General features: G+C 60.4%; 52 protein-coding genes and 3 pseudogenes (1 of these 55 running past the window's edge). 27 read left to right on the top strand and 28 right to left on the bottom strand.

Annotation, left to right across the window (positions count from 1 at the left end):
• From AC1D3C_RS02890 to AC1D3C_RS02870, 5 genes are all read right to left on the bottom strand, one after another.
• A protein-coding gene (locus tag AC1D3C_RS02890) for an RbsD/FucU family protein (protein ID WP_247033879.1) crosses the window boundary here: on the bottom strand, positions 1-426 show its 5' portion. Its footprint begins 30 nt before the window's first position; only the first 426 of its 456 coding nucleotides appear in the window; it begins with the start codon at positions 424-426; the stop codon falls past the left edge of the window.
• A gap of 20 nt (positions 427-446) precedes the next feature.
• Positions 447-1,370 carry a carbohydrate ABC transporter permease gene (locus AC1D3C_RS02885; RefSeq protein ID WP_477481802.1) on the bottom strand — a complete coding sequence of 308 codons (924 nt, stop codon included), beginning with the start codon at positions 1,368-1,370 and terminating at the stop codon, positions 447-449.
• 10 nt (positions 1,371-1,380) lie between these two features.
• Entirely contained in the window at positions 1,381-2,490 is a 1,110-nt protein-coding gene (locus AC1D3C_RS02880; protein ID WP_477481801.1) for a carbohydrate ABC transporter permease, read from the bottom strand.
• 110 nt (positions 2,491-2,600) lie between these two features.
• Positions 2,601-4,262: an ABC transporter substrate-binding protein gene (locus AC1D3C_RS02875; RefSeq protein WP_477481800.1), complete on the bottom strand. Its 1,662-nt coding sequence runs from the start codon at positions 4,260-4,262 to the stop codon at positions 2,601-2,603.
• Positions 4,263-4,338: 76 nt separating this feature from the next.
• The gene (locus tag AC1D3C_RS02870) at positions 4,339-5,400 is read right to left on the bottom strand and encodes an ABC transporter ATP-binding protein (protein ID WP_477481799.1); all 1,062 of its coding nucleotides are present in this window, start codon (positions 5,398-5,400) and stop codon (positions 4,339-4,341) included.
• Positions 5,401-5,764: 364 nt separating this feature from the next.
• On the opposite strand from AC1D3C_RS02870, the gene AC1D3C_RS02865 reads away from it, so the two are divergent.
• From AC1D3C_RS02865 to AC1D3C_RS02855, 3 genes are all read left to right on the top strand, one after another.
• Entirely contained in the window at positions 5,765-6,205 is a 441-nt protein-coding gene (locus AC1D3C_RS02865) for an RbsD/FucU family protein (RefSeq protein WP_477481798.1), read from the top strand.
• A gap of 85 nt (positions 6,206-6,290) precedes the next feature.
• Positions 6,291-6,557, top strand: a complete 267-nt coding sequence (locus AC1D3C_RS02860) for a type II toxin-antitoxin system Phd/YefM family antitoxin (protein ID WP_040124185.1) — start codon at positions 6,291-6,293, stop codon at positions 6,555-6,557.
• Positions 6,554-6,976, top strand: coding sequence for a PIN domain-containing protein (locus tag AC1D3C_RS02855; RefSeq protein WP_477481797.1), 423 nt, complete (start codon positions 6,554-6,556; stop codon positions 6,974-6,976). The genes AC1D3C_RS02860 and AC1D3C_RS02855 overlap by 4 nt, the downstream gene beginning before the upstream one ends.
• A 223-nt stretch (positions 6,977-7,199) precedes the next feature.
• Here the strand turns inward: AC1D3C_RS02855 and AC1D3C_RS02850 are convergent, their stop codons facing one another.
• Both AC1D3C_RS02850 and AC1D3C_RS02845 read right to left on the bottom strand, forming a co-directional pair.
• Entirely contained in the window at positions 7,200-7,922 is a 723-nt protein-coding gene (locus AC1D3C_RS02850) for a ribonuclease activity regulator RraA (protein WP_477481796.1), read from the bottom strand.
• Positions 7,923-7,994: 72 nt separating this feature from the next.
• Entirely contained in the window at positions 7,995-9,005 is a 1,011-nt protein-coding gene (locus AC1D3C_RS02845) for an IclR family transcriptional regulator (protein WP_477481795.1), read from the bottom strand.
• Here AC1D3C_RS02845 and AC1D3C_RS02840 point away from each other — a divergent pair.
• From AC1D3C_RS02840 to adh, 7 genes are all read left to right on the top strand, one after another.
• Positions 8,992-10,512 (top strand): ABC transporter substrate-binding protein, encoded by a 1,521-nt coding sequence (locus AC1D3C_RS02840; RefSeq protein WP_477481794.1) that lies wholly within the window; start codon positions 8,992-8,994, stop codon positions 10,510-10,512. The genes AC1D3C_RS02845 and AC1D3C_RS02840 overlap by 14 nt on opposite strands.
• 41 nt (positions 10,513-10,553) lie before the next feature.
• Complete coding sequence (locus AC1D3C_RS02835; protein WP_041364102.1) at positions 10,554-11,474, top strand: ABC transporter permease; 921 nt, start codon at positions 10,554-10,556, stop codon at positions 11,472-11,474.
• The gene (locus AC1D3C_RS02830) at positions 11,471-12,388 is read left to right on the top strand and encodes an ABC transporter permease (RefSeq protein WP_105428065.1); all 918 of its coding nucleotides are present in this window, start codon (positions 11,471-11,473) and stop codon (positions 12,386-12,388) included. Before AC1D3C_RS02835 ends, AC1D3C_RS02830 begins: the two co-directional genes overlap by 4 nt.
• The gene (locus AC1D3C_RS02825; protein WP_477481793.1) at positions 12,388-13,359 is read left to right on the top strand and encodes an ABC transporter ATP-binding protein; all 972 of its coding nucleotides are present in this window, start codon (positions 12,388-12,390) and stop codon (positions 13,357-13,359) included. Before AC1D3C_RS02830 ends, AC1D3C_RS02825 begins: the two co-directional genes overlap by 1 nt.
• Positions 13,356-14,354, top strand: a complete 999-nt coding sequence (locus AC1D3C_RS02820; RefSeq protein WP_477481792.1) for an ABC transporter ATP-binding protein — start codon at positions 13,356-13,358, stop codon at positions 14,352-14,354. The genes AC1D3C_RS02825 and AC1D3C_RS02820 overlap by 4 nt, the downstream gene beginning before the upstream one ends.
• A 349-nt stretch (positions 14,355-14,703) precedes the next feature.
• Complete coding sequence (locus tag AC1D3C_RS02815) at positions 14,704-15,561, top strand: helix-turn-helix domain-containing protein (RefSeq protein WP_477481791.1); 858 nt, start codon at positions 14,704-14,706, stop codon at positions 15,559-15,561.
• Between the two features lie 138 nt (positions 15,562-15,699).
• Positions 15,700-17,211 (top strand): aldehyde dehydrogenase, encoded by a 1,512-nt coding sequence (gene adh, locus AC1D3C_RS02810; protein WP_477481995.1) that lies wholly within the window; start codon positions 15,700-15,702, stop codon positions 17,209-17,211.
• A gap of 49 nt (positions 17,212-17,260) precedes the next feature.
• Here adh and AC1D3C_RS02805 read toward each other — a convergent pair whose 3' ends face one another.
• Positions 17,261-17,551, bottom strand: a complete 291-nt coding sequence (locus AC1D3C_RS02805; protein ID WP_477482010.1) for a hypothetical protein — start codon at positions 17,549-17,551, stop codon at positions 17,261-17,263.
• A 182-nt stretch (positions 17,552-17,733) separates the two neighbouring features.
• Between AC1D3C_RS02805 and AC1D3C_RS02800 the strand changes: the two genes are divergently transcribed.
• The 6 genes from AC1D3C_RS02800 (at position 17,734) to AC1D3C_RS02775 (ending at position 24,981) form a co-directional block, all read left to right on the top strand.
• Positions 17,734-18,753, top strand: a complete 1,020-nt coding sequence (locus tag AC1D3C_RS02800; protein ID WP_080719319.1) for a LacI family DNA-binding transcriptional regulator — start codon at positions 17,734-17,736, stop codon at positions 18,751-18,753.
• Positions 18,754-18,795: 42 nt separating this feature from the next.
• Positions 18,796-20,034, top strand: a complete 1,239-nt coding sequence (locus AC1D3C_RS02795; RefSeq protein WP_477481790.1) for an ABC transporter substrate-binding protein — start codon at positions 18,796-18,798, stop codon at positions 20,032-20,034.
• A 78-nt stretch (positions 20,035-20,112) separates the two neighbouring features.
• Positions 20,113-21,030, top strand: coding sequence for a carbohydrate ABC transporter permease (locus AC1D3C_RS02790; protein ID WP_477481789.1), 918 nt, complete (start codon positions 20,113-20,115; stop codon positions 21,028-21,030).
• A complete protein-coding gene (locus AC1D3C_RS02785; RefSeq protein WP_477481788.1) occupies positions 21,027-21,905 on the top strand; it encodes a carbohydrate ABC transporter permease in 879 nt (292 codons plus the stop codon). The genes AC1D3C_RS02790 and AC1D3C_RS02785 overlap by 4 nt, the downstream gene beginning before the upstream one ends.
• 21 nt (positions 21,906-21,926) lie before the next feature.
• A complete protein-coding gene (locus AC1D3C_RS02780; RefSeq protein WP_477481787.1) occupies positions 21,927-23,855 on the top strand; it encodes a glycoside hydrolase family 127 protein in 1,929 nt (642 codons plus the stop codon).
• Positions 23,848-24,981: an ABC transporter ATP-binding protein gene (locus AC1D3C_RS02775; protein ID WP_477481786.1), complete on the top strand. Its 1,134-nt coding sequence runs from the start codon at positions 23,848-23,850 to the stop codon at positions 24,979-24,981. The genes AC1D3C_RS02780 and AC1D3C_RS02775 overlap by 8 nt, the downstream gene beginning before the upstream one ends.
• A gap of 336 nt (positions 24,982-25,317) precedes the next feature.
• Here the strand turns inward: AC1D3C_RS02775 and AC1D3C_RS02770 are convergent, their stop codons facing one another.
• Positions 25,318-26,034 (bottom strand): FadR/GntR family transcriptional regulator, encoded by a 717-nt coding sequence (locus AC1D3C_RS02770; RefSeq protein ID WP_040124163.1) that lies wholly within the window; start codon positions 26,032-26,034, stop codon positions 25,318-25,320.
• 622 nt (positions 26,035-26,656) lie between these two features.
• Here AC1D3C_RS02770 and AC1D3C_RS02765 point away from each other — a divergent pair.
• The 6 genes from AC1D3C_RS02765 (at position 26,657) to AC1D3C_RS02740 (ending at position 32,971) form a co-directional block, all read left to right on the top strand.
• Positions 26,657-28,240: an ABC transporter substrate-binding protein gene (locus tag AC1D3C_RS02765; protein ID WP_477481994.1), complete on the top strand. Its 1,584-nt coding sequence runs from the start codon at positions 26,657-26,659 to the stop codon at positions 28,238-28,240.
• 7 nt (positions 28,241-28,247) lie between these two features.
• Positions 28,248-29,360: an ABC transporter permease gene (locus AC1D3C_RS02760; protein ID WP_477481785.1), complete on the top strand. Its 1,113-nt coding sequence runs from the start codon at positions 28,248-28,250 to the stop codon at positions 29,358-29,360.
• Positions 29,361-29,365: 5 nt separating this feature from the next.
• Positions 29,366-30,298, top strand: a complete 933-nt coding sequence (locus AC1D3C_RS02755) for an ABC transporter permease (protein ID WP_477481784.1) — start codon at positions 29,366-29,368, stop codon at positions 30,296-30,298.
• Positions 30,295-31,152, top strand: a complete 858-nt coding sequence (locus AC1D3C_RS02750; protein ID WP_477481783.1) for an ABC transporter ATP-binding protein — start codon at positions 30,295-30,297, stop codon at positions 31,150-31,152. The genes AC1D3C_RS02755 and AC1D3C_RS02750 overlap by 4 nt, the downstream gene beginning before the upstream one ends.
• A complete protein-coding gene (locus tag AC1D3C_RS02745; protein WP_477481782.1) occupies positions 31,149-31,925 on the top strand; it encodes an ABC transporter ATP-binding protein in 777 nt (258 codons plus the stop codon). Before AC1D3C_RS02750 ends, AC1D3C_RS02745 begins: the two co-directional genes overlap by 4 nt.
• Before the next feature lie 86 nt (positions 31,926-32,011).
• On the top strand, positions 32,012-32,971 hold the full coding sequence (locus AC1D3C_RS02740) for a dihydrodipicolinate synthase family protein (protein ID WP_477481781.1): 960 nt from the start codon (positions 32,012-32,014) through the stop codon (positions 32,969-32,971).
• Positions 32,972-33,082: 111 nt separating this feature from the next.
• On the opposite strand, the gene AC1D3C_RS02735 is transcribed toward AC1D3C_RS02740, so the two are convergent.
• From AC1D3C_RS02735 to AC1D3C_RS02705, 7 genes are read right to left on the bottom strand one after another with little or no spacing between them, the layout of a single operon-like run.
• Entirely contained in the window at positions 33,083-34,888 is a 1,806-nt protein-coding gene (locus tag AC1D3C_RS02735) for an ABC transporter ATP-binding protein (protein WP_477481780.1), read from the bottom strand.
• A gap of 3 nt (positions 34,889-34,891) precedes the next feature.
• The gene (locus tag AC1D3C_RS02730; protein ID WP_477481779.1) at positions 34,892-35,830 is read right to left on the bottom strand and encodes an ABC transporter permease; all 939 of its coding nucleotides are present in this window, start codon (positions 35,828-35,830) and stop codon (positions 34,892-34,894) included.
• Complete coding sequence (locus AC1D3C_RS02725) at positions 35,830-36,804, bottom strand: ABC transporter permease (RefSeq protein WP_477481778.1); 975 nt, start codon at positions 36,802-36,804, stop codon at positions 35,830-35,832. Before AC1D3C_RS02725 ends, AC1D3C_RS02730 begins: the two co-directional genes overlap by 1 nt.
• A gap of 5 nt (positions 36,805-36,809) precedes the next feature.
• Positions 36,810-37,784, bottom strand: coding sequence for a nucleoside hydrolase (locus AC1D3C_RS02720; protein ID WP_477481777.1), 975 nt, complete (start codon positions 37,782-37,784; stop codon positions 36,810-36,812).
• Positions 37,781-38,740, bottom strand: a complete 960-nt coding sequence (locus AC1D3C_RS02715; RefSeq protein WP_477481776.1) for a nucleoside hydrolase — start codon at positions 38,738-38,740, stop codon at positions 37,781-37,783. Before AC1D3C_RS02715 ends, AC1D3C_RS02720 begins: the two co-directional genes overlap by 4 nt.
• Before the next feature lie 39 nt (positions 38,741-38,779).
• Positions 38,780-39,661, bottom strand: a complete 882-nt coding sequence (locus AC1D3C_RS02710; RefSeq protein ID WP_477481775.1) for a dihydrodipicolinate synthase family protein — start codon at positions 39,659-39,661, stop codon at positions 38,780-38,782.
• Positions 39,662-39,682: 21 nt separating this feature from the next.
• Complete coding sequence (locus AC1D3C_RS02705) at positions 39,683-41,233, bottom strand: ABC transporter substrate-binding protein (RefSeq protein ID WP_477481774.1); 1,551 nt, start codon at positions 41,231-41,233, stop codon at positions 39,683-39,685.
• 135 nt (positions 41,234-41,368) lie between these two features.
• Here AC1D3C_RS02705 and AC1D3C_RS02700 point away from each other — a divergent pair, with 135 nt between their 5' ends.
• The gene (locus AC1D3C_RS02700; protein ID WP_477481773.1) at positions 41,369-42,265 is read left to right on the top strand and encodes a LysR family transcriptional regulator; all 897 of its coding nucleotides are present in this window, start codon (positions 41,369-41,371) and stop codon (positions 42,263-42,265) included.
• Positions 42,266-42,391: 126 nt separating this feature from the next.
• Here the strand turns inward: AC1D3C_RS02700 and AC1D3C_RS02695 are convergent, their stop codons facing one another.
• Positions 42,392-43,486 carry a nucleotidyltransferase family protein gene (locus AC1D3C_RS02695; protein ID WP_477481993.1) on the bottom strand — a complete coding sequence of 365 codons (1,095 nt, stop codon included), beginning with the start codon at positions 43,484-43,486 and terminating at the stop codon, positions 42,392-42,394.
• A 60-nt stretch (positions 43,487-43,546) separates the two neighbouring features.
• Positions 43,547-43,669: pseudogene (locus AC1D3C_RS02690) on the bottom strand (IS5/IS1182 family transposase); the annotation flags it as partial.
• A 392-nt stretch (positions 43,670-44,061) separates the two neighbouring features.
• On the opposite strand from AC1D3C_RS02690, the gene AC1D3C_RS02685 reads away from it, so the two are divergent.
• The 3 genes from AC1D3C_RS02685 to AC1D3C_RS02675 all read left to right on the top strand — a co-directional run bounded on the left by AC1D3C_RS02685 (position 44,062) and on the right by AC1D3C_RS02675 (position 47,012).
• Complete coding sequence (locus AC1D3C_RS02685; protein ID WP_477481992.1) at positions 44,062-44,898, top strand: alpha/beta fold hydrolase; 837 nt, start codon at positions 44,062-44,064, stop codon at positions 44,896-44,898.
• Between the two features lie 344 nt (positions 44,899-45,242).
• Positions 45,243-46,178 (top strand): AraC family transcriptional regulator, encoded by a 936-nt coding sequence (locus AC1D3C_RS02680; protein WP_477481772.1) that lies wholly within the window; start codon positions 45,243-45,245, stop codon positions 46,176-46,178.
• Between the two features lie 585 nt (positions 46,179-46,763).
• Positions 46,764-47,012, top strand: coding sequence for a hypothetical protein (locus tag AC1D3C_RS02675; protein WP_477481771.1), 249 nt, complete (start codon positions 46,764-46,766; stop codon positions 47,010-47,012).
• Positions 47,013-47,066: 54 nt separating this feature from the next.
• On the opposite strand, the gene AC1D3C_RS02670 is transcribed toward AC1D3C_RS02675, so the two are convergent.
• Positions 47,067-47,816 (bottom strand): SDR family NAD(P)-dependent oxidoreductase, encoded by a 750-nt coding sequence (locus AC1D3C_RS02670; RefSeq protein ID WP_477481770.1) that lies wholly within the window; start codon positions 47,814-47,816, stop codon positions 47,067-47,069.
• 97 nt (positions 47,817-47,913) lie between these two features.
• Here AC1D3C_RS02670 and AC1D3C_RS02665 point away from each other — a divergent pair, with 97 nt between their 5' ends.
• On the top strand, positions 47,914-48,819 hold the full coding sequence (locus tag AC1D3C_RS02665; protein ID WP_477481769.1) for a LysR family transcriptional regulator: 906 nt from the start codon (positions 47,914-47,916) through the stop codon (positions 48,817-48,819).
• Positions 48,820-48,913: 94 nt separating this feature from the next.
• Here the strand turns inward: AC1D3C_RS02665 and AC1D3C_RS02660 are convergent, their stop codons facing one another.
• The 9 genes and pseudogenes from AC1D3C_RS02660 to AC1D3C_RS02620 form a co-directional block, all read right to left on the bottom strand.
• Positions 48,914-49,561 (bottom strand): HD domain-containing protein, encoded by a 648-nt coding sequence (locus tag AC1D3C_RS02660; RefSeq protein ID WP_477481768.1) that lies wholly within the window; start codon positions 49,559-49,561, stop codon positions 48,914-48,916.
• A gap of 135 nt (positions 49,562-49,696) precedes the next feature.
• A complete protein-coding gene (locus AC1D3C_RS02655; protein ID WP_477481767.1) occupies positions 49,697-50,665 on the bottom strand; it encodes an MBL fold metallo-hydrolase in 969 nt (322 codons plus the stop codon).
• Positions 50,666-51,010: 345 nt separating this feature from the next.
• Entirely contained in the window at positions 51,011-51,376 is a 366-nt protein-coding gene (locus AC1D3C_RS02650) for a response regulator transcription factor (protein ID WP_040124136.1), read from the bottom strand.
• 57 nt (positions 51,377-51,433) lie between these two features.
• Positions 51,434-53,152: pseudogene (locus AC1D3C_RS02645) on the bottom strand (PAS domain-containing protein); the annotation flags it as partial.
• Positions 53,153-53,491: 339 nt separating this feature from the next.
• Positions 53,492-54,055: pseudogene (locus tag AC1D3C_RS02640) on the bottom strand (PAS domain-containing protein); the annotation flags it as partial.
• Between the two features lie 275 nt (positions 54,056-54,330).
• The gene (locus AC1D3C_RS02635; protein ID WP_247033839.1) at positions 54,331-55,821 is read right to left on the bottom strand and encodes a mechanosensitive ion channel family protein; all 1,491 of its coding nucleotides are present in this window, start codon (positions 55,819-55,821) and stop codon (positions 54,331-54,333) included.
• A gap of 24 nt (positions 55,822-55,845) precedes the next feature.
• Positions 55,846-56,277 (bottom strand): CBS domain-containing protein, encoded by a 432-nt coding sequence (locus tag AC1D3C_RS02630; RefSeq protein WP_247136560.1) that lies wholly within the window; start codon positions 56,275-56,277, stop codon positions 55,846-55,848.
• 135 nt (positions 56,278-56,412) lie between these two features.
• Positions 56,413-56,826, bottom strand: coding sequence for a cupin domain-containing protein (locus tag AC1D3C_RS02625; RefSeq protein ID WP_040124131.1), 414 nt, complete (start codon positions 56,824-56,826; stop codon positions 56,413-56,415).
• Between the two features lie 74 nt (positions 56,827-56,900).
• Positions 56,901-57,659, bottom strand: a complete 759-nt coding sequence (locus AC1D3C_RS02620) for an SDR family oxidoreductase (RefSeq protein WP_477481766.1) — start codon at positions 57,657-57,659, stop codon at positions 56,901-56,903.
• Positions 57,660-57,671: the final 12 nt, after the last annotated feature.

Genomic DNA, 57,671 nt, shown 5'->3' with positions numbered 1-57,671 from the left:
GGTGAACAGGAAGCAGCCATAGAAGCGCGTTTCGCCGGTCGAGATCACGCAATAGGCCTTCTTGGCCAGATCGTAGAAAGCGAAGCGCTCGATACCGTACATGGGCGAAGGCCTGCCTTCCGCCCGGTCGATCTCCGCCTGCACCTCGCCTTGCACGGTCGGAATTTCGCCCGGCGCGCCCATGACTTCCATGCGACCGGCAGAATTCTGGAGCGGCGTGTCGAGCGGCAGCACCGAGAGAATGGCACGGATCGCGTCACGAGCCGAGAGATTGGCAATGCTGAGCGGCCGGCCGACGACCGTCTGTCGGGCGACGCTGTCGCTCGGGAAGTTGGTGTCGGAGACGACCAGCGTGTCGCCATGCCCCATGGAGCGAAGCGCGTGCAGCACGTCGGCGTTCAGCGCCGGATGAATATTCTTGAGCAAAATGTCCTCCTCAATACGATTTATTTGACGGCGCCCGCCGTCAGCCCCTTGACGATATAGCGCTCCAGAAAGATTCCGACGAGGACCAGCGGCATGATCGCGGCCGTGGCGATGGCGGCCATCGACCACCAGTTGATCCCCTGCGACCCCGTCTGGCTGGCCACCATCACCGGCAGTGTCTTGGCATTCGAACTCGTCAGCAGCGCAGCAAAGAAATATTCGTTCCAGCACAGAATGACCGAAAGGATGAAAGCTGCCACCATGCCGGGCAGCGCGATCGGCAGAACGATCCGCAGATAAGCGCCCCAGATCGAGCAGCCATCCACCAATGCCGCCTGTTCCAGCTCAACCGGAATCGTGTCGAACTGGTCGCGCATGATCCAGATCACGATTGGCAGTACCATGAGCGTATAGACGAGGATCAGACCGATCAGTGTATCGAGCAGCAGCAGGTTTTTGTAGAGAACCAGGAACGGCATGGCGAGCACGACCGGCGGCAGGATCAACTGCGACAGGAAGAAGAAGGAAATGTCCTTGTTCGCCATCCAAAGGAACTTGTAGGTGAACCGGCTGAGCCCGTAGGCCGCCAGCGACCCAATGAGCACCGCCAGGAACGAGGCCCCGGCGGACGCCACGATGCTGTTGAAAAACCGGCGGAGGAACTCATCCCGCACGGTTGATGGCGCAAGGATCGTATCCGGCGAGAGGCCGAGCGAACGCCAGCCTCTCCAATCCGGCGTGAAGTCCACGAACGGTATCAGGTGCCCCTGCGTGACGTTGACCGCTGTCTTGAACGACGTCGTGATCGTCCAGTAGATCGGAAAGAGCGAGACGAAGGCCCAGAAGACCAAAGCTGCATAGATCAGCAGGCTGGTGGTCAGGAATTGCGGGCGCCGCGACCAAAGACTTCCCGGCTTATCGGATGTTTCAGCGGTGATCGCCATGGGCTTCGCCTCAATTTTCACGTTGCATCCATCGGCTCGCCCCTTTGAGGATGAGCGCGACGAAGATGATGATGATGACGAGATAGAATTCCGCAAGCATGGTCCCGTAGCCGACATTGGAACGGTCACGATATTCCCGGAAGATGAAGCTCGACACGGTATCCGTCGCCCCGCCCGGTCCGCCGGCGGTGACGTTGATGACGATATCGGCGAGCTTCAGCTGAAAGATAATGCGCAGGATGATCGCTGTCATACTGACCGGAAGCATCAGCGGAAAGGTAATCTCCTTGAAACTCTGCCAGCCGGACGCACCGTCGACTTTTGCCGCCTCCTTGATTTCGGAAGGAAGTGCCTGAAGGCCGGCAAGCAGCAGGATCATCATGAACGGAATCGATACCCAGGCGTCCATCGCCATGATCGCGGTGCGTGCAAGCCAGGGCGTCGAGAAAAAGGCCGGGTTGTCCCAGCCGAGATGGCGCGCAAGCGTCGCGGCCGGACCGAACCGGTACTCCATCAGCGACTTGCCGATCATCCAGCTGACCGCCACCGGGCTCAGCATCAGCGGCAGGAGAAAGGCGACACGGAAGAATTTTCGGGCCTTGATCTCGGTGTTGAGCAAGAGCGCCAGCCCGAAGGCGATGGCATATTGAACGAGTACGGAGAGAACGTAGTAGACCATGTTCAGGAGCGCGTTCCAGAAATACGCGTCCGCAAATAGCGCCCGTAGATTGTCCAACCCGTTGAAGCGTCGGCCGGCCGCCGCGCTCAGATTCCAATCCGTGAAGGCGATATAAAGCCCGAAGACGGTCGGGAAAACCACCATGGCGACGGTGAAGAGGATGGCTGGAAGGACGAAAACGGCGCGCTGGCCTGCCTCTCCGCGGATCATCACCTGGCTCGCACACAAGGCCACCGCCCAGAAGATATAGGCAAACAGCAGCGATCGCCAGCTGACAAGCCCGAGCGCCGTAACCCCGCCCGCCTCGAGGATCTGAAGAACGAGGACGGCGAATAACAAGATGCTCGCGGCAACGATCAAAAACCGGCCGCGCCGGGCGGCGGTGAGCTGGACCGTCGTCCGCTCCACGGGGCTGATGGCTGGCGTAACCGTATGCGACATAGGCAAGACCCTTGGGGCAGAAGGCGAGCTGAAGCGGGCAGAGGCTCAGGCGCCACGACTCTGCGCCGCCTGAGATCATTGAGGAGACAGCCGAAACTGCCCCGCGGGTGTCAGGCCCCGAGCGAGGCCTTGTAGAGCGCGAGCTGCTTGTCGCGGCCAAGCTGATCAGTGATCTTTTCCCATGCCGCAGCAATCGCATCGGCACCGGCCTGAGCGGTCGCCCGTCCGGCGAATACTTTGGCCAGTTCGTCTTCCGCGACGCTGTAATACTGGAAGATGCCCGGAATGCGCGGCTCGATTGCAGCGTTCGGGTGGTTGTAGGAATTCGACTGCGAAGCGAGATAGCCTGAGATGAACGCCTCGTCGTAACCGGCCGACACCCATTCCTTGATGTTGAACTGGCTTTTACGATAGCACTGGAAGCCGGATGGATAGGCGGCCGTCCAGAGCGCCAGGTCCTTGCCGCCAAGATGGGCGGCCGCACTCCATGCCGCCCTCTTCTTTTTCTCGTCTCTATCGACCCGAGCCATCACATAGACGCCCCATCCGAGATAGGCCATGTTCGGCGCATGGTTCGGTCCGCTTGCGAGCTTTTCCCATTTGCCGGTCTTGGTGTTGTAGACATCATCCGATCCCGGAAGAATATCGAAGCCGATGGTCTCCCCGACGACGGAGCTGTCGCTGGTGCGCGCGCTTGCGCCCACATCCCCCCACCAGGAGACCATGGAACCGGTGCCGGCCAGAAATTGCTGGAAGGCTGTCGTGCCCGGGTCGGCATTGAGCTGGTCGCCCGCTTCCGATGGTAGGGCGTCGATGATGTCCTGGATCGCGCGGACCCATGCCGGGTTGTTGATCCGCGGCTTCATCGTATCGGTGTCGAATAGCCAGGCCTTGTCATTGGGATGCTTGGCATAGGCGGTGGCGCGGCTGCCGAGGAAGTAGAAGCCGAAACCGCCCCAAGCCTTGGGCGCGTCGAGATAGCCGACCGATTCCATGCCGCCGACGGTCTTGCCCTTGAGGAACTTGGTGACCTCCTGAACCTTCTGCCAGGTCTTTGGAACTCCCCACTCACCCTGGTGGCCTTCGTCCTTCCAGGCTTTCGCGAGGCCGGCATCGGTGAAGTAGTCGGTGCGGTAGTTGAAGTTGTGGCAATCGCCATCGACCGAGACGCGGTAGGTCTTGCCGTCCCAGGTGCCGACCGGCGCCTTGAGGTAGTCGACATAGTCGTCCATGTCGATCTGGGCCTTGACCCAGTCCGGCATCTCCGACGCCAGCCCCTTGCCGCAGACATCGCCCTCGAACGGCGCGCCCATTTCGAGCAGGTCGAAATCGACCGTACCCGTGGCGATCGCCTGCTGCAGGCGTGGACTGTAGTCGGCTTGCGCGAGGTCGATCCACGTGATCCTGGCGCCGGTATAGTCTTCCCAAGGCTTGAGGAAGCCCCGGAACAAGACGTTATGCAGGTTCTGGTTGTTCAGCCCCATGAAAGACAGCTGGACGCCAGCGAACTCGCCCTGTTTCACGCTCTTCTTCGTCGCTTCCAGGCACATCCCACCGACCTTCTGCCAATCGGCGTCGGTTGGAGACCCTTTGCCGACGCCCGGCACCTGCAGGATCTGGCTACGCAGCGACGCATCCTGCGCAAAGGCCGTTCCAGGCAAACCGAGCATGCCGCTCGTTGCAGCCACTGCACCGAGGCTTGCACTCGTCTTCAGAATGGCGCGCCGGCTGAGGCCGATCGCCATCATTCTCTCGAAATCACTGACTTTCATGTGGGTCTCCTCCCTTTGATAGAACGCCACCGTTCGTGGCTGCCGGCGCCCCCTCCTCGAAGCGCCGGCCAAACTCTCAGTCGAGCCTTAGTCCGCTCTCGGCATCGAACAGATGGACGAGGGTCGCGTTCGGCGTCATCGCGATCACGTGGTCCGAGGGTTCCTCGATGCGGTCGCGAAAAACACCGATGATCTTCTGCTGCCCGAGCTTTGCAAAGACCTGCGTTTCCGATCCGGTCGATTCCACGACCGTCACGTGGGCGCTGACCGCGCCGCCGAGCGTGAAATGCTCCGGCCGGATGCCGTAAAAAGCCGGCCGCCCGTCCGAGCCCGCAGGTGCGCGGTCGAGCGGCAGTCGAATGCCCTCATCGGCCTCGAAGAACGGCTCCGCGGCGGCGCGGATATGCCCCTTGATCAGGTTCATCGACGGGGAGCCGATGAAACCGGCAACGAAGGTGTTTGCCGGCGTATCGTAGAGCGTCCGCGGCGAACCGATCTGCTCGACGCGCCCGTCGCGCAGCACCACGATCCGGTCGGCCATGGTCATGGCCTCCACCTGATCGTGCGTCACATAGATCATGGTCGTCGCCAGCCGCCGCTGCAGTTCCTTGATCTCGGCGCGCATCTGTACGCGCAGCTTGGCGTCGAGGTTGGAGAGCGGCTCATCGAACAGGAACACCTTGGGATCGCGCACGATCGCCCTTCCCATCGCCACACGCTGGCGCTGGCCCCCGGAAAGCTGGCGAGGATAACGCGCAAGATACGGCATTAGGTCGAGTATCTCGGCAGCCTTGCGCACGCGCTCGTCAATATCCGCCCTGGTCTCGCCGCGCATCTTCAGGGCGAAACCCATGTTCTCGGCCACCGTTTTATGCGGATAGAGCGCATAGCTCTGAAATACCATGGCGATATCGCGGTCCTTCGGCGGCAGGTCGTTGACCACCTTGCCGTCGATGCGAATGTCTCCGAAAGTTATCGGCTCGAGACCGGCGACCATGCGCAGCAGTGTCGATTTTCCGCAACCGGACGGCCCCACCAGGACGACGAATTCGCCGTCGGGAATTTCGACGGAAACCCCATGGATCACCGTCAGGCTTCCATAGGCCTTTCCGACATTGACGATATTCATCGATGCCAAAAGCTGTCCTCCTCCTGCGGCGGCGCGCACTCCTCGCGCCGCTTGATCGATCTTCCTGGAGGGCGGCGACAGGTAAAGCCGTCAGCTAGACCTGTCGCCATCCGGCTTATCCTGGGAAGACCTCATCCGCCCCGTAGACTTCACATAGAGGCAAAATATTGTAAAGTCTCTCGGTCGAGATTTCTTTGGTGTCTGCCAGCGCATTGTCTCAGGGACCCAGTCGAGCCTTAAAAAGCCCTAATTCGCCTTTGTTTCGAGGGATTGCGGAGAAAAAAATTAACAGAGGACAGCGTCGTAATCACGAACATTACAGACTTGCTTTAACTGGTAAAGAATTAGCCTCATCCAAAGGGAGAATAACGAGGTGCTGAGGGGAATCGATCCGGTGTTAAATGCTGAACTGATGCATGCTTTGATGCTGATGGGGCACGGCGACCAACTGGTCTTGTGCGACATCAACCATCCCGCACAGACAATCGCCCGACATACAACCTACAGCCGTCTCATCGACGTTTCCGGCTGCGGCCTCGAGCGTCTTGCGGAAGCTGTTCTGAAACTCTTTCCTCTTGATACCTTCGTCGACGCACCGGTGAAACGGATGCAAGTTGTCGGTGACGTCGCTGGTCAGGCGCCAATCTTCGCGACAATACAGAAGGTCATAGATCAAGCTGAAGGACGACCCGTCCAAATGGAGGCATTGGAGCGTTTCACATTTCATGAAGAAGCAAAAAAATCGTTTGCGATCGTAAGAACCTCCGATCCAGGCCCCTATGGATGCTTCATTTTCAGCAAAGGCGTTATCTAGTTTTCAGCGAACGAATTGGGCGAGGCTTGCGCTCAAGCCCATCGTCTCATATAGTCATGATGGTCATTATAGTCAGGAGCGAGCAATGCGGCCATCAGCACACGATGATAGGATCTGGACGGTCGCCGGCGCCAAAGCAAAACTCTCCGAGGTCATCGAGCGAGCACAATCAGCGCCCCAGACAATCACGCGGAACGGAAAACCAAGCGTGGTTGTCGTTTCGGCGGAAGAATGGCAGCGGAAAATAGCACGCAAAGGATCACTTGCAGAATTCCTCATGGACTCGCCGCTCCGCGGTGCCGGCTTGGATCTGGATCGTGAACGCGATGAGCCACGTGACCTGCCGCTGTGAGACTGCTCATCGACACCAACGTTCTGTCTGAAGTAACAAAGCCCCGTCCCGACGCACGCGTTTTAGAGTGGCTTGGCGGACTCGACGAAGACCGCGCCTATATCAGCATCATATCAATCGCAGAAATCCGCCGAGGCGTCGCTTTGATGGACAGCGGGCGAAAACGCGACACTCTGGCGGAATGGCTTTCGCATGACCTGCCGCAGCGTTTCGAGGGGCGGGTGATTCCGGTGGAAGAGCCTGTCGCCCTATCATGGGGCGATCTCATGGCATTTGCCAAGCAGAGTGGCCGCGGACTGGCTTCAATGGACGGATTAATCGCCGCCACCGCGATAGCACACCATCTCACCCTCGCGACGCGCAACACCAAAGATTTTGAAGGTTTCGGTATTGATATGATCAATCCATGGAACGGCTAGGAAGGCCACGTCGGCGCAAAACGGGCTCCTGATCGGCGAACTGTTATCAGTGCCCGCAGCCCCCGCGTCAATCTCGCTCGAGGCTTGACGGCTTACACCGCAAGCTGACGGGACTCTGGCTCATGACGGCGAGATGGCCGCAAAATCTTTCAGCTGCAGTTAACCTGACATCAGCGCTCGGCAAGTTACCGGACTGAACCAACCGGACTGGCAATTGTAGGCGTCAAACGGCGTCAACGCGAGCCCTACGCCAAACCTCGAACCGGTCGAGGGTTTCCCTGTTCGGTGGATATACGCCAAGTGTCGATTTGCCAGACTCGATCTCCAGCTTCAGGAACTCCTCCTGCTCCTCCATTGCAACGGCTTCGTCAGCGATCTCGTTCACATATTCCCGAGGGATGACGATGACAGCCTCGGTGTCGCCGAAGATGATATCGTCGGGATAAACCGCAACACCGCCGCAGGCGATCGGCTGGTTCATATCGGAAGCGTGGTGGGCAACCAGATTGGCCGGAGCCGCAGGGCCCATGCAATAGGTCGGGAGCCCGAGCTGGCCGATATCGGCCGTATCGCGAACGCCGCCATCCAGCACAAGGCCAGCGCATCCGCGGTAGACAAGGCGCCGAGCCAGCATCGCGCCAATCCCGGCAATCTCCGCCAGCTCGCGGCAATCGAACACGAGAACGTGCCCCTCGGGCATCGTGTCGATCGCCTTGCGCTGCTGATTGGACGGATCGGAACTGTAGGTCGAGCCGTCGATGTCTTCCCGGGCGGGAATGTAGCGAACGGTGACCGCCGGGCCGATCATCGGCTTGTCGGCGGCGGCCAGCGGTCGCACGCCGCGAACCGCGGTGTTCCTGAGCCCACGTTTCAGCAGCAAGCTACTCAGGGTCGCCGAATTTGTCCGCAAAAGCTTTGCGTAAACCAATGGGTCCAAAGCCGTCATGATAACCTCCGTTTGCCCGGCTGCGAGGTCTAGCATAACGACACGATAGTTCAATAAAGAATTTTTAGTCTCTTATTTGGACATTGGATGAATGCCGTTGATAGCCATCATCACCATGGCAGCGGCGTCGAGGACCTCGCGCTTGATTGATCGAGCGCGCTCCGGCGTCGCCTCGCCGATGAACGGCACGCTGACGGTGGCGACCAGGCGACTTGCAGAATCGAATATGGGAGCGGCGAAAGCTCGCAGACCGAGATTGGATTCCTGATTGTCTTCCGCACTTCCGCTGCGGCGAATTTCAGCGAGCGCTTCCTTCAACGTCTCAGGATCGGTGATCGTATACGGCGTCCGGGCCTCCAGCCCGCCGGCGCAGTAGACCTCGATCTCGTTGTAGTCGGAATAGGCCAGAGCAAGCTTGCCGGCCGCACCGACATGCTTGCGCGAACGGCCGCCGACCTTGATGAACAGGGCGTAGTCGCCAGGGCTGGAAGCCGCAAATATCGTCATCATTTCATTAGCTTCGGGTGCCGCCAGCCTGAAGGATTCGTAGATTCTGTCAGCCGCGGCTGCCAGGATCGGCCTCGCCGCCTCGATCAGCGTCACCCTATCCGCACCGGGCGAAATACGCCGCGCAAGCTGCACGAATTTCGGCCCCAGCTCGTAGGAAGCCCCGCCATTCACCCGAGCCACAAGCCCATGTGCGGTCAGCGAATTGAGGATGCGATACACGGTCGAACGAGGCACTCCGAGCTGATCGACCAATGCGCCGAGCGAAATACCGGTCCTCGCATCGGCGACCGCCTCCAGTAGATGCGCCGTCTTTTCCACCACCGGAGACCCATGCTTTGGTTCAATCATGAACTTCAAATTCCATATGCGGATTACTTGCCTTGACTTCTTGAGATCGAACGAGCATGTTGGCGTCGCAAGTGTCATATTTGACACTACGTACTTGCAGGAGGAAGTAAAGTCATTTGAGCGCGGCTGTCCCCCGCGGACCCGGATGACTTTGAGGAAGAGATCACCGAAGCGCCGTATGCGGTTCGATTGGATTTGGAGGAGGGCTCTCATGAAGAAGATCACGGCTATCCATGCGTTGAGCGTGGGGCTTGCAATGTCGTTGGCGGCAAGCGCCGCAATTCCCGCTCGCGCGGCCCCGGACAAGCTGACGGTCGTGGTGACGGATGAGCCGAAATCGCTCGACCCCTGCGACACGGACCTCTCGGGCAATTCACGCATTCTGCACAACAACATCACCGAGGCGCTCGTCAATCTCAGCCCCAAGGATGGTTCTGTCGTCCCGAGCCTCGCCACCAGCTGGCGGCAGGTCGATAGCCTGACCTGGGAGTTCAAGCTGCGCCAAGGCGTGACCTTCCATGACGGCAAGGCGTTCGATGCCAATGCGGTCATCGCGGCTCTGAAGCGGGCCCAGGATCCGGCGCTCGCCTGCGAAGTGGGACAAGCCACGCTCAAGGGCATCAAACTCAATGCAGAAGCCGTGAACCCGACGACCCTCCTCGTAAAGACGGACGTTGTCGAGCCAATCCTCCCGAACAAACTGTCCGCCCTGGACATCGGTTCGCCGGCAACCCCAAGCGACACCAAGACGCGCAACCCAGCTGGAACCGGACCTTACAAGCTGGTCGCGTGGACGCCCGGCCAGTCGGTCGGTCTCGTGGCCTATGAAGGCTATTGGGGCGACAAGCCTGCAATTCCCAAAGCGACGATCATCTGGCGCTCCGAGTCCGCAGTGCGGGCGGCGATGGTCGACACCGGCGAAGCGCAGATCGCCTATGAAATCGCACCCCAGGACGGCACCACCGGACAGGATCATGCTTTCCCAAACGCCGAAACCTCGCTGTTGAGGATCGATGCGCAGATTGCACCCCTCAACGACAAGCGCGTTCGCGAAGCACTCAACCTTGCGATCGACAGGGATGGCCTCATCGGAACGATCTTCCACAAGGACGCTCAAAAGGCGATGCAGGTCGTGCCACCGTCGGTCTTCGGCTTCAATCCTGACATTCCCGTTTGGAACTACGATCCGGAAAAGGCGAAGTCCCTGCTTGCGGCCGCCAAGGCGGATGGTGTGCCGGTCGAAAAGGAGATCGTCATCTACGGCCGCATCGGCATCTATCCGAACTCGTCCGAAAGCCTGGAGGCTATTCAGGCCATGTTGGCGGATGCCGGTTTCAATGCTCGGCTTGAAATGCTCGAGACAAGCCCGTGGCTGAAGCGGCTGCTGAAGCCGTGGAACAAGGATCGTCCGGCCTCGATCCTGCAGACGCAGATCGACAATGCCGAGGGCGATGCCGTGTTCACGCTGCCGAACCGCTTTACCACGGATGGCAACCAGTCGACCATCATGGACGCCGGTCTCGACAAGCTGATCGCCGATGCCTCGAAGGCGACCGGTGACGAGCGCAAGAAGCTGTTCCAGCAAGCCTTCAAGTACATCGCCGTCGATACGGTCAACATCGCCCCGCTCTTTCACATGGTCACGATCGCCCGTGTCGCCAAGAACGTGAACTATACGCCTGATGTGCAGGCCGGCAACGAGATCAAGCTGAAGTCGATCAGCTACCGTTGATCTGCCCGGCCGACGGCTTGTATGTCGCTTGAGGAGAGCGGATGTCCTTCACCTATTTCCTGAAACGTGCGGCCTTCGCGGCGCTCGCGCTTGCGGCGCTGATGACATCCGCCTTCTTCCTCGTGCGGTTGACGGGCGATCCCGTCAATCTCTACCTGCCGGTCGACGCTTCGGATGCGGCGCGCGAAGCCATGCGCATCCGCCTTGGGCTCGATCGCTCGCTCCTGGCCCAGTTCTTTGATTGGGCTTGGGATATTCTCAGCCTCGATTTCGGAATGTCTCTCTGGCACAATCGCCCGGCCATGGACGTGGTGCTGGAGGCGCTGCCGAACACGCTGGCACTTGGCGCCATCGCCTTGGCTCTGGCCTTCACCGCCGCGATCGTCATGGGATCCATTGCTGCCGTGAATGCCGGTGGCTGGATCGACCGGGGCGTCAATGTCCTGTCGCAGGCAGCCGCAAGCGTGCCGGATTTCTGGCTCGGCCTGATGGGCGTGCTTCTTTTTGCCGTTACCTTCCGCATTCTGCCGACGTCAGGCTTCGGCGGCCCGATTTACTGGGTGCTGCCCGTCGCCTGCCTGTTTGCCCGACCATTCGGAACGCTGGTGCAAATCGTCCGCGGCTCGATGATTGAAGCGCTGAATGCGACATTCGTCCGCACGGCGCGGGCCAAGGGTGCGCGTGACGGACGGGTCACCTTCGTGCACGCGCTCCGCAATGCTCTCCTGCCCGCGGTCACGGTGACCGGCGACCTTGCCGCCCAGTTCGCCGGCGGTGGCGGCGTCGTCGAGGTGGTCTTCGGGTTTCCCGGCATCGGCAAACTCCTGATCGACGGCATTCTGAAACGCGACTTCGCGATCGTCCAGGCATCGATCTTTGCCGTCGCGGTCGTGATCTTCGTCATCAATATCCTGGTCGACATGCTTTATGCCTCGATCGATCCGCGCGTGAGGGTCGAATGACAGACACGTCTGCCGAATTCCTCCCGGCCCGCGAGCGCCGCAGCCGCCGCATCCTCTGGCTCCTGCGTGCGCTCGCGGGTGACCCGATGGCGGTCGCCGCGGCAATCTGGCTGCTGATCGTCGTGCTCGCCATCTTCACCGATTCCCTGTCGCTCCTCGGCGACAATCGCATTTCGCTGAAGGCGCGCAACCTGCCGCCGTTCGACTTCGGCCAGTCCTGGACCTTGTGGCTGGGTGCCGACGCACTCGGACGGCCGCTCCTCGTCCGCCTCATCCAGGCGGCTTCGACGACGATCGGCATCGCCGTGGTGACCGTGCTGACAAGCCTGATCGGCGGAACGCTGCTGGGCGTGATCGCCGGGTATTTCGGCGGCATCGTTGGAAACGTCATCATGAGGATCTGCGATATCATTCTCGGTTTCCCGACCCTGCTGGTGGCACTCTTCGGCCTCTATCTGTTCGGTCCGAGCGTCAGCAATCTGGTGATCGTGCTCGCCGTCACCCGCATGCCGGCCTATATCCGCGTCGCGAGAGCCGAAACGCTGGAGGTCCGCGAACGACTTTTCGTCGATGCGGCGCGCGTCTTCGGTGGCGGACCGACCTGGATCCTGCGCACCCATATCCTCCCCAGCGTCGCACCCACCATGCTGACGCTCGCCTCGGTCAATCTCGCCATGGTCATGTTGTTCGAATCCGGCCTGAGCTATCTCGGCCTCGGCATCCAGCCGCCTTCGGTGAGCTGGGGCCTGATGGTCGCCCAGGGCCAGGGCTATCTGTCGTCCGCCTGGTGGCTCGGCTTTTTCCCCGGCCTCGCCGTCATGCTCACCACCATGTCCTTCAACCTTCTCGCCAACTGGTTCCGGATCGTCAACGATCCGTCGCAGCACTGGCGTCTTGTGAGCCGGAGGCGCTGATGGCCCTTCTCGAAGTCGAGGACCTGCAAGTCAGTTTTGATACGGCGTCCGGCCGCATATTAGCACTCAATGGCGTCTCCTTCTCGCTGGAACGCGGTGAAGTCCTGGCCCTTCTTGGCGAAAGCGGCTCCGGCAAGTCCGTGACGGCATCTGCCATCATGGACCTCGTTCCCAATCCTCCGGGCGCGATCGACCGGGGGTCGATCCGCTTCGACGGGGCGGAACTGTTGAAGCTTTCGCGCAACGAGCGGCGAGATCTCTGCGGCAACCGGATCGCCCTCATCTTTCAGGATGCGCTTGCGGCACTCAATCCCGTCTATCCCGTCGGCTGGCAGATCGCGGAGATGTACCGCATCCACGGCCGCCACCCCGAGGGCGGCGTCGACAAAGCCGTGATCGACCTTCTGACGGCAATCGGCATTCCCGATCCGGAGCGTCGGGCGAGGCAATATCCGCACGAATTTTCCGGCGGCATGCGCCAGCGCATCATGATCGCCATGGCCGTGGCACTCGAACCGGATATCATCATCGCCGACGAGCCAACGACGGCGCTCGACGTCACGATCCAGGCGCAGGTGGTTGATCTTTTGGCCACGATCCGCAAACGCAGCGATGCCGGAATGATCTTCATCACCCACGATCTGGGTGTGGTGGCCGAACTCGCGGACCGCGTGGCCGTCATGTATGCCGGCCGGATCGTCGAGACCGCAAATGTCTTCGAACTTTTCGAGGATGCGCGACATCCCTATAGCGTCGGCCTGCTCGCCTCGCAGCCGCGCGTGGATACCGATGAGGACGAACTGGTGCCGATCCCCGGCTCGGCGCCCAATCCCGTCGCCCTTCCTTCAGGCTGCGCGTTCAGGACGCGCTGTCCGCGTGCCGAAGGGCTCTGCGCCGAGGTCGTCCCTCCCCTTGAAACCGTGGGGCCGGGCCGCCAGGCCGCCTGCCATTTCCCGGTATTGACAGCATGAACCAGCCCCTCCTCAAAGTCGAAAACCTTTCCCGGCACTTCGGCAGCGGCGCGACGCCCGTGCGCGCAGTCGATGACGTCAGCTTCGAGATCGCCCGCGGAGAGACGCTCGGCCTTGTCGGCGAAAGCGGTTGCGGCAAGACTTCCCTGGTCAGGACACTCCTGAAGCTTGGACCAGCGACCAGCGGCAGCGCCGTTCTCGATGGCGTGGAAATCACCAAAGCGAGCGGAAGGGAGCTGCATGAATTGCGCCGCAAGATGCAGGTCGTCTTCCAGGACCCATACCAGTCACTTAATCCGCGCATGCGGGTCGACCGGCTGATCTCCGAACCGTGGGCGTTGCATCCGGGCGCCATGCCAAAGGCTCGCTGGCGGGAGGAGACGGTCAAGCTGCTTGAATCCGTGGGGCTGCGTGCGGAACATGCGGACCGCTATCCTTCGGAATTTTCAGGCGGCCAGCGGCAGCGGCTTGGAATCGCACGCGCCCTGACACTCAACCCGACGCTCCTCGTCTGCGACGAACCCGTCTCGGCCCTCGACGTCTCGGTTCAGGCACAGGTCGTCAATCTGCTCGCCAGGCTGAGGCGCGAGCGCAATCTAGCGATGCTTTTCGTCGCGCACGACCTTGCCGTCGTGCGGCACGTCGCGGACCGTGTGATGGTCATGTATCTCGGCAAGATCATTGAGACCGGGCCAAAGCAATCGATCTTCGGCGCGCCGGCACATCCCTATACGCAGGCGCTGATGTCGGCCGTTCCGACGCCGGACCCAAGACTTCGTGGTCATCGCAAGCGCATCGTGCTGCAAGGTGATCTTCCAAGCCCTGCCAATCCCCCGAGCGGGTGCCGATTTCGGACGCGTTGCTGGAAGGCCACTTCGATCTGCGCGGAACAGGAGCCCGGGCTGACGGCAAGGACGGCTGCCCCGGGATTGCTGACCGCCTGCCACCATGCAGAGGCCGCCTCGAATGCCATGCCGGCGTCTTCGAGGGGATAGGTTCCGGTGCGCTGCGGCTTCAGGTCGACGCTTTTCCTTCCAATCAGGTCGCCCGCCAGGCCGAATTCATCGTGGAAGCTGATGCTCACGCCTGGCCGCCTAACCAGCCATCCCAGCGGTGCACACTCGCGCTCTCGAGCCCGGACCGTCCAGGCTAGGTTACCCGTTTAACCTGAGACAGGGCTGCCGGCGGGATTCATATTGCCGCAGCCCAACGAGGTGGTAAGCTTATCGCCAGGGAGGACGTATCATCCGCGGCGAAACCGATCACGTGAACAGGGTTGCAAAGGTTATCGCGTCCGCATCGGACGCGGCGCGGAGTCCGCTTGCTGCTTCCTGGCGACGATCAATGGAACATCACCGGCTGGATCCGGCGGCCCGCCGACCGAACGATCGGGTCGAGGAGGCGGAACTCGACCACCGACGAGCTTGCCTGGATCGCTTCATGAGGGTTGCAACAGCAAGGCTTGACCATCTCTTTGGCCTGGTGGGTGCATCAGGGTGCGGTGTTCTTCTGACCGATTGCGATGGTGTGATCCTGGATCAGCGCTGCAAGGATTCCGATCTGACAGCCTTCCGGGAATGGGGCCTATGGCCCGGCGCGGACTGGAGCGAGGCCAGCGAAGGCACCAACGGAATAGGCACCTGCCTGACCGAGAAAAGAAGCGTCACTATCCACCGCGACGAACACTTCTTCGCCCGCAATACTGGGATGAGTTGCATGGATGCTCCGGTCTTCGGTGCCGATGGCGGCATCATCGCCGCGCTCGATGTGTCATCTGCCCGGGTCGACCAGACGGAAGGATTCAATCGGCTCATTTCGGCGATGGTGGCGCAGACCGCGCGGTCCATCGAGGCCGATTACTTCCGCGCTACATTTCCAAATTCTCGCATCGTGGTGGCACATACGGACGACAGCGAGATGTCGGTGCTTTTGGCTGTGGATGCCGACGATCTTGTCGTCGGGGCAACACGGGGCGCACGTCGGGTATTCAGATTGGAGCCCACGGGTTTGCTTAAACCCCGCCCTGCGTCGGACCTCTTCGGCGAGGGAGAGGAGTGCTTGGGGTTTGACGCCGCGGAACGAGCCGCCGTGATGCGTGCCCTTGCTCGTGCCGAGGGCAACGTGTCGGAGGCCGCTCGGCGATTGGGGATCGGTCGAGCAACCCTTTACCGGCGCATGAGACGGCTGCATATCGGCGAATAGCGCGCCCACCTGTCTCAGATTTGGGACGTTTTGGACCCCTGACCCTCTCCCCCAGGCTGACCAGCCGACCTTTCTGGCGCATCTAGATGTGATCGGGTGGAGGATCCGATCACACGGAGGAGTATTTCCATGAACATCATGACCAAGCCGGCGAGCATCTATGTCTCGCCCTTCAAGGACCGCTATGACAATTTCATCGGCGGCAAGTTCGTTCCCCCAGTCCACGGCCGATATTTCGACAACATCACCCCGATCACTGGCGCAAAGGTCTGCGAAGTTGCTCGATCGGACGGGGCCGACGTTGAGCTGGCGCTGGATGCGGCCCACGATGCCAAGGAGGCCTGGGGCCGGACCTCAGCAGGCGAACGCGCCAACATCCTCTTGAAGATCGCCGACCGGTTGGAAGACAATCTCCAGCTTCTGGCGCAGGCTGAGACGTGGGACAACGGCAAGCCGATCCGCGAAACCACCGCGGCAGATATCCCGCTTTCAGTCGACCACTTCCGCTATTTCGCTTCTGTGTTGCGTGCCCAGGAAGGCACCATGTCCGAAATCGACGCCGACACGGTCGCCTATCACTATCACGAGCCGCTGGGCGTCGTCGGGCAGATCATCCCGTGGAACTTTTCAATCCTGATGGCCGCCTGGAAGCTGGCCCCCGCACTTGCCGCCGGCAACTGCATTGTACTGAAGCCTGCCGAACAGACACCAGCGGCCATCATGGTGCTGATGGAACTGATCGCCGACCTCCTGCCGGACGGCGTCCTGAACATCGTCAACGGGATGGGACCCGAGGTGGGAGGCCCACTGGCCAGATCCCCCCGCATTGCAAAGATCGCCTTCACCGGCTCCACCGAGACCGGGCGCATCATCATGCAGGCGGCAACCGAAAACCTGATCCCGGTAACCCTGGAATTGGGCGGCAAGTCCCCGAACATCTTCTTCTCCGATGTGATGGCAGAGGATGACGCGTTCCTTGACAAGGCCGTCGAAGGGTTCGTCCTATTTGCCTTCAACCAGGGCGAGGTCTGCACTTGCCCCAGTCGTGCGCTTATCCAGGAAGACATCTACGAGGCGTTCATCGCACGCTGCATCGAGCGGGTGCGCGCGATCAAACAGGGTGACCCTCGCGACATGCAGACGATGGTGGGAGCACAGGCGAGCCAGGAACAGCAGAACAAGATCCTGTCCTATCTGACGATCGGGGTGGAAGAAGGGGCAGAGGTACTGATCGGAGGGGATGCCGCGCGCCTTGATGGGGACCTTTCCAGCGGCTTTTACGTTCAACCAACGATCCTGAAGGGCCACAACAAGATGCGGGTCTTCCAGGAAGAGATCTTCGGCCCAGTGGTTTCTGTCACGACGTTCAAGAATGAGGCGGAGGCGCTGCAAATCGCTAATGACACCATATACGGCCTTGGGGCCGGCGTGTGGAGCCGCGACGCCAACCGCTGCTACCGCTTCGGTCGCTCAATCCAGGCCGGCCGCGTCTGGATCAACAATTATCACGCTTACCCGGCCCACGCCGCGTTCGGTGGATACAAGCAGTCGGGCTTTGGGCGCGAGACGCACAAGATGATGCTCGACCACTATCAGCAGACCAAGAACATGCTGGTCAGCTACAACCCAAACAAACTTGGGTTCTTCTGAGCCGAGGATTGCCAAGGGGTGGGTCTTTACGAGCCCACCCCTGACGTTTTCATCCGCTCTTTTCGCCCATGTGCCGAGCTAGCTGGATGCGGTATGCCATGCTCAGCCAATTTGCGATCAACGAGTGGGCCATAGACGTGCTGGAGGTAATCCATACCGCCTCCATCGGCACCGGCTCGGCCAACGTTGCCATCCGCCGCCCCGGCCGGCAGGTCTGGCCGACGTCATCGATCGCAAAGACGATGGCCAACTCAGCCTGGGTCGCCCCGGTTGCTATCACCTCGGTCACGAGTGTCCGGTCGACTGGGTCGAGTACGGCGACGACGTCTTCCGAAGTCATTGTGATGATCTCTCCTTTCCATGCTTTCGCCCATTTATGTGGGGCGAGAAGGCAAAATTCCATTTTTGCCTGAGGGATTCGCGGAATCTTGAAAACCTCAGCCCATTGAATTGAGAAAACCTTTTCTCACTTGACAATTTCCTTGGTAAAAGGTTTTCTCACCACAACAGGAGGACAAGAGGCTGGATACGGGGAGGAATAAGAAACGCATTACGATTCATGACGTTGCAGCAGCGGCGGCCGTCAGCATTTCGACTGCATCGAAAGCTCTGAACAACACCGGCCGCATGGGAGACGAGACACGCGAACGGGTCAAACGGGTGGCCACCGATATCGGTTTTCGTCCGAACGCCCTTGCGCGCGGCCTGCTCAGCAAGCGCAGCTTCACGATCGGGCTTCTCACCAACGACACCTACGGCCGATTCACCTTGCCGGTAATGGCTGGCGTATCGGAGGCACTGGTCGATCACGGCGTTTCGGTTTTCCTCTGCGCCATCGAAGACGACCCGGCGCTTGGGCAGATTCATGTCGAAGCAATGCTCGACAAGCAGGTGGACGGCATCATCGCCACCGGCAAGCGGATGGACAGGAGTTTGCCGGTCGATCTCTCGAACCTGTCGGTTCCGGTCGTCTATGCCTTCACCGAAGGGACGCCGAACAGCGTCATCTTCCGGTCGGACGATGCATATGGCGCAACCCTTGCGGTCGAGTGGCTGCAGTCGATCGGGCGGCGCCGGATCGTCCATGTCACCGGCCCGAAGGACTTTTTCTCGGTGCGCGAACGCGCCGATGCCTACAGCATCGCAGCGGGCGAATGCCAACAGGTTCTTTATGGCGTCTGGTCGGAAAGCTGGGGCCATGAGGCGGTCGGCCTGCTCTGGGAGCGCGCCGGCGACAAGCCGGATGCCTTGTTCTGCGGCAACGACCAGATCGCCCGCGGCACGGTGGATGCCCTGCGCGAACGCGGCATCAAGGTGCCGGAAGATGTTTCGGTGATCGGCTTCGACAATTGGGAGATTGTTGCGGCCCAGACCCGGCCACCGCTGACGACGGTGGACATGGAACTGAAGGAACTGGGGCGGCAGGCGGGATTGACCGTCCTGGCGCTCGCCGAAGGACGGTCCGTCGAGCCGGGCGTGCGGAAACTGCCATGCCGGCTGGTCGTCCGGCAATCGTGCGGGGGTGAAACCCCAAGGGAATGAACAAAGCGCCAGGGAGAATGGCGTCAAATTGGGAGGAGTATCATGATTAAGCGCTTATTGGCTGCGACCAGCGTCGTAACCCTATGCCTGGTAGCCAGCGCATCGGCGGCCGAAAAGGTCGAAATGTGGGTTCGCACCGGTGTCGGCGATGCCTTCAAGAAAACCGTAGAAGCCTATAATTCTAGCCACGAGAGCCAGGTCGCGATGACCGAGGTGCCGTTCTCGGAACTGGTACAGAAATATGCGACGGCGATTGCAGGCGGACAGGCGCCTGACGCGCTGTCGATGGACCTGATCTACAATCCCGCCTTTGCGGCGGCAGGCCAGCTCGAAGACCTGACGGACTGGGCGAAGTCCCTGCCCTATTTCAACTCGCTGTCGCCGTCCCATGTCAAGCTCGGCAGCTATCATGGTCGCATCTACGGGCTGCCATTGTCGGTCGAGACCTCGGTCTTCGCCTGGAACAAGGACCTCTACAAGAAGGCCGGTCTCAACCCGGAAAAGGCGCCGGCAAGCTGGGACGAAATCACCGCCAATGCCGAAAAAATCCGCGCCTTGGGTGACGATACCTATGGCTTCTACTTTTCCGGCGGCGGTTGCGGCGGCTGCATGATCTTCACCTTCACCCCGCTTGTCTGGGGCTCATCGGCCGACATCCTGTCAGCCGATGGCAAGGCGGCGACCCTCGATACGCCGCAAATGCGCCAGGCCATCAATATCTACCGCAACATGGTCAAGAAGGATCTCGTGCCGGCGGGCGCTGCCAGCGACAATGGGGTGAACTTCCTCTCGTTCACCAACGGCAAGATCGGCCAGCAGAGCCTTGGTGCCTTTGCCATCGGCTCGCTGGTGACCGAGCATCCGGATATCAATTTCGGCGTAACGCTGATCCCCGGCGCGACAGGCGGTACGTCGTCCTTTGCCGGCGGTGACAATTTTGTCGTCACCAAGGGGACGCCGAAGATCGCCGCCGTCAAGAAATTTCTCGAATACATCTATTCCGAGGACGGCCAGAAGATCATGGCCAAATACGGAAGCCTGCCGACACGGGGGGATATTGCCGAAAAGGTCCTGCAAGGTCTCGATCCACGCCTGCAGGTTGGCATAGACGCGATCGCGGTCGCAAAGACCCCTTACACGCTGCAATTCAACGACCTGATCAACAGCGCGAACGGCCCCTGGGCGAGCTTCACCAACGCCGCCATTTTCGGTGATGACGTCGATGGCGCCTTTGCCAATGCGCAAAGCGAAATGCAGTCGATCATCGACAGCGGCCAGTAACCTCCCAAAGGCTGCTGCGACCGGAAGGCGAAAACCCACCTTCCGGTCACCTTTCCACCGTCTCTGCGGAGCATCTGGATGACTGTTTCCGGCTCAAAGACCCTATTGCCCAGACGCCGGCGCGCCCGCAGAACCGGCTTGCGCGGTCTGGTCTACATCGCGCCGGCGATGGCACTCGTCATCACCTTCTTCATCATCCCGGTGATCTTCACCGGCTGGATGAGCCTGCACAACTGGCCGCTGATGGGTGGCACGCGCTGGATCGGGTTCAGGAACTACGTCCGCATGTTCCACGACGCCCGCTTCATGTCTGCGCTGCAGTTCACCGCCTACTATACCGTCATCGTCACCATCGCGATCTTCGCCGTCGCCTTTCCGCTGGCGATCTTCGTCGAGAAGCAGCGGCGCTTCGTCAGCGCCTACCGCACCATCATCTTCCTGCCGGTTGTCGTTGGTCTTGCCACGGCTTCGCTGCTCTGGGTGTGGCTTGCCAATGTCGACAGCGGCTTCATCGGTCCGGCGCTGAAAGCACTCGGATGGGTGGACAAGAGCCCGAACCTGCTCGCCACCTTCGACAGCGCCTTCCTCACTATTATCGTCATGGTCGTCTGGAAGATCGCCGGCTTTACAATGATCATTCTGCTCACGGGTCTTCAGGCCATTCCAGCCGAACTGACGGAGGCGGCCCGGATCGATGGCGCAAGCCGCTGGCAGCGTTTCCGGCACCTGACGCTGCCCTTGATGCGCAAAACCATCGCCCTGGCGCTGATCATCTCCGTGACCGGCTCGATCCTCGCCTTCGACCAGTTCTACATCATGACGTCGGGTGGGCCGCAGAACCGGATGATCTCGGTAGTCTACTACATCTTCAACCAATCCTTCGTGTCCTTCAATCTCGGCTATGGCGCAGCTTTGTCGATAGCACTTCTCGCCATTCTGGTTGCCATCAGCATCATCCAACTCTGGCTGCTTCGCGTCCGGGAGGAAAAACCGTGACACCTGTAAATACGACACCCGCCAAGCAGCGCCGTGTGCGCAAGGCCGTCCGATCAAACGGCGCCTATCATGCCACCGGGATCGCCATTTCGCTGTTCTTCTTGGCGCCCTTCGCCATTGCGTTTCTGGCCTCGTTTCGCCATGGCGCGGAAGCCCGCCTGCCGCCTCTGCCGCCATGGCCGACCAATGGTTTCAGCCTCGATGCCTATGGATCGCTGGACGGTTTCGGCGCCGGGATCTGGCAGCACACGATCAATTCGCTGCTGGTGTCGCTCGCAACCGTTGTGCTGACCGTAGCGGTCAGCCTACTTGCTGGTTACGGCTTCTCCCGCTACCGGTTTCCGCTAAAGAACGTGCTGTTCGTTTTGATCATTGCCACGCTGATGATCCCGTTCCAATCGATCCTGACCCCGCTGTTCATCATTCTTGCTAAGCTCGGACTGAACAATTCGCTGTTCGGGCTGACGCTTATCTACGTCACGCTGCAGCTGCCCTTCTCGGTCTTCATGATGCGAAACGCCTTCGACGCCGTGCCGAAGGAGATCGAGGAGGCAGCGCGCATCGACGGCGCGCGGGACCTGCGATTGCTGGTGCGCGTCCTGCTGCCACTGGTGCTGCCGGGCGTCGCAACGGTGGCGATCTTCGCCTTCCTCAATGCCTGGAACGAATTTCTCGCAGCCCTGATCCTCCTCGCCAGCAACGAGAAATACACCCTGCCCGTCCTGATGATGGCAGTGCGCGCCGGCCGTCTCGGCGCGGTCAACTGGGGCGCGGTACAGGCCGGCGTCGCGGTCATGACGATCCCCTGCCTGATCGTCTTCCTGCTTTTGCAACGCTATTACATGCGCGGGCTGATGGCCGGTGCGGTGAAATAATCTGAAGAAACGGATGACGCGATGAACACCATGAAAAGAGACCGCCAGTTCCGCCCGCTGCCCGTACCCAGCGTCGATATCCACGGCCTATTCGGCGATCGCCAGGAAGCGATCTGCGACACCACGGCCGAAATGCTGCTCGACCGCTGCGTCGAGGCTGGCATGCTTGATGCCATCGACACCAGCAAGCCGAGCCCCGGCATCGTCATCCCGATCCAACCCTGGGGCGGCACCACGCAGATGTTCTGGGACTCGGATCTCGGCAAGTCGATCGAGACGGTGGCCTATTCGCTCTATCGGCGGAAGAACCCGAAGCTCGAAGCCCGTGTCGACGAGATCATCGACATGTACGGAAAGATGCAGGATGAGGACGGTTACCTGAACGCCTGGTTCCAGCGCGTCCAGCCGGATCGCCGATGGACCAACCTGCGCGACCATCATGAACTCTATTGCGCCGGTCATTTGATCGAAGGAGCGGTCGCTTATTTTCAGGCAACCGGCAAGCGCAAGCTTCTCGATATCATGTGCCGTTATGCCGATTACCTGATCAAGACTTTCGGCCGTGGCGAGGGCCAACTGCGCGGCTATTGCGGCCATGAGGAAATCGAGCTGGCACTAGTGAAGCTGGCGCGTGTGACGGGACAAAAGAAATATCTCCACCTCTGCAAATTCTTCATCGACGAGCGCGGCACCGAACCGCATTATTTCACAGAGGAAGCGATCCGCGACGGCCGCGATCCCGCCAATTTCATCCAGAAAACCTATGAATACAGCCAGTCGCATCAGCCGGTGCGCGAACAGACAAAGGTCGTCGGTCATGCCGTGCGCGCCATGTATCTTTATTGCGGCATGGCCGATATCGCCACCGAATACAATGATGACAGCCTGACGGCGGCGCTCGATACGCTTTGGGACGATCTGATCACCAAGCAGATGTATCTCACCGGCGGTATCGGGCCTGCCGTCTCCAATGAAGGGTTCACCGACTATTACGACCTGCCGAACGAAAGCGCCTATGCCGAAACCTGCGCTTCCGTCGGTCTCGTCTTCTGGGCGAGCCGCATGCTCGGGCGCGGTCCGAACCGGCGCTATGCCGACATCATGGAACAGGCGCTCTACAATGGCGCCATGTCCGGCCTGTCGCTCGACGGCAAAACCTTCTTCTATGAAAACCCTCTGGAAAGCGCCGGGAAGCATCACCGCTGGATCTGGCATCCCTGCCCCTGCTGCCCACCCAATATCGCCCGTCTGCTCGCGTCAATCGGCTCGTATATGTATGCGGTGTCGGACGACGAGATCGCCGTCCATCTTTACGGCGAAAGCCAGGCCCGATTCGATATCGGTGGGGCCAAGGTGCGGCTGGCCGAAAAGACGCATTATCCCTGGGACGGCGCGATCGGATTCGATGTGACGACGGACAGGACGACACGCTTTGCGATCTCACTGCGCATCCCCGAATGGGCGGATGGCGTAACGCTGAAGGTCAATGGCGAAACGATCGATCTTGCCTCGGTCACGATCGACGGCTATGCCCGCATCGATCGGGACTGGACGAGCGGCGATCATATCGATCTCGATATTCCCTTGGCGCCGCGCGCGCTGTTTGCCAATCCGCTGGTGCGGCACGATGCCGGCCGCACGGCGCTGATGCGCGGGCCGATGGTCTATTGCGTCGAGGCGACCGACAATGGCGACGGCTTGAACGGCATCAGGCTGACAAGCGGCGTTTCGCAGGCAACGACGGCTGACTTAAAAGATCTCGGCGGCGCCGTGGCGCTCGATGTTCCCGCAAGCCGCGACAAGGCTGATTGGGGTGACGCGCTCTATCGCACCCGGCCGCCTGAGACGGAGGAAGCGATGGTACGGTTCGTACCCTATCCTTTCTGGGACAACAGGTCGCCAGGTGAAATGCTGGTCTGGGTCAGAGCGGGCGAACGCAACGATGCGTGACGAGATAGCCAGAACCGGGGTCGTGCTTACCGATATCCGCAAGAGTTTCGGCAACCTGGAGGTCATTCATGGCATCAACCTCCGGATCACCGAAGGATCCTTTGTCGTCTTCGTCGGTCCGTCCGGCTGCGGAAAATCGACGCTGCTGCGGATGATTGCCGGGCTCGAAGAGGTCACTGACGGCGAAATCGAGATCAAGGGGCGCGATGTCACCGATCTCGATCCGTCCGAGCGCGGCATCGCTATGGTGTTCCAGTCCTATGCGCTGTACCCGCATATGAGCGTGCGCGACAATCTGGCGTTCGGTCTGAAAATGGCGCGGACGCCAGAGGCGGAAATCGAAGCGCGAGTGAGGGCGGCCTCTGCGATCCTGAAAATCGATCCGCTGCTGGATCGCCGCCCCGGCCAGCTGTCCGGCGGCCAACGCCAGCGGGTGGCGATCGGCCGCGCAATCGTGCGCAAACCCGAGGTGTTTCTCTTCGACGAGCCGTTGTCCAATCTCGATGCTGAATTGCGGGTATCGATGCGTATCGAGATCGCAAGGCTGCACCGGGAACTACGCAATACGATGATCTACGTCACCCACGACCAGACGGAAGCGATGACGCTGGCCGACATGATAGTGGTCCTTCGCGACGGGCGGATAGAGCAGACCGGCAGCCCGCGTGAGGTCTACGAAAAACCGGCCAACATTTTCGTTGCCGGGTTCATCGGCTCGCCGCGCATGAACTTTCTGGAAGCGAAATGGGCGGAAGATGGATCGGTATTGCTCGGCGGCAGCCGGATTCCGGTATCACTGGACGCACAGGCATTGTCGCCGGGCGAAAAGATCACGCTGGGCATTCGCCCCGAACATCTGTTCGTGTCGACCGCCGGCGAAGCGATGCTGCAGGCCAGGGTGGATTTCTCGGAATATCTAGGCGGGACCCAATTTCTTTACTGCCAGACGGACGAAGGGCAGGCCATCATCGCAGAACACCGGTCACCGGTTCCTGTTGACGCCGGCGATACCGTCCATTTTTCGTGGGATGGCCCGCACCTGCGCTTTTTCGATAGCGCTGGGATGCGAATCGAACAAACCGCACTGACGGATACGCTGGCTCCTAATGACAATTTAACGGTTTAAGGATGCCAAAGTAAGGATTGAGGGCTGATTTTGAAGATCTGCGGTGGCGTCGCGATGCTTCGGGACAATCAATGAAAACGGATGAATAGCTTTGACCCGCGAAATGTCTGCCGGCAAGGCACCAAAAGTCTCTCGCAGGCCTCGAGAAGATTAAGAGAAAAGAAGGCCCGGCAGCGAAATCACCGGAAAGCCGACATACATCATGTCCACCCAGAAAACTGTCCACGCCGACCATATCCGGCGAGGCAGTGTCTTATGCCGATTTCCGAATGGTCACGTTCCTTCCCTTCAACGACGTCGCTCTCCTCCCGCCGTCGTGGCAACATATCGCCCTCGTCAGGGATCGCGTTGCGCGTCGGTAATCCGCTCGCGGGCGCGCACCAGATGGTAGCGCATATAGAGCGCCGCGTGCTCCCCGTTTCTCGCCCGGATCGCTTCGACGATCTGCTGGTGCTCGCGCAGCACGGCGATGCGTCGCTCGTCCGAGCCCAGTTTCGTCAGGTTGAGCGCCACGCCCATGGAGCCGCTGATCTCTCCGCGCAGGTGCTCAAAGAGCGATACGAACAGGTCGTTGCCGCTCGCGACGGCGACCTCGCGATGAAAATTGAAATCCGCCTCGCTGGGAGACTGGCCGTTCATGATTTTTTCGCGCAGCAGCTCGTTGGCTTCGTCGAGATTGTGAAGGTTCTGGCTGGAGCGACGCTCCGCCGCCAGCGACGCTGCCGCAGCCTCCAGCGCGAAACGAACCTCGAAGGACTTCAGATAACCCGCGACATTGGACGGCAGCACGAAGCGGGTAATGGCCGAGGGCGGCACGGCGCGCACGAATGTGCCGGAACCGCGCCGCGAATAGACAAGGCCATCAGCCTGCAACCGGATCAAGGCCTGGCGAACCACCGGGCGCGATACGGAGAAAGCAGAGCAGATATCGTTCTCCGCCGGCAGCCGATCGCCTTCCTTGAAGGCGCCGTTCAGAATCTGCTCCAGGATCTGGCCGTATAGTTTGTCCGCCAGCCTCTCCTTGCGCGGCGGCGTCAATTGCAGTTCCGCCATTCAACATCTCCCCCTAGCTCCCAAAACTCTCGTCCCGGCGGCCCTCCCGGCGCGCGATATGGCAGTCCCGACCATGGCGCGGGCCTGCCTATCTATCGATAGGCGCAATTTCAAAGATGTCATCAAAAATTACTTCTTTTGCGGCTTTTTTTACAAAATTTGAAATGAGAGTTGACAACTTAGGTGACCGTGTTAGCGTATTCGAAATTGTCGAAGTGCATTCGGCGTCTCAGGGAGGAGATATTCAGATGCAGCACACGGCGCGAATCGACCATCATCGCTGCCGCGGGAAACGCAGCTGAGGTCGCAAAGCCAAACTTCAACGTCATTTCTGTCGCACCCTGGGCCGTAAGCCACGAAGCTTCGGCAACAGGGAGTTTTTGCCCGCTTCAGGCATCGGTCGACAGTACATTTCTTCAAGCCCGGCACGCCAGCGCGTCGGCTCGCTCATTCATGCCTTTTCCGACAGAGGAACACTGCCGCACATCCTCGAATATTTCTACGAACAGATCAAAGGCGAGGACTCGCGACGGATCGAATTCCTGATGCTGAACACGACAAGCAGAACGAACTGAAGAGCTCGAAGATTTCAATTGGGAGGTTGAACATGATGAAACATCTTATGGCGGCGACATTTCTGGTCGCTGCAGCGCTGACGGTCCCGCAGGGCGCAGCGCTCGCCGCATCGCCGCCGAACATGCTGGTGATCGGCACGAACCTGACCGGCATCCGTACTCTGGACCCGGCGGACAACAATGCCCGCACGGTTTCGGAGCTGATTTCCAATATCTACGACAACCTCGTCCAGCTGCCGCAGAACGACCTGCAGAAGCTGCAGCCGATGCTCGCGACCAAGTGGAGCGCCTCGGCCGACGGCAAGCTGATCACCATCACGCTGCGCAGCGACGCCACGTTCCAGAGCGGCAATCCGGTGACCGCCGAAGATGCCGCCTGGTCGATCCAGCGCGTCATCAAGCGTGGTCAGGTCGGCTCGACCGATATTGCGCTCTGGGGCTTTACAGCCGACAATGTCGAAAAGCTGGTGCGCGCCAAGGATGCGCAGACGCTGGAAATCGAGCTGCCGATCCAGGTCAGCACCGATCTCGTGCTTTATTCGCTCGCCAGCTCCTCGCTTGGCATCGTCGACAAGAAGACCGTCATGTCGCATGAGGCGAACGGTGATTTCGGCGCCGCCTGGCTTGCCGCCAACTCCGCCGGCAGCGGTCCTTTCACGCTTTCGCAATGGCGTCCGAACGACATCGCCGTCTTCGAAGCCAACAAGAAATACTGGGGCGGTGTCCCGGCCATGGTCCGCGTCATCACCCGGCATATCCCCGAATCCGGTAACCTGCGCCTTCAGCTGCAGGCCGGCGACGTGGATGTCGGCCAGTATCTCGCAAGCGGCGACCTGGATGCGCTGGCGAACGACAAGAAGATGGTGATCGACAATGTTCCGGGTCTCGGTTTCTATTATATCGCGCTGAACCAGAAGGACCCTGATCTGCAGAAGCCTCTGGTCCGCGAAGCATTCCAGCATGCTTTCGACTGGAAGGCGATCTCCGGCAATATCATGCGCTATACCGGCTTCCCGTGGCAGTCCGTCGTGCCGAAGGGCATGATCGGTGCACCGACCGACACTACATCCCGTTACGACTACGACCCGGCCAAGGCCAAGGCCTTGCTGGCGCAGGCCGGTTATCCGAATGGCCTCAAGAAGGTGCTGAACCCGTCGGGTGCCGCAACATTGCCGTTCACTGAGGCCCTGCAGGCAAGCGCCCGTGCGGCCGGCTTCGACCTTAACCTGGTGCCCGGCGAGTACACACCAGCCTTCCGCGAGCGCAAATACGAAATCCTGCTCGGCAATTCCGGTGCCCGCCTGCCCGATCCGTTCGCGGTCGCCACCCAATATGCCTACAACCCGGACAATCGCGACGAGGCCCGTCTCGGCAGCTATTACCTGTGGCGCACCGCCATGCAGGTTCCAGAGCTGAACACCCTTGTCGATCAGTCGATGAAGGAACACGATACGACCAAGCGCACGGAAATATTCAAGAAGATCGATGCGATCTACAAGGGCATGAACCCGCCGCTGATCGTCTTCTTCCAGCGCACCGACCCCTATGTCATTCGCGCCAATGTCAAGGGTTATCAGGGGCATACGACCTGGTCGACCCGTTGGCACGACGTGACGAAAACCAAGGAGTAGGATTGACGTGGCCAGCGTGGACATGACGACACGAGACAACTCGCCCGTACCGACCACGACTGGTCCCGCCACCAATGGCCCGGTCGATGACATGCCGGACGATGGCATCAAGCTTGCCGTCCGTCACTTCATCGGTCGCGTCGTCGCTGTGGTGACGACGCTGCTGGGGCTGCTCTTCCTGACCTTCTCGATGGGACGCCTGCTGCCGGCCGATCCGGTTCTGGCGATCACCGGACCCGAGGTCAGCAAGGAAGTCTACGACCGGGTTTTCAAGCAACTCGGGCTCGACCAGCCCGTCTACATCCAGTTCCTCAGCTATGTGAAAAGAGTGCTGACCGGCGATCTCGGCGTCTCCGCGATCACCGGCCAGCCCATCGTCACCGATCTGCTGTCGATCTTCCCGGCGACGATCGAACTGACCCTGGTGGCGATGATCGTCGGCACTATCGTTGGCGTGCCACTCGGCATCACGGCTGCGGTTCATCGCGGCAAGCCGATCGACCATGTCGCCCGTATCGTCGGTCTTGCAGGCCATTCGATCCCGACCTTCTGGATGGGTCTGATGGCGCTCTTCATCTTCTATGCCAAGCTGCAATGGGTCGGTGCATCGGGGCGCGTCGATGTTTATTACGAAGGCATCGTCACGCCGGTGACCGGCTTCCTGCTGCTCGACTCCGCCATGGAAGCCAATTGGGACGTCTTCCAGAATGCGCTCGGCCACATCATCCTTCCCGGCTCGATCCTCGGTTATTATTCCGTCGCCTATATCAGCCGCATGTCGCGCAGCTTCATGCTGGAGCAGCTCGGCCAGGAATACATCATCACGGCGCGCGCCAAGGGGCTGGCCTCCCGCCAGGTGATCTGGCGCCATGCCTTCCGCAACATCCGCGTCCAGCTCCTGACCATCATAGCGCTGACGCTCGGCGGCCTGCTTGAAGGCGCGGTGCTGATCGAGACCGTCTTTGCCTGGCCGGGGCTCGGCCAGTATCTCACCCGCGGCTTGCAGATGAACGACATGAATGTCGTCATGGGCGCGGTTCTCACCATCGGGATCGTCTTCCTGATCATCAACATCACGTCGGATGTGCTCTACCGCATCCTCGACCCGAGAACACGGTGACAGATATGGCGATACCCGTTTCCCAATCTCGCCCCACGCCTCCCGGCATTCGCGGCTGGCTTCTCGCCCCTGAACCCAAGGGCACGCTGCATGCGTCTCTGCAGCAATTCTACCAGGGCTGGCTGAAATTCCGTGAACATCCGCTCGGCATCGTCGGCCTGGTGGTTATCCTGATCCTGATCTTCACCGCCGCCGCCGCCCCGCTTCTGACGCAATACGATCCGATCGCTCAGAACATGGCGATCCGCCTGTCGCCGCCCTCCTGGGACCACATTCTCGGAACCGACAATTTCGGTCGCGACGTCTTCGCCCGCATCATTTACGGCGCACGCACGACGCTCGACATCATCATCCTCGTGACGATCATCGTCGCACCGATCGGGCTCTTGATCGGCACCTGCTCCGGTTATTTCGGCGGCATTGTCGACGAAGTGCTGATGCGCATCACGGATATCTTCCTCTCCTTCCCCGGTCTCGTATTGGCGCTCGGCTTTGCGGCAGCTCTCGGTCCCGGCATCACCAACGCGATCATCGCGATCTCGCTGACTGCCTGGCCGCCGATCGCCCGCCTCGCCCGCGCCGAAACACTGAGCCTCAGGCAAATGGACTATATCGCCGCCGTGCGGCTGCAAGGCGCATCCTCGGCCGCCGTGATCACGCGCCATATCCTGCCGATGTGCGTTCCCTCCGTCATCGTCCGCGTGACGCTCAACATGGCCGGCATCATCCTGACGGCCGCCGGCCTCGGCTTCCTCGGCCTTGGCGCCCAGCCGCCATGGCCGGAATGGGGCGCGATGGCCGCCACCGGCCGCGAGTTCATGCTCGACAGCCCCTGGGTTATCGCCGCACCCGGCATTGCAATCGCGGTCGTCAGCCTTGCCTTCAATCTCGTCGGCGATGCCCTGCGCGACGTACTCGACCCCAGAGGTGGCGAATGACCGAACCGCTCATCGATGTCAGAAATATGGAAATCTCCTTCGCCCACGGCTTCGTGAAAGCCGTGCGCGGCGTGAGCTTCGAACTCGGCCGCGAAAAGCTCGGCATCGTCGGCGAATCCGGCTCCGGCAAATCGACCGTCGGCCGGGCCATCATGCGGCTCCTGCCGCCGACCGCAACGGTCACCGCCGACCGGATGACGTTCAAAGGCACCGATATTCTGGCCGCCAGTGAAAAGCAGATGATGGATATCCGCGGCAAGCAGATCGGCCTCATCCTGCAGGACCCGAAATATTCGCTAAACCCGGTCATGCGCGTCGGCGAGCAGATCGCCGAGACCTATCGGCTGCATTATCCGAAAGCCGGCAGGAAGGCCGCTGAGAAGAAGGTGCTGGAAATGCTGGAAGCGGTAAAGATCCGCGATCCGCAACGCGTCTTCCGGCTCTATCCGCACGAAGTTTCTGGCGGCATGGGCCAGCGCATCATGATCGCCATGATGCTGATCGCCGAGCCGGAAGTGCTGATCGCCGACGAACCCACGTCGGCGCTCGACGTGACCGTGCGGCTCGACGTTCTGGCGCTGCTCGACGAACTGATCGCCCGGCGCAACCTCGGCCTGATCTTCATCAGCCACGATCTGAACCTGATCCGTAAATTCTGCGACCGGGTGCTGATCATGTATGCGGGACGCGTCGTCGAAGTGCTGAAGGCGTCCGAACTCGACAATGCCCGGCACCCCTATACCCAAGGGCTGCTCGCCTCGCTGCCGTCCATCGAAAACCCGCCGGCACGCCTGCCGACGCTGACGCGCGATCCGTCCTGGCTGACGCAACCCACGATCGGAGTGCCGTCATGATCGACGTCGAAAACCTCACCGTCCGGTTTGGCCCGCGCACGCCGCTCGTTGTGAAGGGCATCAGCTTCACCGTCGAACGCGGGAAATCCTTCGGCCTCGTCGGCGAATCCGGCTGCGGCAAATCCACCGTGCTCCGGGCGATCTCCGGCCTCAACCGCAATTACGGCGGACGGATTTCGCTGGATGGCAAGCCGCTGGAGCCGGAACGGAGCAAAGCCTTCTTCCGCGACGTCCAGATGGTCTTCCAGGACCCCTACGGCTCGCTGCATCCGCGCAAGACAGTTCGCTCGCAGTTGATCGAACCACTGCGCAATCAGAACCTGCAGATCAAGGAAAACGCTGTTTCCGACGTGCTGAAAGCAGTCGGTCTCGATCCCGGCCTCGGCTATCGGTTCCCGCATCAGCTTTCCGGCGGCCAGCGGCAGCGCGTCGCGATCGCCCGCGCGTTGATCCTCGACCCGCCTGTTCTGCTGCTCGACGAGCCGACCTCGGCACTCGACGTTTCCGTGCAGGCGGAAATCCTCAACCTGCTCGCCGACCTGCAGAAGGAACGCGGGTTGACCTACCTGCTGGTGAGCCACGACATGGCCGTCATCGCGCATCTCTGCAGCCGCGTCGCGATCATGAACGGCGGCGAGATCGTCGAGGAAACCGGCATCGAGCAGATCCGCTCGGGCCATGTCCAGCATCCCTATTCCCAACGGCTTCTTTCCGCCAGCCGCGCTTACGGCAAGCAGGAAATGCGCCCGGTCGAGGTCATGAACTCGGCCTGATTCGAACGGGCGCCCGGCGCCTGAACGCTGGGCAAGACCGTTCCTCAATGCTTTTCCACTCACGCCTGAACCGGGAGCCTGAAGCCATGCCCAATTTTTCCGTGACACCCGAAATGCTTGCGAAATCGGTCCTCTCCGTGCCGCCCCTGGCACGCAAGGCCGACTACACGCTCGACCGCGAAGGCAACCGCCAGATTCTGGCGCATCTGGCGCAAGGCGGCGTGACGACAGCGCTTTATGGCGGCAACGCCAACCTCTACAATATCTCCGTCCGCGAATTCGCGGAGATGGTCGACATGCTGAAGGAGATCGCCCCCTCCGGCACCTGGCTTATCCCTTCGGTCGGTCCGGACTACGGCAAGTCGCTGGACCAGATCGCAGTTCTCAAGGACCACGACCTGCCGACAGCGATGGTCCTGCCCCTGAATTTCCCGGTGACTTCGGCCGGCGTCGCAACCGGCCTTCGCCGTATCGCCGACGCCTACGGGCGGCCGATCATCGCCTATGTGAAATCGCTCGACTACATTTCGGCGGCCGATCTCGCGGCCGTCGTTGCGGATGGGGCGATCTGCACGATCAAATACGCGGTCGTCCGGCAGAACCCGAAGGAAGATACCTACCTCTCCGAACTCGTCCAGAAGGTCGATCGCAAGATCATCATCTCCGGCATCGGCGAGCGGCCGGCGATCAGCCACCTGATGGATTTCGGTCTGCAGGGCTTCACGTCCGGCTCCGTCTGCGTCGCACCCGCCATGTCCACCGGTATCCTGAAAGCACTGAAGGCCGGCAACGCCGCCGAGGCGGAACGGCTGCGGGCCTTCTTCATGGGGCTGGAAGACCTGCGCGACGGCGTATCGCCGCTCCGCGTCCTGCATGAAGCGGTCGCGACCGCCGGCATTGCGGATACCGGCCCGATGCTGCCGTTCCTGGAGAATATCACCGACGCTAAGGTGCTCTCCGCCATAACGGCAACCTCGCAGAAACTGCTGGCGGCGGACCGGGCATATCAATCCGGTCAGGTCGAGAAGCAGGTTGAGCGGGCCTAGGAAGTGCATCCCTGCGCATTCAATAAACCGCCTGAGCACGCCGCCACCGACCTGGAACCGATCATCATAAGCTTGGCGGAACGGTTTCAAAGTGCCTTATCAGACCTGACCTTATGCGACCTGTACGAAGTGGCCTTCGCCGGCCTGGCTGTAGGACCGCTTCGGCGGCACGTAATCCGCAGCACGGAACGGGCTCTTGATCTCGTCGTTCGATATCCGGCGCGTCTGACGACGCGACGGATCTGCGATCGGGACCGCCGCCATCAGCCGTTTCGTGTATTCATGCTGCGGGTTTTCGAACACGGCCTGGCGCGGGCCGATCTCGACGATCTCGCCCAGATACATGACCGCGACGCGGTGACTGATCCGCTCCACCACCGCCATGTCGTGGCTGATGAACAGGTAGCCGAGACCGTATTTCTCCTGCAGGTCGAGCATCAGGTTGATCACCTGCGCCTTGACCGACACGTCCAGCGCGGACACGCTTTCGTCGGCGATGATCAGCTTCGGCTCGAGAGCAAGAGCGCGGGCAATGCAGACGCGCTGCCGCTGGCCGCCGGAGAATTCATGCGGGAAGCGGTCGGCCATCGATGCTGAAAGGCCGACGCGTTCGAGCAGTTCCGCCACCCGTTCCTTCGCTTCGGCCGCATCGGCCAGTCCATGGGTGACGATCGGCTCGGCGATCGCATTGCCGATGCGGATACGCGGATTGAGGCTTTCGAACGGATCCTGGAAGATCATCTGCGCTTCCCGCCGGATGTCCGCCAGTTGGGATTTGCCGGCCCCCAGGACGTTTTTGCCGTCGATCTCGATCGTGCCGGACTTCGCATCCGTCAGCCGGATGATCGAACGGCCGGTTGTGGACTTGCCGCAGCCGGATTCTCCGACGAGCGAAAGCGTTTCGCCCTGCCGCAACTGCAGTGAAACGCCCTCTACAGCGTGAATGCGGCCGACTGTCTTGCGCAGGAAGCCCTTCTTGATGTCGAACCGGGTCACCAGGTCGTTGACCTTCAGGATCGGCGAGGCATCGCGCCTCACCGTATCCGCCGTCGGCTCGGGGGGCTGGATATCGCCGGTCGCCATGTCGACCTGCGGGAAGCGCAGCGGCCGATCAACCCCGGTCATGGAACCGAGCTGCGGCACGGCAGAGAGAAGCGCACGCGTGTAAGGGTGCTTGGCCCCGGCGAAAATCTCGCGCGTCGTGCCGGTCTCGACAGCATCGCCGCGATACATGACCACGGTACGGTCGGAGATTTCCGCCACCACGCCCATGTCATGGGTGATGAAGAGGACGGACATGCCCTCCTCTTCCTGCAGGGCCTTGATGAGTTCGAGGATCTGCGCCTGGATGGTGACGTCCAGCGCCGTCGTCGGCTCGTCGGCGATCAATAGCTTCGGATCGCAGGCAAGCGCAATGGCGATGACGACGCGCTGCCGCATGCCACCGGAGAAGTTCATGGGATATTCGTTGAGGCGTGACCTCGCCGACGGGATACGCACCTTATCCAGGAGCCGGACGGCCTCCGCCTCGGCCTGCGCATTCGACATGCCGCGATGATGGACGAGGACTTCAGTGATCTGCTGACCGATTTTCAACACCGGATTAAGGCTGGTCATCGGCTCCTGAAAGATCATGCCGATGCGGTTGCCGCGGATGGACTGCATTTCGTCGAGTGGCAGGTCGAGCAGGTTCTTGCCCTCGAAATCGATGCGACCGGTGACGCGCGAATTGCCGGGCGACAGAAGCCGCATGATCGACATGGCCGTGACGCTCTTGCCGGAGCCGGATTCGCCGACCACGGCGACGGTCTCCTTCGCGCCTATGTCGAAGCTGACGTCGTTCACGACATTGCGCCATTCGCCGCCGACACGGAATGCAGTGTTGAGGTTTGAAATCGAAAGGATCGGATTAGTCATGTCTCAGCCTTCCCGCCGGGGATTGAGAATGTCGCGCAGGCTATCGCCGATCAGGTTGATGCCGACGATGAGCAACAGAAGGACCAGACCGGGGAAGAAGCTGATCCAGTAGTCGCCTGAGAGCAGGTATTCGAACCCGTTCGAGATCAGCAGGCCGAGCGACGGCTCGGTCACCGGCAGGCCGATGCCAAGGAAGGAAAGCGTCGCCTCCAGCATGATCGCATAGGCGACGCGCATGGTCGCGACGACGATCAGCGGCGGCAAGCAGTTCGGCAGGATGTGCCTGAAGAGGATGCGCCGGTCGGGAAGTGCCATGGACCTGGCCGCGTCCACGTAGGCGCGCTTGCGCTCCACCAATGCCGAGCCGCGGATCGTGCGGGCGTAATAGGCCCATTGGGTGACGATCAGCGCCAGGATGATCTTGTCGGCCCCTTGCCCCAGGACGGCGAGGAAGATCAGCGCGATCAGGATCGCCGGGAAGCTGAGCTGGATGTCGACGACGCGCATCAGGAACGAATCCAGCCGGCCACCGGCATAGGCGCTGACGAGACCGAGGGAGGCGCCGATCACCAATGCGATCGCCGCACTCGATATGCCGACGAGGATACTGGTCCTCAGCCCGTAAAGGACGGCGCTCAGGAGATCACGGCCCTGGTCGTCGGTGCCGATCAGGTATACCATCCCGTTCATGCTCTGCGAGCCGGGAGGCAGCCGCCCGTCGAGGATGTCAAGCTGCGACAGATCATACGGGTTCTGCGGCGCGATCAGGGGCGCAAGAACGGCAGCCAGAATGAAGACCAGCACCAGAAAGATGCCGACAAGCGCCAGCTTGTCGTGCAGGAGGGCGACAATCATCTGACGGAACGGCGAGCGCGAGCGGCGTGCCTGACCGTCGGCGTTGCCGACATGGACTGAACCGGCAGCATTGGTGTCCTGGCTCATCACGAATTCCCTTCAAGACGAACGCGCGGGTCGACGATCGAGTAGAGGATATCGACGAGGAGGTTGATGACGCTGAACATCACGACGGTGATCATCAGGTATGCGAGGATTAGCGGGCGATCGAGAACGGCGATGGCGTCGATGATGAGCTTGCCCATGCCCGGCCAGGCGAAGATCGTTTCGGTGACGACCGCGAACGCGATCAGCGAACCGAGTTCGAGCCCGATGACCGTGATCAGCGGAATGAGCGTGTTCTTCAGCACATGCACGGTGACGATCCGGCGTTCCGGCAGGCCCTTGGCGCGCGCGAAACGAACGAAATCGAGCTGCATTGTTTCGAGCACACCGGCGCGCGTGAGACGGATGATGAGGGAAATCTTGAACAGCGCCAGGTTCAGCGCCGGCAGAAGAAGATGAGACAGGCCATCCAGCGTGAAGAGGCTGATGGGAACGCCGAAAACCGGCACCGTCTCGCCTCGCCCGGAGGCCGGCAGCCACCCCAGCTGGACGCTGAACAGCATCACCATCACCAGGCCGATCCAGAAGGTCGGCAGGCTGAAGCCGAGGATCGAGAAGGTCATCACCGATTTGGAGATCAGGCTCTTCGGCTTCAGGCCCGCGTAGACGCCGAGCGGAATTCCGAAGACGAGACCGAGGACGAGCGCCACGAACGCAAGTTCAAGCGTCGCCGGCATGCGTTTGAGGATCAGCGTCAGCGCCGGCTGGTTGAAGACGAAGGAATTGCCGAGGTCACCGGACAACGCACGTGTGAGGAACAACCAATATTGCTCCCATACCGGCTTATCGAGCCCGAAGGCCTGGATGACCTGCAGGCGTTCCGTCGGCGTCGCCGTGGAGCTCAGGAGCACGTCAACCGGATTGCCGACGAGATAAAGGCCCACGAAAACCAGAACCGACATCACAAATAGCGTCAGAACCGTCTGGATCGATCGGCTTAAGAGATAACCGCTCATAGATTTCAGCCTCCCGGCGTTTTGGGACCGGGCGCGGCGCTTCCATAAAGCGAGATGCGCTCGATCAACAGATTGATGAACCCCGCCTCGTCCACGTCGGTCACCACGGTGGCGTTTGGGGTGCGGTCCATCTTGTGGTAGAAGTCGGCATAGGTATAACCCATCGTGAGCCCGGTGACCTGCGTGCCGACGGTTGCCTTGCGGCTGGTGAAAAGCTCCGGCCTGATCAGCCACGCGATCGTCGTCGCGTCGTGGATCGGCCCGCCCGGCCGTCCGAAGCGCGCTATGTCACTGCGGTCGAAGGTCGAGAAGAGATTGTAGAGCGCGCACCCCGCGGCCCCGCCGCGAGCGCTAAAGCTCCTGACGTGTTCTGCAGTGAACAGCGCCTGGAAGGTCATGTCGAGCGGCATCACCACGATCGGGACGCCGGAACGATAGACGATCTCTGCCGCGTGCGGGTCCGCAAGCACGTTGAACTCGGCCCAGGGAGTGCGATGGCCGAGCGCAGTGAAGGCGCCGCCCATCGACACGATCTGCCGTATGCCGCGCGCCACATCAGGGTGCTGGATGAGGGCAAGCGCAAGATTGGTCATCGGCCCGATGGCGCAGATGGTGATCGGCTCACCGGCTCTGGCCGCTTCGCGCGCCGATCTCACGATGAACCGTACCGCATGTTCTTCCGACGGCTCAATGCCGCTGCGTGCGACGAGGTCATCGCTGAACGCGCCGATCCTCGCATATTTTCCGAACACCTGCTCCCGGACCAGCGGTCCGGCCGCGCCCGCGTAGACGGGCACATCGGTGCGGCCTGAGACGCCGACGATCTTGCAGGCGTTCGCCACCGTATCCTGCAAAGGGACATTTCCAGCGACGATCGACAGGCCGAGCACGTCGAGCTCCGGCGATGCCAGAGCCATGAGGATGGCCGCCGCGTCATCCAAGCCAGGGTCCGCATCGATGATGACCCGTTGGCGGCTCATGCGACGGCCTTTTCGGCGTAACGCGAAAGGCGATCGAGGAAGAAGGCGATAATGCCCTCCGCATCCACCTTGGTCACGATATCCGCATTGGGTTCGAGGCCGCTCTTTCCGTACCAGTCGGCGACGGTCTGGCCCATGCAAAGTTCGCTCTCGTGCTCGACGAACACCCGGGCGCGCTCGGTCGTAAAGAGATGCGGCGCCAGAAGGTACGCGATCACCAGCGGATCATGGAGAGGCCCGCCGCGCGAACCGTAGCGGCGCACGTCGTTGCGATCCCAGAAAGCCATGAGTTCGGCAAGCGTCTGCGAAATGCGGCCGCTGACATTCGAAAACTCCGCGACGTGCTCCGGCTTCAGCATGACCTGATGCGTCGCATCGAGTGCCAGTGCGACGATCGGGATGCCGCTTGAAAACACGACATGCGCGGCATGCGGATCGGCCAGCACGTTGAATTCCGCGGTCATCGTCCGGTTGCCGGGCTCGCGATAGGCGCCACCCATCATCACGATACGCTCGATGCCCTCGGCGACCTGCGGGTTCATCCGCAGCGCCACAGCGAGATTGGTCATCGGACCGAGGCAACAGACGGTGATTGGTTTTTTTTCCAGAGCTGCGGCGGTCAAGGTGTCGATCAGAAAATCGACTGCGGACTTGGGCTCGACTGTCTTCACCGGTTCCGGCAGCACCGTATTGCCCAGCCCGGTCTTGCCATGGAACTGGCCGAAGATCGGCTCGCGCAGCATTGGCCGGAAGCAGCCGGCATAGACCGGAATATCCGACCTTCGGCCCAGTTCGCAGACCTGCAGGGCATTGCGCACCGTGCGTTCGAGCGGCTGGTTGCCGCAGACGGGCGTGATGCCGAGGATGTCGAGTTCCGGCGAAACGAAAGCAGTCAGAAGTGCGATCGTGTCGTCTATCCCCGGATCGCAATCCACGATGATCGGAATTGGAGTCATTTCGAATTTGCCCTTGAATTATCGGTGGTGTGCCGGCGCTCAGAGTGCGCCGACATCACGCAGAACCGCACCGATCTCGGCACGGGCCGCGTCTGCGAGCGGCACCTGCGGCGCCATCGGCGCGCCGACCGGAAAGCCCTGAAGCTCGAGCGCCGTCTTGATGCAGGCGGCGATCGAATATTTCGCGAAGATCTCGTTGACGCGCCAAAGCGGACGCTGCAATTCCATCGCCTTTGCCCAGTCCCCCGCCTTCGCCGCTTCGTAGAGGGCAATGCTCTGGCGCGGCACGATGCAGGCCGGACCTGCCATCCAGCCGACCCCGCCGATCATCATCACGCAGACCGGAATATGCGCGGAGGCGGCAAACACTTCCATCCGGCCGCGGGTCCGCTCGATGATGGAGAGCAAGCGCCCGGTATTGGTCGAGGCATCCTTGATGTAGCGGATGTTCTCGACATGGCTCAGACGCTCGATCACGGGGAGAGTGAGATCGGAACGCTGGAACTGCGGATTGGTGTAGAGAACGACCGGCCGCCCCCTGGCCGCCCTGGCGATCGCCGTGAAATAGGCTTCGACGCCCTCATCGCTGACCGGGAAGTAGGCCTCAAGAATAGCCAATATGCCGTCGGCTCCCGCCTCGACCATGTATTCCGTCTGAGCAACGGCATCGCTGGTCGACGTAGACGCCACGCCGGCGACAACGGGCACCCGGCCGCGATTGGCCGAGATTACGGTGTCGACGACGTGACGCCGCTGCTCTTGGGAGAGATAGGCAAATTCACCGGTGCTGCCGAGCGGCGTCAATCCATGGACGCCAGCGTCGATCAGATGATCCACGAGATCCGTCAGCACGCCTTCCATGACCGCGCCCGACTGGTCGATCGGCGAAACAAGGTAGGGAAAAACACCGCTGAAAGACATGACGGATCACCGCTTTCCGGATCAGTTCGACTTCACATAATAGGGAAGCGTGTAGGCATCCGACCGGCCTTCATAGGAAAGGCCGTTCTTCAGAGCCCAGGTGTTGGCGAGGTAAAAGACCGGGATGACACCGAGATCGGTCATGGCGATCTCGGTCGCCTTCTTCAGGAGCGCCTCACGCTTGGCATCATCGAGCGTACCACGGGCTTCGCTCAACGCCTTGTCGAACTCCGGATTGGAGTAGCGGCCGCGATTGCCCTGCCCTGCCTTCTCGCCATAGGTCTCGAGGATCGGGCCGAGCACACCTGAGGCTTCGCCGGTTTCGACGGCGGCACCGCCCATGATGAAGCTGAACTCCAGATTGGAAGCGCGGGTGAAGTAGACGCTGCCCGGCAGCGTCACGACCTCCGTTTTGATGCCGATGCGGCTGAAGAACTGGCCAATCGCCTGCGCCACCTTGGAGTCGTTCGGATAACGGTCGTTCGATGCGTGGAAGGTCAACGAGAAACCGTCTGGATAACCCGCCTTGGCCAGCATTTCCTTAGCCTTGTTCGGGTCGTAGGCATCGACCTTGATGGCCGGGTCATAACCGAAATAACCTTCCGGAACGACCTGCCCGGCCGGCACGCCTTGGCCGTCCATGATGCGGTCGACGAGCGCCTCACGGTTGATCGAGAGAGAAAGCGCGCGACGTACTTCCGGCTTCAGCAGCGGGTTCTTGCCGTCCGGACCCTTGGCGAAGGGCGATTCCTCGCGGCCCTGATCCATGTGCAGATACATGATGCGGTTGCCCGCAACGTTGACGACCTTCAGCTTGTCGGACGCCTGGAGCTTGCGCGTGTCGGCAGTCGGAATGCTCTCGATCATGTCGACATCGCCGGAAAGCATGGCGGCGACACGGGCGCTGCTGTTCTTGAACACCCGGAACGTCACCTTGTCCCAGGCAGCCTTCTCGCCCCAGTAGCCGTCGTTGCGCGCGACGACAACGTTGTCGTCCGGCGTCCAGGAGACGAACTTGAACGGACCGGTGCCGATGACGCCCTTGCCCGAGTTCATGTCTTCGGTGGTCGTCTTTTCCATCTCGGCCGGCAGGATGGCAATGCGGCTGAGGTTGTTCAGAAGGAGCGGCGTCGGACCGTCCGTCTTGATGCGCACCGTGAGCGGATCGACGGCGGTGACATCGGTGATCGCCTTCACATAGGCTGCGAACGAGCTTGGACTGTTCTTCGAGGCGAGCGGCACGCGTTTGATGCTGGCGACGACGTCGTCAGCCGTGAAGTCGCTGCCGTCGTGAAACTTGACGTTCGGCCGCAGCTTGAACTCCCAGGTCGTATCGTCGATCGTCTTCCAAGACGCGGCGAGTGCCGGCTGGATCTGCTGCTTGGCATCCTGATTGACGAGACCGTCGAAGATGTTGCGCGCCATGGCGCTGTTCGGGCCGACGACATAGAACTGCGGATCCATGGATGTGGTCGAGGCGGCCAGACCAACGGTGAGATCCTTCGCATGGGCTGCGAGCGGTGCGGCAAAAACTGACGCTGCCAGTGCGGCTGCGATCGTAAGGAATTTCATGATGGAGCTCCTCCGGGGTTTCCGAAATCCGCGCTCTCCCAGCGGATTAGAGATGGCATTAAAGCCTCGGGCCAGAAAAGAAAAATTGCATTTGGTATTCCGTTCATGTCCTAATGTTATGGGAGAGCCAAGCGCATGCGATTGAAACCACGGCAGGTCGAAGCCTTCAGAAGCGTGATGATGACGGGCGGCATTACCGCCGCCGCCGAGGCGATGAACGTCACTCAGCCTGCCGTCAGCCGCCTCATCCGCGACTTGGAGGAAATCGTTGAGATCAGGCTGTTCGAACGGGTCGGAACCCGGTTGATGCCGACAGCCGAGGCGACGCAGCTCTTCCGGGAGGTCGAGCGGCTTTATCTCGGCCTCGACCAGATCGCCCAGGCCGCCGACGATATCCGCCGGCACAAGAACATCGTGCTGAGGATCGCCAGCGTCACCTCACTGGTCCGGCCCTACCTGCATCAGGCGATCATCGATGTTGTCGGCAAACGTTTGGACATCCCACTGGTGATCGATGTCGAAAACAGCCGCCATATCTGGGACATGGTCGAGAAAAACCGCTATGATCTCGGCTTCGTCTTCAGCTCGCCGCGCATGGCCGACAAGAATGCCGTCCTGCTGCACGGTTCGCATGCGGTCGCCGCCATGGCGCCCGGCCACCGGCTGGCGTCTCGCAAGGTTATCACGCCCGCCGACCTTCTGGACGAGCGCGTCCTGATCCCGGGCCGCAATTCGCCGCTCAGGCTGGCGCTGGACCGCGCCTTTTCGAATGAAGACCATCAACCGATCAGCACGATGGAAACCTCGATGCTGAACTGCTGCTATTTCGCGGCATCGGGAATGGGTGTCGGCATCGTCGATCACACCAGCCTTCGGTCCGCCAGCGCCGACATCATCGCCATTCCGTTCGAGCCGAAGATCGAAGTCTCCTATTTCGCCATCCGTCCGTCAGGCGGGCAGCGCATTGCAGTGCTGGACGACATCGTAAGGCGGATGCAGGATATGATGTATGCTATCAACAATACCAGATGAAGTATGCTTGGGGCGGTCGATCAGTGGAAGTCGGTGCTATTGAGTGGACACGAACTCTCGACACCATATTTGTCTTCGCCACTTTCGAATTAAATCAACTGCTTGGCTTTCGAGGTGGAAGACAGCCTACTCTCCCAACGGAAGTTCAATTTCTTCGCGGTTCTTTTTCGCGCCCTCGATCAGGACGGTGCGGAGCCGCTCGGCATCTTGTGGAAGCAGCATTCCCGCCCCGGTTCGAATAGCTTCTTGCCACGCAGGCCCGCGCTCCCATGCTTCGTTGTAGACGAGCGCCAAGTCGGCAGATCGCCTTGTCTGCTGCAGAGCCTCAAGGAGCAGCGCAGCTTGACGAACGTCCTTCTCTCGCTTCGCCGGGCCCTGCCCGTCAGTGTGTCGGCGGCTAGCGACTATGAGCTTGTGGACCGCATACCGGGACGGATCGGGGACGACGACTGGGACGCCGCTTCGGTGGAGCAGCATTGTCCTGACGGGTTCCCTTATGAGGAAGTCGAGAAAGCGTAATGGATCCGCGCTGGCGCCACCAAGGGCGGGCATCTTCGCCGGCTGGTCGACGTAGTCATCCGAACCACGGTTCGACGTCAGGAATTCAACCCTGTAGCCGTCGGCATTCTGAAACGCCGACGAGGCCGCGGATCCCGATCGATGTGGAATTGGCCGGAAGCTGGCGTCGACGCCCTGCAACAGCTCAACGATCGGAGGCAGACTGTCTTCAAGCTCCTGACTGATGGCATAGTCCTGGGCGATGTCCGCATCGCCGGTCAGAATCGCAGCCATAGGAAGGCGGACGCCCAGCAGTCCTGAATAGCACTGAAAGGCCACCGTGCCGATGAGAATACCCCGGAGCCGGAAGAGACCGCCATCGGCAAGAGCCTCGACTATGTCGCCCGACATGGCGTCAGGGGCGACCATCCCGCCTTCGCGGGTCAGGGTATTTACCAAGCGCCTGCGAGCACGTAGATCGTCCTTGTCCCGCTTATGATCAGCTACGCGCTGCGCGATATCCGGATCATCAGCAGAACCGACGTAACGACGTTTCGTACCACCATGTCCATCTGGAATGTCGAAGTACCAGTATTTGCGCCCCTTGATGTTCGCCGGGGTGAACCGACCCTCCGGAGGGAAATCGGCCGTCCAAGCGGCGTCGAGCGAGCGCTGACCTAGCTCGGCGAGCATCGTCTGATACATGAGGTCGATAGACTTCATAAGCTCGACTCCGATGTTATACTGTTTTTCAAAAACAGTATAACGGTCGAGAGGATAGGTCGCAAGATAGGATGCCACGAACGGTAAGATCTTCCGAGACCGTCGCAGAACCGGGATAGCACGATCGCGATTCTGAACGTCGGCCGGTTGAGGATCAAGCACGAGAGCACGTCCGTCCATATCGGCCGCCCCGGGACATCATCGAGAAGAGGCATCAACTGGCCTTGGCTTGGGATGCGTCACGTCGCCCGAAGAGAGTTCAAAACCTTCTGGAGCCGCGCCGTGAAAAGGACAGCAACTCCGCTACACGCAGCGCAATTCTGAAAGGTCATGGGTTTTCGCCATTGAGTAAGACCTCTCTCGTGGATGCATCAAACACGGAGAAAATCATGATCGGAAACTCTTTCCCAGACTCATCGAATACAAGCGAACATCTTTTCGCGCCACCGCAAGCGTTCCGGCGCAACGTGCTGATTGCCGGTCTTTCCGCTTCGGTTCTGGCGGCAATGCCCGCCGGCGCCGCAGCCAAGAGCACCGCCTCCAAAAGCCGTCAGACCAACAAGGAAAGCAGTGACATGAACTACGTAACCACTCCCGATGGCGCCGAGATCTTCTACAAGGACTGGGGCCCAAAGACCGCTCAGCCGCTCGTCTTTCATCATGGCTGGCCGCTTTCCGCCGACGACTGGGACACCCAGATGCTTTTTTTCCTCGGCAAGGGATATCGTGTGATCGCCCACGACCGGCGGGGCCACGGCCGCTCGAGCCAGGTCAGCGACGGCCACGATATGGATCACTATGCGGCCGATTTTGCTGCAGTCGCCAAGCACCTCGATCTTCGCAACGCCATTCATATCGGGCACTCGACCGGTGGCGGCGAGGCCACGCGCTATGTCGCCAGGCACGGCCAGCCTGACGGACGCGCCGCAAAGCTGGTACTGATCGGCGCCGTGCCGCCGATCATGGTCAAGACCAAGGCAAATCCCGGCGGGCTGCCGATCGAAGTCTTCGACGGCCTGCGCTCACAACTTGCCGCAAACCGCGCCCAATTTTACCATGATCTCGCAAGCGGCCCCTTCTATGGCTTCAATCGGGAAGGTACCAAAAAGATCGAAACGATCGTCCAGAACTGGTGGCGCCAGTCGATGATGGGTGGTGCCAACGCGCAATATCTCGGCATCAGGGCGTTTTCGGAAACGGATTTCACCGAAGATCTCAAAAAGATCACCGTGTCGACGCTTGTGATGCATGGCGATGACGACCAGATCGTGCCGATCGCCGACTCCGCGCCGCTCTCGGCCCAGCTTCTAAGGGACTCCACCCTTAAGATTTATCCCAACCTGCCGCACGGAATGTGCACGACGCATGCCGAAATCGTCAACGCCGACCTGCTCGCCTTCATCGAGCGGTAGTCGGCTGGGAAGCGGCGCTATCCGCCGCCAGCGCCGCTTCCCGGTTCTTTTTATGACATTTTCAAAAGCAAGCGGACGGCGACTCCAGTTGAAAGAGTGACATTATAATTCCCGAGCTGACGCGGCCAATGCCGATGTTGGCGCCAGCAAATGCTTTGGTTGTGAACGCTATCCCTGAGCACAGGATGTTTCCTCAGATAGTCGGCGTTAAGCACGGCATTTGCTAAGGACTGTCCATTCGCCGGAACAGATCGGCATACTCCAGTGGCCAATATCGTCAGTGGTAGCTGCATTCTATCTTCCTTTCACGTTCTCGACGACGAGTTCGCTGGAGGGATTGAAGCATGGCTCCTTTCAAATTTCAGTCGCTTCCTCCTGATGTGATGGCAGATGCCAGACCGCAGGAGGGACATGTGTCACCGGACCGCGAAATGGAGCGCGTCCTGCGCACTGCCCCGGTGGAATCCTTCCGTATCGACGATCCCTTTGATACCCGGCTCGCCCGATGGAAACACAACCCGTTCCACGACGTCGTGCACCCCATGTCGGATCACGTGATCATGACCTATCTCGGCGCTATGCAGCGGCTGGAGCGCCGGTCCGGGAAGGCATATGCAACAGGTATGGGACGCCAAGGCAGCATAACCTTCATCCCGGCAGGATCGACGTCACGTTGGGATATTCACGGGCCAATGGACATCGTGCAGCTCTATCTCTCCCCGGATCTCCTTGACCGGGTTGCCCGGGAATGCCCCGGGGAAGGTCGATCGTTGGTCGAGAGTACTGCGCAGCAGGACAACGTGATGGCGACCCTGCTTACGATGGCGCATCAGTCGTCCAATGGTATCAGCAGCCTGGACGGGCTCTATCGCCAGCAGCTTGCAAGCCTGATCGCCATCCATCTCATGAAAACCCATGCCGGCGTCTGTGAGGCGTTAGAAAAAGCCTCGGGCGGCCTGGCGCCGGGGATTTTGCGGATGTCCCTCGAGCGGCTGTCGTCTGAAAAGGAGGAGGATCTTTCGCTCGGCGCGCTCGCCGAAGCGGCCAACCTTTCCCGCTTTCACTTCTGCCGCGCGTTTAAGAAAAGCACCGGCATGACACCCTACGAATGGTTGCGCCAGAGGCGGATGGAACAGGCCATGGCCATGCTGCGGGATCCCATGATGCAGATCACGGATATCGCAGGCGTGCTGGGCTATGGGACCCTCACCGCCTTCTGTGTGGCCTTCAAGCGCCATACGGGCCTGACCCCCGGCGAATGGCGGCGGGCGGCCCTATAGACCGCAATCCCTCAACATTCCGAGCAACTCTGAAATGTCTTCAGCGTCTCCTTTGCGATATTCTTTGAAAATCGACAGTCACAGTTAAGGAGAAGCAATGATCAAGAAACGTTAGTGACCCAATAGCGATTGTTCAAGTCAATGACATACCTTTCGTGAAGGCGTCTATGCTATTTATTTCCGAAGGTGATCAGACGTTACTTATGTTATCGATGTAGCGCCATGATCAGGAATGGACCCCGTCACTGGAATACGAATGTAAACCCATAAGGAGAATGACATGCTGAGAGAAGCCACTCTCTACGCTCTGTCCGGACTGCTTGTTTCGTCGGCCCTCGTTGGAACGCCGGCCGATTTCGGAAAGGAGCATCGTGAACCTTCTGGACGGTCGGCGCTCACGACCGCTGCAGTCGCTTATAACTCTGGAAAACCGGACGTAATTCGTCCTCGCACGTCTCGCGACAACCGAAAACCGGGCGACGAAGACATCAACTAACTCCGTCCCGCAGTTCATGCAATCCACCGAAACATTCCGCAGGTGAGGTCGCAACCCAGCACCTCGGACAACTCTGAAGGAGATCAACCATGACAAACATCAAGACCGCTTTCGCGCTCGTACTGATTGCCTCAGCAGGCTCTGCCGGCGTTACCTATGCAGAGGGAGATTATTACGAAGGTGCCCAGAAGAATACCGTCAGGCAACAGTCCCGCCCGCCGGTTAGCCGGGACTATACCGGTTCGGTGTCGCACACGGCTCCCGTGTACGGCCGTCTCCTGGATGAGAAGGCCATCGATAGCGGCGATTATTATGAAGGAATCCAGCGTCCAAACTGACGAAGTATATTCGTCCGAAGCAGCCAACCCGTAGGGGTTGGCTGCTTCGATCCTTTAGGCCAGCGTCATGCCGCCATCGACATGCAATTCGACACCATTGACGAAGCTTCCCGCTGCCGAAGCAAGAAACAGGGCCGCGCGGGCGACTTCCTCCGGACGCCCCATCCGCCCAGCAGGGATAAGGGATGCCATGTAGTCCTCGAACGCCGGGCGATCGGCCTCCGAAACGCCCAGCTTGCCGAGGATGGCGGTTTCCACCGGTCCGGGGCTGAGGATATTGACGCGGATCTTCCGCGGCTTGAACTCGATCGCCCAGTTCTTCGCGAACGCGGCAACAGCCGCTTTGGAGCCGGCATAAACGATGTGATTTGGCAGGACCTTGGTGGCGGCGAGCGAGCTCGTAACGATGATGTTGCCGCCGACCCGGATCAGCGGGGCGATCCCCTGCACGCCAAGGAAAACACCGCGGGTATTGGTGGCAAAGTGCCGGTCGTAGTCCTCCAGTGTAACGGTGTCAGAGGCGGTAAGGTTGATGACGCCGGCATTAGCCACATAGATGTCCAGCCCGCCAAAGCGCGTCTTCACCACGTCCGCAAGCTTTTGATGATGCTCCGGATCGGTGACGTCGCCGACGAGGCCAAGTGCGCCATGGCCGATCTCGCCAACCGCCCGATCAACGATGTCCTGACGCCGGCCGGTGATAACGACCTGAGCGCCTTCCTCTGCGAACAGTCGGGCGGTTGCTTTGCCGATACCGCTATTGCCGCCTGTGATTACGGCGACCTTGTCTGCAAGATGCTGCATTTTGTTTATCTCCTTTTCTTTCGAGGATGAGATAAATGCTAGCGGTGCGAGCTATTAGCCCCCTGTCGGGCACATGATCTGTGCCACGGAGATGTAAATGCCGAACCTGCTGGATGAGACGTCAGGTTTGACGGCGTTCGTGAGGACCGTGGAAGCGGGATCGTTCACGGCGGCGGCGCGCGATCTCAGCACGACACCATCGGCGGTTTCGAAAAGCGTGGCACGGCTGGAGAAGAAGATCGGTACGCGGCTTTTCCTGCGCTCGACTCGAGCGCTGACCCTGACGCAGGATGGGCAGGCATTCTTTGAGCGCGTCGCTCCGCTGCTGCGCGAACTCGATGCGAGCGATGAAGCCATCCGGCCAGAAGCGGCTCCCTCCGGCAGGCTGCGGATCAGCATGCCCGGCGAGCTTGCGCCGCTGCTACTCCCCCGCCTGTTCGGCACGTTTGCGAAGGATTATCCGGACCTCCAGCTCGATATCGGGCTGACCGATCGTTTCGTCAATCTGGTTCGTGAGGACTACGATGTCGTGCTGCGCGCCGGCTCGCCAATGCAGGAGGATCTGATCGTCCGCCGCCTGGCGGATCTACCGATGGCGATCGTCGCCTCCCCGGCTCTTCTTGAATTAACCGGACGTCCAAGATCAGTGGATGACGTGGATGACCTCCCAGGTTTACCTTTTGCGCGCTACACCATGGATGGTGCCGTACAACCTGTCAGGCTTGCGGACGGCACGACGTTCATTCCAAGGGGACGGGTCGATTGCGACACGGGCTCGGCCCTGATCCAGGCTGCATTGAGCGGGCTTGGCGCGGCCTTTCTTCTGCGATGCCTGGTCGCAGACGACGTGCGAGCCGGCACGCTCGTCGATCTCGCGCCGGAAATCGCACTTCCGAAGCTCCCCCTTAATATACTGCATGCTTATGGGCGGACTGTTCCGGCACGTGTAAGACTATTTTGCGATTACATGGCCGGCGAGGCCAGAACCCTCGCCGACCTGTAACTTGGGTGGGTGATAACCAATATCCTGCCTGGTTCTTCGTCGCCGTCCCAGATGGGCGAGGTACCGTTCTGCACCGGGCCGTAAAGTATGCCCATCACTCGTCGAAGGGAGCGGCGGCAACAAGATCGACCGAGGAAGGAACCGTATAGCCCGGAACGAAACGCTCGCCGAAGTCCCGCACGAAATTGTCATAGGTGGTTTCCGGCTGCGTTTTCGCGATATGGCAGAAACACGAGGTCATTTTTCGCTTCATTCCGAGCCGCGGGAATTCGGCAACGATCGCCCGCACGTCAGATGATGGGATGAAGCTATATTTCAGACCGACCACATCAAAACAAATGCCGGCAGTACAAAGGGCCACTTCAGCCTCCTTGTAGAGCCCGATCGACGGTGTCGAATTGAGCGCAACGCTGTCCCAGATCAACTGGGCGCGCCGTCCGTTGAGCCCCGCTTCTGTCGCGAAATCTCGGGCAAGGTCGGCTGCTTCCACTTCGAAGCGGCGAGGCCCCGCAAATCGATCGTTGAGGGTTATGTCATGCAGCAGCGCGCCGATGGCAAGCACTTCGGCGTCATGGGCTATGTTCTGCAGCTCAGCGAGCTTTATCGCAAAAAGCCAGGAACGCATGACATGATTGAAGAGATAGGGCTCGTAGGCATGGTGCGCGTGCTCTATCGCGCGGTCTATGAGCCGGTTGTGAGGAACTGAAATACCGGCGACTATGCGCATTTCCATCGCAGTCATGTCATCACCTTTTCTGGGGCTTTAGCGGTAGTATTGACGATCGCGCGAAGCAGAAATCCGCTGACGCGAAATTGCCGCGAAAAAACTGCATGCGATCTTCTGAATGTCAGACCGCATGCAGTCGCCTATAGGTCGTCAGTAGTCCCAGAAAACCGGAACCCAACGGAAGGCGTCGCCGTCGATTGCGACATGCCCGACCGACGGGAACGGCATATGGGTGGCGACCAACAGTTCGCCTGTCGCCGCCAGCTCTCGCAAAAGCCGAACCCGAACGCGGGCAGCTTCCTCGGGGTCATGCTCAAAACCATTGAACCAGTCGGGGTGCTCGAAGCCGACCGCAAAGACGGCGTCGCCTGCAAACATCAGCCGGTCTTTTCCGGAAGCGACGCGGACCACGCTATGTCCGGGCGTATGGCCACCGGTGCGGGAGACGACGACGCCTGGAGCAACCTCTTGTTCCTCGTCGAAAAGGCGCAGCTGGTTGTGGTATTCCTCGGCGAACCGTTTGGCCGCCGCCCGAAGCGCATCCGGGAAACCGGGAGGCATGTTTACACGCGTGAAATCAGGCGCTTCCCAGAATTTAACCTCGGCCGCAGCAACGTGAATCCGCAGGTCGGGACGTAGCCGCTCCTTCACGCCATCGACGATCAGCCCGCCGACGTGGTCCATGTGCATATGGGTCAGCACCACGTCGGTCACCGATCCGAGATCGATGCCGGCGCTCTCCAATCGCTTGACCAGCTGGCCGGCCCGCGGGAGGTTCAATTCCGGATCCAGCCCCAGACCGGCGTCGATGAGGATGACCTGCGCGCCGCTACGCACAACAACCGCATTCAGCGCCCAGTCGAAAGCTTCCTGCGGCAGGAACATACTGTCCAGCCAGGTGGCACGTTCTGCCGCATCGGCATTGTGGCCCAACATCTTGGTCGGAAGGGGCAGCACGCCATCGCTGATTACCAACACTTCGATCTCGCCAATGTTCACCGCATAACGCGACGGAACCAGTTCTTCAGTTGCCGGCCTGCCGGAGCGTGAAGTGTTCTCGATATTCATTTTTGTCTCCTGCTGACCTATCATGGGGGGATTTGCTTCTGCCTGCGTCATAACGCGCTCCTGTTCTGCGGGATTGGAACGTGCGGGGCACGAACCATGCGACGGAGTGTATTGGCGCGCTTTTTGGCGGTCGATTGGGCCGAGGGAGAGGGAGGGCTACACCCAAGAACAGGTAGGTTCTCCCGTTCGTTTACGAGAACGAGGATTAAGTTATGGCCCGCCATTATTGAGGATGGAGACGCTGATATTTTGAGGATAGGTCCTGGACGAGCGGTGAATCGCTGGTTCATCAATACAGGCGCTCCAAGCCGATGCTTGGCCAATCGAACCGACCACGTCTGCGATGAAACAGCCGTGATCTCGTGACCAGGAAAAGCGATGGAAACTCAGGAGCGCTCAGTCTTGCCGCTTGCCTAGCGCATCACGAACGGCCGCAAGCAGAGCATGTCCGTCAAAGGGTTTTCGCAGAAAACCGCCGGCGCCACGGGCTCGGTCCTGATCGGCTATCTCATGCCGCCCGGTGATCAGGAATACGGGAAGTTGCGGGTTCTCCCGCCTGGCAAGGTCGCGAAGTTCAAACCCATCGACCCCAGGCATGCCGATATCGGTGATCAACACATCGACGCCCGCAAGCCCGCGGGCGAGCAGCAATTCTGCGGAAGAGAAGCTGCGGATCAAATATCCGGCCGACTCCAGCAATTCTTCCAGTGATGCAAGAACCCTTGGATCGTCATCGACAACCGCCACCACGGGCTTGCTCATGTTATGCTTCCTCCTGGCCGGTGCGAGTTAGTTTCCGACATATCCGACAACCCGCGATCATGAACCTGCACCTCCATCCGCCGGTAGCGTGAATATGAACTTGGTGCCTCGCGGTTCGTTCCCTTCCGCCCAAAGCTGCCCCCCATGTGCCTCGACGATCGAGCGCGAGATCGCGAGCCCCATGCCCATTCCCTGATCTTTTGTCGTGAAGAAAGGCTCGAATATCTTGTCGGGGAACTGGATGCCGCGTCCCCGGTCGCTAACCTCGATGCGAGCCATGTCGCCCATTCGATGGGCCCGAACCTGAAGGATCCTGTCTTTCGGAACGGAAGCCATGGCGTCCATGCCATTGCGCATGAGATTGACCAGGACCTGCTGGATCTGGACCCGATCGAACGGGACGAGCCTAATGCCGCTTTCGCCCTCGACATCAATGCGGATGCGGCGCCGCGATGCCTCTTCGGCAAGCAGATCGCGGGCCTCGAACACGACGCCGCCAAGCGCCACGCAATCCCTCTTGGCAGGGGTTTGCTTGAACAGGGCACGGATGCGGCCGACGACGTCGGCAGCAGAGTTCGCGCTATGGACGATACGATCCAGCGTTTTCTGCGCCCTTTCGATATTCGGCGGTTCAGCATTGAGCCAGCGCTGGCAGGCACTCGAATAGTTCATCACCGCCGACAGAGGTTGATTGACCTCGTGGGCGATGGATGCCGAAAGCTCGGCAAGGCTGGCAGCCTGGCTTGCGCGCGCAAGGTTCTCCTGGGCCAGGCGCAGTTCCTCCTGCGCACGCACTTGATCCTCGATATCGAAGCAAATGCCATTCCACTGCACGATCGTGCCCTCACCGTTGCGCATCGCCGCTGCGCGCGTTTCCACCCAGCGATACACGCCGTCGAACCGCCTCAGGCGATGCCTCTGTGCATAGGGTTCGCCGGTCGATAGCGAATGGCCATATCGTTCTTTGATGGTCGGCAGGTCATCGGGGTGGATTACGGCTTCGAGTGTGCCATCCAGCCGAGGCTTTCCTGCCTCATCCTTGTCTTCTAGATTGAATCCGAGGTATTCGCGAAGTTTTTGACTGCGATATATCGGTTTGCCATCCGGCATGGCGCAATAAATCAATGCGGGCAGCGTTTCGACGAGCTGCTGAAGATGCCGTTCGCTCACGCGCACCGCCTCCTCGGCCATCACCAGATCGTGGATGTCGGAACTCACGCCGTACCATTGGAGGATGATGCCGGTCTCGTCCCGTAAGGGTTCCGCCCGGGTCTCCGTCCAGCGATAACTGCCATCGGCACGGCGCTGACGATATCTCTGGATATACGGAGCGCCCGTGGCGAATGAATGCCGGACGGCCTGGCGCACCAATTCCCGACTATCCGGGTGTACGACGCTCAGTGAAGGCGACCCATCCGGTGCTGTGATATCCTTGAGAGTGGCGCCCGTCACTTCGGTAAAAGGTTTGTTGACATAAGTCGGCGTTCCGTCGGCCGTTGTGCTCCAGATCAGCGCGGGCACGGTGTCAATAAGTTGTTGCAGCTGCCTTTCACGCTCGCGTAGGGCCGCTTCCGTTCTTTTGTAGACGTCGATATCCAGTGTCGCACCGTACCATCCTGTGATGCGTTCCTGACTGTCGCGTGTCGGCCGGGCCGCGGCGCGATGCCAGACATAGGCTCCATTGGCGCGTAGTACCCGATATTCGACATTCCAGTGTTCACCCGTCCTCAGGGCCTGGCGCAACGACTCGCCGACCCGTTTGCGATCCTCCGGATGCGTACCTCGCTGCCAACCCTGCTCGCCGCCTTCCAGGAATGGTTTGCCCTCCAGCAGCTCGTTCAGGTCCTCGAGCGTCATCGCTATAGAGGTCTGCGCAGTCGGCGTTGCGTAGGTGAACTGCCCGGACGCGTCCATCGCCCATGCGCCGCCATAGAGGTTCTCGATGGCAAGCGCAGCCCGCACCGCTTCACCGGTCTCACCGAAAGAGCTCGCGGTCGTCCACCGCTTATCCTGCCTTGCCACCGCCGGATCCACATCGACGCTGATGCCGTATTCGGGTTCCACCCGAAACTCGACCCAGCGGTAGTTCCCATCGGCTTGAAGCTGCCGGTAGCTGCTGACCTGAGGAACGCCGTGAAAGAACGCCCGCGCAGTTGCCTGCTCCACGGTGGGCCGGTCGTGCGGGTGAACGGCGTCCATCGACAAGAACGCTTCGGGTGTGGTGTTGTTGAGCGCGCGGGCGACGCCGACAATACGGTCGCGCCGCGGCGACGGGGTATCGGTATCGATCACCGTACCATACCACCCGGTAATGGTACCGTCGTCGTTGCGTACCGGATGCCCGGTGCTGCGCGTCCAGCCCCACATACCGTCCGCACGCAGCATGCGATGTTCCACGTTGTAATGTTCGCCAGTCTGCAGGCAACGCTGCCACATGGCGGCCGCGCCTTCGTAGTCCTCCGGATGGACGACCCGGCTCCAGCCCAAAGTATTGTCGTCCAGTGGCGAGTTGAGGTCTTCCAAAGCGAGACCGAAAAAGGCGAGTGCAGCCGGCGTCACATAGATAAAATTGCCGCCGGCATCGGTTGCCCAGCCATTGCCGGTGATCCGCTCGACGACCTTTGCCGCCTGTACGGCATCAATATCGGGTGACCTTACCGATCCCCCACCACTATCCATCCCCGAAGCTCCGGCGGACTTCGACATGCCTCAACCCGATCCCATTTCATTTGAGATCGCCATGGTGCGCTTAAATCGAAACTACGCCACGGCCTCTCCACAAAAGACGGTATACGGGAGCTTGCGACAAAAACACCTGTTCCGAAGGATAGGGCGAAGATTCGCGAGGCAATTCAGCTTTCGATCGTAGCAAGTGCCAGCAGATATCCGATCCAAGCCAAGCGCGGCGCAAAGAGGCAATGCCGGGATCGCGCGGCCCGCTTTGCCCTCCATATTCAGCTGCTGAAGATCGTCCGGATCGACTTCAGAAAAGCGGTGGCAGTCCGCTCGTGTTTCTCTTCTGCAAGTCGTAGATCGCGGATGCCGCCAGGGCCCGAGGACAGCATTGCCGCGATCTCCTCGGCTATTGCCGGTCGTTCGGCGATCAGCTGCGCAAAACTCTTCTGGTCGATCTCGTAAGCAGTGACTCGCGTCAGGGCCTGCAGCGTGTAGGCCTCCTCCGTTCCCGCCAGAAGGCCGGTTCCCCCAAAGAAGTCGCCCGAGGAAAGGCGTCTTTTTTCCTGTTCGTCGTGCTGCATCGACACGACGCCGGTGCGGATGATCATCATCCAAGGTAGCGCCTGCCCCTGGGCGACGATGACGTCACCCTTGCGATATTCGCGCTCTATGCCAGACTGAGCCAATTTTTCTCTTTCGGATTGCGTCAGCCCGGAGAGGATCGGGTTCTCATCGATAACCTCCTGCAGCATCGCTTCAGGCGGTCGAGGTGTTTCTTTCAAGTAAGTTCCGTCCGCGATGGCGATCGCCGAGGGCGGCATCGCAAGGTGCAGCCCGGACGATCGGCAATGACGGTAGAATCGATCGATCACCTCGTTCTGAGCCGTTATTCTCAGCAGTGGATTGCTCACGCGGAAAAACAGACGGATTTCCAGCGCGGTGGCATCGAGGCCGCTGAACGAGACCAGTGGCGGTGGCTCGCGCATGATCGAATTGCAGCCGGCCAGAACCGTCAACATGGCCTCCTCGACAATCGAGGGTGCGTGCGTCGGGACCAGCCGTACCGTCATCTTTAGGAGATGCGTTTCGTCGGGCCGGCTGACATTGGTCAGCTTCAGCTTGGCAAGGACACTGTTCGGCAGCACGACGATATTGTTGGCGCCCGTCAGAATTTGCGTCGAACGCCAGGTGCTTGCGGTAACTCGTCCTTCCGTGCCGTCCTCAAGGAGAATCCAGTCGCCTAGCGCATAAGTATGCCCGAGATTGAGGGCGACACCGGAGAAGACGTCGCCGAGTGTATTCTGAAGGGCAAGACCAAGCGCAATGGCGATGACGCCGGACGTCGCGATCAGCGTTCCGACAGGAGCGCCGAAAACGAAAGCCAGGGCGGCGAGCGTGACGCACATATAGACGACGCCGACGACAATATCCTGCAACAGGCGGGCCTCGCGAGGCCTACCTTCCAAAACCAGATAGATACGCACGAACCCGATGACGGCCCAGGAGAGATGGAGCCACCACAACAATTGGCCGAAGACGATGAATACGGCACGCTCGTCGCCGATCCGCAGGCCTTGGGATTGACCGAGCGGAATATCTTCGAAAACGAGGACGGAGGTCATGGCCGTGAAAAAGACGATCTGCACCACGAGCCGCAGATTGGAGCGCAACGGGCCGATGAGCTTCCAAACGGCCATCCCGGTCAAACCTAGAATGATCAGCCATGCGAGCGGTTCGGCGGCGATTTCACCCAGATATGCCTGAAGCATGATGATCGTCCCGGTGTTCGGAGGTCAGTAGCCGATGCCGGCGACGTAGTTCGCCAGCATGTGTTCCTGCAACTGCTCCTGCTCGAAGAGAACCTTTAGGGCGTCGCGGATATCGAGAACGCCGAGAGGCTTTGCATCCGCGCCGAGGACCGGCATGTTCTGGATGCGGTTTTCCACCATGACCTGCCATGTCGCCTGTAGTTCATCTGCCGGGCTGCAGGAAATGATGTTGCGGCTCATCAGCGCCTCGACGCTTGCATTCGCTTCGCGGTCAGCCAGATGGCGAATAAGATCGGATTTGCTGAGTACCCCGGCTGCCTTTCCGTGTCGCTCGCTGACGACGACAAGTCCAATGCCCGGATTGGAAAGTGTTAGGGCGGCGGCCTGCAGTGTAGCGGCGACATCGATCACCATCAGGCGGGCCGATGTCATGGGATAGAGTTTTTCGATGCGCATGGTTTTCCTCCTGACGGCGCTCGCGGGCACGGCCGGGCATGTCGGTATTGATTGCAATCGGAACCGGAATGGCGCCGGCCAGAGGGCGCCATTCCGTCATTGATGTCAGGCGAGAACCGCCTTTCCCGTTCGAGCTTACTTTTCGTAGGTCGTCAGATTGGTTTCATTCGTGTCGACCACGAACACGGCAAGGAGGCGAGCACGCTCCGTCTTGCTTGCATTTTCGCTCACGGCGTGATGGTCGCCGGGAAACTCGGAAAAGTTCTCGCCGGCATGGTAGACGGTCACCGGCCCGCCATTGACCTTGCTGGTTATCGCTCCTTCCAGAACCGTCGCATAAATGAAGGCGGATTTGGGATGCGTGTGAGCGGGCGAGGTGCCGCCGGGCGCATATTCGACGAGCACGCCCTTCATGCTCTTACCGGGCACGTTGGGCAGTGGCTGGTCGTAGACCACCGTTACCTTTTCATCGCTGTGGTCATCATCCGCCGAAACCGCAGCCGCGGAGGCAAATACGAGAGCCGCCGCGCAAAGAAATATCCTGATCATCTTCGTCTCCTGGTAAATAAGGCTTGCCAACCCGAAAGACCGGTGAAGCCGGGAGGAATTTGCGAGGGAGTGGCTTACTTTTTCTGGGCGGCAGGGGACTGGAGCCAGTCCTCGAAGCGAATCGCGCCAAGGCCGGCGCCGGCATCCGGAACCAGTGTCCGGTCGTCGATCTCGACCTCGAAATAACGGGCATGCGGATCGGCGAGGATGGTACGCGGATCGTGGGTGGCCTTGAGGTAACGCCCGATGAATTCATTCATCGGTGCGCGCTCGGGGCCGGCGATCTCGATCATACCGTTCGCCGGTTCGGCTAGAGCGGCATCAGCCATGGCGTCGGCAACGTTGTCTGCTGCGATCGGCTGAAAAGCGCCCGTCGGCACGCGAACATTCGTTCCTTCGGTTGCCGACTGGGCGATGGCACCCACGAACTCGAAGAACTGGGTGGCATGGACGATTGTGTAAGGCACTCCTGAGCTGCGGATATGCTCTTCCTGACGCAGCTTGGCGCGGAAATATCCCATCGCCTGCATACGGTCCGTGCCGACGACCGACAGCGCGACATGATGACGAACGCCTGCGGCCTTTTCCGCTGCAAAGAGGTTGCGACCAGCTGCATCGAAAAATTCCATGGCGGCTTTCTCGTCGAAGGACGGCGAGTTCGCCAGGTCGATAACCACCTCGGCACCGGTCAGAGCTCCAGCAAGACCTTCTCCAGTCACTGTGTTCACACCCGAATTTGGAGATGCAGCAAGCACCTCATGTCCCTTCTTGCGAAGCCGTTCGACGGTTTTCGAACCAATGAGGCCCGTGCCTCCAATAACGACGATCTTCATGTCCTATCTCCT

It is taken from the genome of Neorhizobium sp. P1_A6 (assembly GCF_056406795.1).
The sequence above is the reverse complement of the archived record's forward strand: the minus strand, read 5'-3'. Positions and strand labels throughout refer to the sequence as shown.

Coding starts and splice junctions, on each gene's coding strand:
- AC1D3C_RS02885 (WP_477481802.1), bottom strand. CDS start 1,370: ATGGCGATCACCGCTGAAACATCCGATAAGCCGGGAAGTCTTTGGTCG.
- AC1D3C_RS02880 (WP_477481801.1), bottom strand. CDS start 2,490: ATGTCGCATACGGTTACGCCAGCCATCAGCCCCGTGGAGCGGACGACG.
- AC1D3C_RS02875 (WP_477481800.1), bottom strand. CDS start 4,262: ATGAAAGTCAGTGATTTCGAGAGAATGATGGCGATCGGCCTCAGCCGG.
- AC1D3C_RS02860 (WP_040124185.1), top strand. CDS start 6,291: ATGCGGCCATCAGCACACGATGATAGGATCTGGACGGTCGCCGGCGCC.
- AC1D3C_RS02850 (WP_477481796.1), bottom strand. CDS start 7,922: ATGACGGCTTTGGACCCATTGGTTTACGCAAAGCTTTTGCGGACAAAT.
- AC1D3C_RS02840 (WP_477481794.1), top strand. CDS start 8,992: ATGAAGAAGATCACGGCTATCCATGCGTTGAGCGTGGGGCTTGCAATG.
- AC1D3C_RS02835 (WP_041364102.1), top strand. CDS start 10,554: ATGTCCTTCACCTATTTCCTGAAACGTGCGGCCTTCGCGGCGCTCGCG.
- AC1D3C_RS02830 (WP_105428065.1), top strand. CDS start 11,471: ATGACAGACACGTCTGCCGAATTCCTCCCGGCCCGCGAGCGCCGCAGC.
- AC1D3C_RS02825 (WP_477481793.1), top strand. CDS start 12,388: ATGGCCCTTCTCGAAGTCGAGGACCTGCAAGTCAGTTTTGATACGGCG.
- AC1D3C_RS02820 (WP_477481792.1), top strand. CDS start 13,356: ATGAACCAGCCCCTCCTCAAAGTCGAAAACCTTTCCCGGCACTTCGGC.
- AC1D3C_RS02815 (WP_477481791.1), top strand. CDS start 14,704: ATGGAACATCACCGGCTGGATCCGGCGGCCCGCCGACCGAACGATCGG.
- adh (WP_477481995.1), top strand. CDS start 15,700: ATGACCAAGCCGGCGAGCATCTATGTCTCGCCCTTCAAGGACCGCTAT.
- AC1D3C_RS02805 (WP_477482010.1), bottom strand. CDS start 17,551: ATGACTTCGGAAGACGTCGTCGCCGTACTCGACCCAGTCGACCGGACA.
- AC1D3C_RS02795 (WP_477481790.1), top strand. CDS start 18,796: ATGATTAAGCGCTTATTGGCTGCGACCAGCGTCGTAACCCTATGCCTG.
- AC1D3C_RS02790 (WP_477481789.1), top strand. CDS start 20,113: ATGACTGTTTCCGGCTCAAAGACCCTATTGCCCAGACGCCGGCGCGCC.
- AC1D3C_RS02780 (WP_477481787.1), top strand. CDS start 21,927: ATGAACACCATGAAAAGAGACCGCCAGTTCCGCCCGCTGCCCGTACCC.
- AC1D3C_RS02775 (WP_477481786.1), top strand. CDS start 23,848: ATGCGTGACGAGATAGCCAGAACCGGGGTCGTGCTTACCGATATCCGC.
- AC1D3C_RS02770 (WP_040124163.1), bottom strand. CDS start 26,034: ATGGCGGAACTGCAATTGACGCCGCCGCGCAAGGAGAGGCTGGCGGAC.
- AC1D3C_RS02765 (WP_477481994.1), top strand. CDS start 26,657: ATGGCGGCGACATTTCTGGTCGCTGCAGCGCTGACGGTCCCGCAGGGC.
- AC1D3C_RS02755 (WP_477481784.1), top strand. CDS start 29,366: ATGGCGATACCCGTTTCCCAATCTCGCCCCACGCCTCCCGGCATTCGC.
- AC1D3C_RS02750 (WP_477481783.1), top strand. CDS start 30,295: ATGACCGAACCGCTCATCGATGTCAGAAATATGGAAATCTCCTTCGCC.
- AC1D3C_RS02745 (WP_477481782.1), top strand. CDS start 31,149: ATGATCGACGTCGAAAACCTCACCGTCCGGTTTGGCCCGCGCACGCCG.
- AC1D3C_RS02740 (WP_477481781.1), top strand. CDS start 32,012: ATGCCCAATTTTTCCGTGACACCCGAAATGCTTGCGAAATCGGTCCTC.
- AC1D3C_RS02735 (WP_477481780.1), bottom strand. CDS start 34,888: ATGACTAATCCGATCCTTTCGATTTCAAACCTCAACACTGCATTCCGT.
- AC1D3C_RS02730 (WP_477481779.1), bottom strand. CDS start 35,830: ATGAGCCAGGACACCAATGCTGCCGGTTCAGTCCATGTCGGCAACGCC.
- AC1D3C_RS02725 (WP_477481778.1), bottom strand. CDS start 36,804: ATGAGCGGTTATCTCTTAAGCCGATCGATCCAGACGGTTCTGACGCTA.
- AC1D3C_RS02720 (WP_477481777.1), bottom strand. CDS start 37,784: ATGAGCCGCCAACGGGTCATCATCGATGCGGACCCTGGCTTGGATGAC.
- AC1D3C_RS02715 (WP_477481776.1), bottom strand. CDS start 38,740: ATGACTCCAATTCCGATCATCGTGGATTGCGATCCGGGGATAGACGAC.
- AC1D3C_RS02710 (WP_477481775.1), bottom strand. CDS start 39,661: ATGTCTTTCAGCGGTGTTTTTCCCTACCTTGTTTCGCCGATCGACCAG.
- AC1D3C_RS02705 (WP_477481774.1), bottom strand. CDS start 41,233: ATGAAATTCCTTACGATCGCAGCCGCACTGGCAGCGTCAGTTTTTGCC.
- AC1D3C_RS02700 (WP_477481773.1), top strand. CDS start 41,369: ATGCGATTGAAACCACGGCAGGTCGAAGCCTTCAGAAGCGTGATGATG.
- AC1D3C_RS02695 (WP_477481993.1), bottom strand. CDS start 43,486: ATGAAGTCTATCGACCTCATGTATCAGACGATGCTCGCCGAGCTAGGT.
- AC1D3C_RS02685 (WP_477481992.1), top strand. CDS start 44,062: ATGAACTACGTAACCACTCCCGATGGCGCCGAGATCTTCTACAAGGAC.
- AC1D3C_RS02680 (WP_477481772.1), top strand. CDS start 45,243: ATGGCTCCTTTCAAATTTCAGTCGCTTCCTCCTGATGTGATGGCAGAT.
- AC1D3C_RS02675 (WP_477481771.1), top strand. CDS start 46,764: ATGACAAACATCAAGACCGCTTTCGCGCTCGTACTGATTGCCTCAGCA.
- AC1D3C_RS02670 (WP_477481770.1), bottom strand. CDS start 47,816: ATGCAGCATCTTGCAGACAAGGTCGCCGTAATCACAGGCGGCAATAGC.
- AC1D3C_RS02665 (WP_477481769.1), top strand. CDS start 47,914: ATGCCGAACCTGCTGGATGAGACGTCAGGTTTGACGGCGTTCGTGAGG.
- AC1D3C_RS02660 (WP_477481768.1), bottom strand. CDS start 49,561: ATGACTGCGATGGAAATGCGCATAGTCGCCGGTATTTCAGTTCCTCAC.
- AC1D3C_RS02655 (WP_477481767.1), bottom strand. CDS start 50,665: ATGACGCAGGCAGAAGCAAATCCCCCCATGATAGGTCAGCAGGAGACA.
- AC1D3C_RS02650 (WP_040124136.1), bottom strand. CDS start 51,376: ATGAGCAAGCCCGTGGTGGCGGTTGTCGATGACGATCCAAGGGTTCTT.
- AC1D3C_RS02635 (WP_247033839.1), bottom strand. CDS start 55,821: ATGCTTCAGGCATATCTGGGTGAAATCGCCGCCGAACCGCTCGCATGG.
- AC1D3C_RS02630 (WP_247136560.1), bottom strand. CDS start 56,277: ATGCGCATCGAAAAACTCTATCCCATGACATCGGCCCGCCTGATGGTG.
- AC1D3C_RS02625 (WP_040124131.1), bottom strand. CDS start 56,826: ATGATCAGGATATTTCTTTGCGCGGCGGCTCTCGTATTTGCCTCCGCG.
- AC1D3C_RS02620 (WP_477481766.1), bottom strand. CDS start 57,659: ATGAAGATCGTCGTTATTGGAGGCACGGGCCTCATTGGTTCGAAAACC.